At 45.3% G+C, this 57,230-nt stretch carries 69 protein-coding genes, 1 pseudogene and 1 other annotated feature (1 of these 71 cut by a window edge); of the genes and pseudogenes, 2 read left to right on the forward strand and 68 right to left on the reverse strand.

Going from position 1 to position 57,230, the window contains the following annotated elements; all coding sequences use genetic code 11:
• Positions 1–142: 142 nt before the first annotated feature.
• Entirely contained in the window at positions 143–757 is a 615-nt protein-coding gene (locus tag ACUC6J_RS21600; protein WP_044788223.1) for a stage II sporulation protein M, read from the reverse strand.
• 95 nt (positions 758–852) lie between these two features.
• On the opposite strand from ACUC6J_RS21600, the gene pdaB reads away from it, so the two are divergent.
• Both pdaB and gerD read left to right on the forward strand, forming a co-directional pair.
• Positions 853–1,632 carry a polysaccharide deacetylase family sporulation protein PdaB gene (pdaB, locus tag ACUC6J_RS21605; protein ID WP_016818661.1) on the forward strand — a complete coding sequence of 260 codons (780 nt, stop codon included), beginning with the start codon at positions 853–855 and terminating at the stop codon, positions 1,630–1,632.
• 106 nt (positions 1,633–1,738) lie between these two features.
• Positions 1,739–2,470 carry a spore germination lipoprotein GerD gene (gene gerD / locus ACUC6J_RS21610; RefSeq protein ID WP_016818660.1) on the forward strand — a complete coding sequence of 244 codons (732 nt, stop codon included), beginning with the start codon at positions 1,739–1,741 and terminating at the stop codon, positions 2,468–2,470.
• A gap of 33 nt (positions 2,471–2,503) precedes the next feature.
• Here the strand turns inward: gerD and ACUC6J_RS21615 are convergent, their stop codons facing one another.
• The 67 genes and pseudogenes from ACUC6J_RS21615 to clpC form a co-directional block, all read right to left on the reverse strand.
• Positions 2,504–3,610, reverse strand: coding sequence for an Mrp/NBP35 family ATP-binding protein (locus ACUC6J_RS21615; RefSeq protein ID WP_447249407.1), 1,107 nt, complete (start codon positions 3,608–3,610; stop codon positions 2,504–2,506).
• Between the two features lie 59 nt (positions 3,611–3,669).
• Positions 3,670–4,446: an N-acetylmuramoyl-L-alanine amidase CwlD gene (cwlD, locus tag ACUC6J_RS21620; RefSeq protein WP_107735223.1), complete on the reverse strand. Its 777-nt coding sequence runs from the start codon at positions 4,444–4,446 to the stop codon at positions 3,670–3,672.
• Between the two features lie 68 nt (positions 4,447–4,514).
• Positions 4,515–5,684 (reverse strand): sulfate adenylyltransferase, encoded by a 1,170-nt coding sequence (gene sat / locus ACUC6J_RS21625; RefSeq protein ID WP_447249408.1) that lies wholly within the window; start codon positions 5,682–5,684, stop codon positions 4,515–4,517.
• Positions 5,685–5,739: 55 nt separating this feature from the next.
• A complete protein-coding gene (locus ACUC6J_RS21630) occupies positions 5,740–6,432 on the reverse strand; it encodes a phosphoadenylyl-sulfate reductase (RefSeq protein ID WP_019688711.1) in 693 nt (230 codons plus the stop codon).
• Positions 6,433–7,593: 1,161 nt separating this feature from the next.
• On the reverse strand, positions 7,594–7,986 hold the full coding sequence (gene rpsI / locus ACUC6J_RS21635; RefSeq protein WP_013373250.1) for a 30S ribosomal protein S9: 393 nt from the start codon (positions 7,984–7,986) through the stop codon (positions 7,594–7,596).
• A gap of 20 nt (positions 7,987–8,006) precedes the next feature.
• Entirely contained in the window at positions 8,007–8,444 is a 438-nt protein-coding gene (rplM, locus tag ACUC6J_RS21640; protein ID WP_013373251.1) for a 50S ribosomal protein L13, read from the reverse strand.
• Positions 8,445–8,627: 183 nt separating this feature from the next.
• Complete coding sequence (gene truA, locus ACUC6J_RS21645) at positions 8,628–9,413, reverse strand: tRNA pseudouridine(38-40) synthase TruA (RefSeq protein ID WP_025365929.1); 786 nt, start codon at positions 9,411–9,413, stop codon at positions 8,628–8,630.
• Positions 9,414–9,564: 151 nt separating this feature from the next.
• A complete protein-coding gene (gene rplQ / locus ACUC6J_RS21650; RefSeq protein ID WP_013373253.1) occupies positions 9,565–9,930 on the reverse strand; it encodes a 50S ribosomal protein L17 in 366 nt (121 codons plus the stop codon).
• Positions 9,931–9,964: 34 nt separating this feature from the next.
• A complete protein-coding gene (locus ACUC6J_RS21655; RefSeq protein WP_013373254.1) occupies positions 9,965–10,909 on the reverse strand; it encodes a DNA-directed RNA polymerase subunit alpha in 945 nt (314 codons plus the stop codon).
• Positions 10,910–11,044: 135 nt separating this feature from the next.
• Entirely contained in the window at positions 11,045–11,440 is a 396-nt protein-coding gene (rpsK, locus tag ACUC6J_RS21660; RefSeq protein ID WP_007432559.1) for a 30S ribosomal protein S11, read from the reverse strand.
• 19 nt (positions 11,441–11,459) lie between these two features.
• Positions 11,460–11,828 (reverse strand): 30S ribosomal protein S13, encoded by a 369-nt coding sequence (gene rpsM / locus ACUC6J_RS21665; RefSeq protein ID WP_007432560.1) that lies wholly within the window; start codon positions 11,826–11,828, stop codon positions 11,460–11,462.
• Between the two features lie 21 nt (positions 11,829–11,849).
• A complete protein-coding gene (rpmJ, locus tag ACUC6J_RS21670) occupies positions 11,850–11,963 on the reverse strand; it encodes a 50S ribosomal protein L36 (RefSeq protein WP_003333770.1) in 114 nt (37 codons plus the stop codon).
• A 118-nt stretch (positions 11,964–12,081) separates the two neighbouring features.
• Positions 12,082–12,297: a translation initiation factor IF-1 gene (gene infA, locus ACUC6J_RS21675; RefSeq protein ID WP_006212898.1), complete on the reverse strand. Its 216-nt coding sequence runs from the start codon at positions 12,295–12,297 to the stop codon at positions 12,082–12,084.
• Positions 12,298–12,299: 2 nt separating this feature from the next.
• Positions 12,300–12,608 (reverse strand): KOW domain-containing RNA-binding protein, encoded by a 309-nt coding sequence (locus ACUC6J_RS21680; protein ID WP_013373256.1) that lies wholly within the window; start codon positions 12,606–12,608, stop codon positions 12,300–12,302.
• Between the two features lie 9 nt (positions 12,609–12,617).
• Positions 12,618–13,156, reverse strand: a pseudogene (locus ACUC6J_RS21685) (M24 family metallopeptidase).
• Between the two features lie 5 nt (positions 13,157–13,161).
• Positions 13,162–13,806, reverse strand: coding sequence for an adenylate kinase (locus ACUC6J_RS21690; protein WP_123797688.1), 645 nt, complete (start codon positions 13,804–13,806; stop codon positions 13,162–13,164).
• A gap of 90 nt (positions 13,807–13,896) precedes the next feature.
• On the reverse strand, positions 13,897–15,195 hold the full coding sequence (gene secY, locus ACUC6J_RS21695) for a preprotein translocase subunit SecY (protein WP_013373259.1): 1,299 nt from the start codon (positions 15,193–15,195) through the stop codon (positions 13,897–13,899).
• Complete coding sequence (gene rplO / locus ACUC6J_RS21700; RefSeq protein ID WP_013312149.1) at positions 15,195–15,635, reverse strand: 50S ribosomal protein L15; 441 nt, start codon at positions 15,633–15,635, stop codon at positions 15,195–15,197. Before rplO ends, secY begins: the two co-directional genes overlap by 1 nt.
• Before the next feature lie 43 nt (positions 15,636–15,678).
• A complete protein-coding gene (gene rpmD, locus ACUC6J_RS21705) occupies positions 15,679–15,864 on the reverse strand; it encodes a 50S ribosomal protein L30 (protein ID WP_013373260.1) in 186 nt (61 codons plus the stop codon).
• A 12-nt stretch (positions 15,865–15,876) separates the two neighbouring features.
• Complete coding sequence (rpsE, locus tag ACUC6J_RS21710; RefSeq protein WP_013373261.1) at positions 15,877–16,374, reverse strand: 30S ribosomal protein S5; 498 nt, start codon at positions 16,372–16,374, stop codon at positions 15,877–15,879.
• 27 nt (positions 16,375–16,401) lie between these two features.
• Positions 16,402–16,770: a 50S ribosomal protein L18 gene (gene rplR / locus ACUC6J_RS21715; protein ID WP_007432568.1), complete on the reverse strand. Its 369-nt coding sequence runs from the start codon at positions 16,768–16,770 to the stop codon at positions 16,402–16,404.
• 113 nt (positions 16,771–16,883) lie between these two features.
• Positions 16,884–17,426, reverse strand: coding sequence for a 50S ribosomal protein L6 (rplF, locus tag ACUC6J_RS21720; RefSeq protein WP_016818652.1), 543 nt, complete (start codon positions 17,424–17,426; stop codon positions 16,884–16,886).
• A 33-nt stretch (positions 17,427–17,459) separates the two neighbouring features.
• Positions 17,460–17,858, reverse strand: a complete 399-nt coding sequence (rpsH, locus tag ACUC6J_RS21725; protein ID WP_007432570.1) for a 30S ribosomal protein S8 — start codon at positions 17,856–17,858, stop codon at positions 17,460–17,462.
• A 32-nt stretch (positions 17,859–17,890) separates the two neighbouring features.
• Positions 17,891–18,076 (reverse strand): type Z 30S ribosomal protein S14, encoded by a 186-nt coding sequence (locus tag ACUC6J_RS21730; protein ID WP_010348808.1) that lies wholly within the window; start codon positions 18,074–18,076, stop codon positions 17,891–17,893.
• A 75-nt stretch (positions 18,077–18,151) separates the two neighbouring features.
• The gene (gene rplE / locus ACUC6J_RS21735) at positions 18,152–18,697 is read right to left on the reverse strand and encodes a 50S ribosomal protein L5 (RefSeq protein WP_007432571.1); all 546 of its coding nucleotides are present in this window, start codon (positions 18,695–18,697) and stop codon (positions 18,152–18,154) included.
• A 31-nt stretch (positions 18,698–18,728) separates the two neighbouring features.
• Positions 18,729–19,082: a 50S ribosomal protein L24 gene (gene rplX / locus ACUC6J_RS21740; RefSeq protein WP_013312155.1), complete on the reverse strand. Its 354-nt coding sequence runs from the start codon at positions 19,080–19,082 to the stop codon at positions 18,729–18,731.
• A 36-nt stretch (positions 19,083–19,118) separates the two neighbouring features.
• Entirely contained in the window at positions 19,119–19,487 is a 369-nt protein-coding gene (rplN, locus tag ACUC6J_RS21745) for a 50S ribosomal protein L14 (protein ID WP_007432573.1), read from the reverse strand.
• A gap of 34 nt (positions 19,488–19,521) precedes the next feature.
• Complete coding sequence (gene rpsQ, locus ACUC6J_RS21750; RefSeq protein WP_007432574.1) at positions 19,522–19,785, reverse strand: 30S ribosomal protein S17; 264 nt, start codon at positions 19,783–19,785, stop codon at positions 19,522–19,524.
• 50 nt (positions 19,786–19,835) lie between these two features.
• Positions 19,836–20,033 (reverse strand): 50S ribosomal protein L29, encoded by a 198-nt coding sequence (gene rpmC, locus ACUC6J_RS21755; protein ID WP_007432575.1) that lies wholly within the window; start codon positions 20,031–20,033, stop codon positions 19,836–19,838.
• The gene (gene rplP, locus ACUC6J_RS21760) at positions 20,023–20,457 is read right to left on the reverse strand and encodes a 50S ribosomal protein L16 (protein ID WP_007432576.1); all 435 of its coding nucleotides are present in this window, start codon (positions 20,455–20,457) and stop codon (positions 20,023–20,025) included. Before rplP ends, rpmC begins: the two co-directional genes overlap by 11 nt.
• Before the next feature lie 2 nt (positions 20,458–20,459).
• On the reverse strand, positions 20,460–21,125 hold the full coding sequence (gene rpsC, locus ACUC6J_RS21765) for a 30S ribosomal protein S3 (protein ID WP_007432577.1): 666 nt from the start codon (positions 21,123–21,125) through the stop codon (positions 20,460–20,462).
• Positions 21,126–21,138: 13 nt separating this feature from the next.
• Positions 21,139–21,471: a 50S ribosomal protein L22 gene (rplV, locus tag ACUC6J_RS21770; protein WP_007432578.1), complete on the reverse strand. Its 333-nt coding sequence runs from the start codon at positions 21,469–21,471 to the stop codon at positions 21,139–21,141.
• 35 nt (positions 21,472–21,506) lie between these two features.
• Positions 21,507–21,785, reverse strand: a complete 279-nt coding sequence (gene rpsS, locus ACUC6J_RS21775; RefSeq protein ID WP_007432579.1) for a 30S ribosomal protein S19 — start codon at positions 21,783–21,785, stop codon at positions 21,507–21,509.
• A 72-nt stretch (positions 21,786–21,857) separates the two neighbouring features.
• A complete protein-coding gene (rplB, locus tag ACUC6J_RS21780) occupies positions 21,858–22,688 on the reverse strand; it encodes a 50S ribosomal protein L2 (protein WP_016818651.1) in 831 nt (276 codons plus the stop codon).
• A gap of 30 nt (positions 22,689–22,718) precedes the next feature.
• Positions 22,719–23,009: a 50S ribosomal protein L23 gene (gene rplW, locus ACUC6J_RS21785; protein WP_013373266.1), complete on the reverse strand. Its 291-nt coding sequence runs from the start codon at positions 23,007–23,009 to the stop codon at positions 22,719–22,721.
• On the reverse strand, positions 23,009–23,632 hold the full coding sequence (gene rplD / locus ACUC6J_RS21790; protein WP_013312160.1) for a 50S ribosomal protein L4: 624 nt from the start codon (positions 23,630–23,632) through the stop codon (positions 23,009–23,011). Before rplD ends, rplW begins: the two co-directional genes overlap by 1 nt.
• Positions 23,633–23,658: 26 nt before the next feature.
• Positions 23,659–24,282 (reverse strand): 50S ribosomal protein L3, encoded by a 624-nt coding sequence (gene rplC, locus ACUC6J_RS21795; protein ID WP_013312161.1) that lies wholly within the window; start codon positions 24,280–24,282, stop codon positions 23,659–23,661.
• A gap of 32 nt (positions 24,283–24,314) precedes the next feature.
• A complete protein-coding gene (rpsJ, locus tag ACUC6J_RS21800) occupies positions 24,315–24,623 on the reverse strand; it encodes a 30S ribosomal protein S10 (RefSeq protein ID WP_005544556.1) in 309 nt (102 codons plus the stop codon).
• 340 nt (positions 24,624–24,963) lie between these two features.
• The gene (gene tuf, locus ACUC6J_RS21805) at positions 24,964–26,154 is read right to left on the reverse strand and encodes an elongation factor Tu (protein ID WP_013373267.1); all 1,191 of its coding nucleotides are present in this window, start codon (positions 26,152–26,154) and stop codon (positions 24,964–24,966) included.
• 92 nt (positions 26,155–26,246) lie between these two features.
• Positions 26,247–28,325: an elongation factor G gene (gene fusA / locus ACUC6J_RS21810; RefSeq protein WP_016818650.1), complete on the reverse strand. Its 2,079-nt coding sequence runs from the start codon at positions 28,323–28,325 to the stop codon at positions 26,247–26,249.
• A 47-nt stretch (positions 28,326–28,372) separates the two neighbouring features.
• Complete coding sequence (rpsG, locus tag ACUC6J_RS21815; protein WP_007432586.1) at positions 28,373–28,843, reverse strand: 30S ribosomal protein S7; 471 nt, start codon at positions 28,841–28,843, stop codon at positions 28,373–28,375.
• Positions 28,844–28,893: 50 nt separating this feature from the next.
• A complete protein-coding gene (rpsL, locus tag ACUC6J_RS21820) occupies positions 28,894–29,316 on the reverse strand; it encodes a 30S ribosomal protein S12 (protein WP_007432587.1) in 423 nt (140 codons plus the stop codon).
• Between the two features lie 144 nt (positions 29,317–29,460).
• A complete protein-coding gene (locus ACUC6J_RS21825; protein WP_016818649.1) occupies positions 29,461–29,712 on the reverse strand; it encodes a ribosomal L7Ae/L30e/S12e/Gadd45 family protein in 252 nt (83 codons plus the stop codon).
• A gap of 221 nt (positions 29,713–29,933) precedes the next feature.
• Positions 29,934–33,548 carry a DNA-directed RNA polymerase subunit beta' gene (rpoC, locus tag ACUC6J_RS21830; RefSeq protein ID WP_016818648.1) on the reverse strand — a complete coding sequence of 1,205 codons (3,615 nt, stop codon included), beginning with the start codon at positions 33,546–33,548 and terminating at the stop codon, positions 29,934–29,936.
• Between the two features lie 140 nt (positions 33,549–33,688).
• Positions 33,689–37,234, reverse strand: a complete 3,546-nt coding sequence (gene rpoB / locus ACUC6J_RS21835) for a DNA-directed RNA polymerase subunit beta (protein ID WP_016818647.1) — start codon at positions 37,232–37,234, stop codon at positions 33,689–33,691.
• 343 nt (positions 37,235–37,577) lie between these two features.
• Entirely contained in the window at positions 37,578–38,192 is a 615-nt protein-coding gene (locus ACUC6J_RS21840) for a class I SAM-dependent methyltransferase (protein ID WP_016818646.1), read from the reverse strand.
• Between the two features lie 156 nt (positions 38,193–38,348).
• Entirely contained in the window at positions 38,349–38,714 is a 366-nt protein-coding gene (rplL, locus tag ACUC6J_RS21845) for a 50S ribosomal protein L7/L12 (protein ID WP_013373275.1), read from the reverse strand.
• Positions 38,715–38,782: 68 nt separating this feature from the next.
• A complete protein-coding gene (rplJ, locus tag ACUC6J_RS21850) occupies positions 38,783–39,286 on the reverse strand; it encodes a 50S ribosomal protein L10 (RefSeq protein WP_016818645.1) in 504 nt (167 codons plus the stop codon).
• A 73-nt stretch (positions 39,287–39,359) separates the two neighbouring features.
• Positions 39,360–39,511 (reverse strand) — a sequence feature (ribosomal protein L10 leader region).
• Positions 39,512–39,579: 68 nt separating this feature from the next.
• The gene (gene rplA / locus ACUC6J_RS21855) at positions 39,580–40,272 is read right to left on the reverse strand and encodes a 50S ribosomal protein L1 (RefSeq protein ID WP_016818644.1); all 693 of its coding nucleotides are present in this window, start codon (positions 40,270–40,272) and stop codon (positions 39,580–39,582) included.
• An 87-nt stretch (positions 40,273–40,359) separates the two neighbouring features.
• Positions 40,360–40,785 carry a 50S ribosomal protein L11 gene (rplK, locus tag ACUC6J_RS21860; RefSeq protein WP_007432595.1) on the reverse strand — a complete coding sequence of 142 codons (426 nt, stop codon included), beginning with the start codon at positions 40,783–40,785 and terminating at the stop codon, positions 40,360–40,362.
• A gap of 73 nt (positions 40,786–40,858) precedes the next feature.
• Positions 40,859–41,392 carry a transcription termination/antitermination protein NusG gene (nusG, locus tag ACUC6J_RS21865; RefSeq protein WP_007432596.1) on the reverse strand — a complete coding sequence of 178 codons (534 nt, stop codon included), beginning with the start codon at positions 41,390–41,392 and terminating at the stop codon, positions 40,859–40,861.
• A 22-nt stretch (positions 41,393–41,414) separates the two neighbouring features.
• On the reverse strand, positions 41,415–41,606 hold the full coding sequence (secE, locus tag ACUC6J_RS21870) for a preprotein translocase subunit SecE (RefSeq protein ID WP_013312170.1): 192 nt from the start codon (positions 41,604–41,606) through the stop codon (positions 41,415–41,417).
• Positions 41,607–41,626: 20 nt separating this feature from the next.
• Positions 41,627–41,776, reverse strand: coding sequence for a 50S ribosomal protein L33 (rpmG, locus tag ACUC6J_RS21875; RefSeq protein WP_013373278.1), 150 nt, complete (start codon positions 41,774–41,776; stop codon positions 41,627–41,629).
• Between the two features lie 333 nt (positions 41,777–42,109).
• Positions 42,110–42,754, reverse strand: coding sequence for an RNA polymerase sporulation sigma factor SigH (sigH, locus tag ACUC6J_RS21880; protein WP_016324748.1), 645 nt, complete (start codon positions 42,752–42,754; stop codon positions 42,110–42,112).
• A gap of 162 nt (positions 42,755–42,916) precedes the next feature.
• Positions 42,917–43,438, reverse strand: a complete 522-nt coding sequence (locus ACUC6J_RS21885; RefSeq protein ID WP_016818643.1) for an NYN domain-containing protein — start codon at positions 43,436–43,438, stop codon at positions 42,917–42,919.
• A gap of 4 nt (positions 43,439–43,442) precedes the next feature.
• Positions 43,443–44,189 (reverse strand): 23S rRNA (guanosine(2251)-2'-O)-methyltransferase RlmB, encoded by a 747-nt coding sequence (rlmB, locus tag ACUC6J_RS21890; RefSeq protein ID WP_019688718.1) that lies wholly within the window; start codon positions 44,187–44,189, stop codon positions 43,443–43,445.
• 55 nt (positions 44,190–44,244) lie between these two features.
• Entirely contained in the window at positions 44,245–44,703 is a 459-nt protein-coding gene (locus tag ACUC6J_RS21895) for a Mini-ribonuclease 3 (RefSeq protein ID WP_447249409.1), read from the reverse strand.
• Positions 44,700–46,103, reverse strand: a complete 1,404-nt coding sequence (gene cysS / locus ACUC6J_RS21900) for a cysteine--tRNA ligase (protein ID WP_447249410.1) — start codon at positions 46,101–46,103, stop codon at positions 44,700–44,702. Before cysS ends, ACUC6J_RS21895 begins: the two co-directional genes overlap by 4 nt.
• A 24-nt stretch (positions 46,104–46,127) precedes the next feature.
• The gene (gene cysE / locus ACUC6J_RS21905; protein ID WP_013373284.1) at positions 46,128–46,808 is read right to left on the reverse strand and encodes a serine O-acetyltransferase; all 681 of its coding nucleotides are present in this window, start codon (positions 46,806–46,808) and stop codon (positions 46,128–46,130) included.
• A 481-nt stretch (positions 46,809–47,289) separates the two neighbouring features.
• Complete coding sequence (gene gltX / locus ACUC6J_RS21910; protein ID WP_447249411.1) at positions 47,290–48,750, reverse strand: glutamate--tRNA ligase; 1,461 nt, start codon at positions 48,748–48,750, stop codon at positions 47,290–47,292.
• Positions 48,751–48,789: 39 nt separating this feature from the next.
• Positions 48,790–49,266, reverse strand: coding sequence for a 2-C-methyl-D-erythritol 2,4-cyclodiphosphate synthase (ispF, locus tag ACUC6J_RS21915; RefSeq protein WP_016818638.1), 477 nt, complete (start codon positions 49,264–49,266; stop codon positions 48,790–48,792).
• On the reverse strand, positions 49,263–49,961 hold the full coding sequence (ispD, locus tag ACUC6J_RS21920; RefSeq protein WP_290405381.1) for a 2-C-methyl-D-erythritol 4-phosphate cytidylyltransferase: 699 nt from the start codon (positions 49,959–49,961) through the stop codon (positions 49,263–49,265). The genes ispF and ispD overlap by 4 nt, the downstream gene beginning before the upstream one ends.
• Before the next feature lie 70 nt (positions 49,962–50,031).
• A complete protein-coding gene (locus ACUC6J_RS21925) occupies positions 50,032–51,117 on the reverse strand; it encodes a PIN/TRAM domain-containing protein (protein WP_017427900.1) in 1,086 nt (361 codons plus the stop codon).
• 190 nt (positions 51,118–51,307) lie between these two features.
• Positions 51,308–52,054 (reverse strand): CDP-diacylglycerol--serine O-phosphatidyltransferase, encoded by a 747-nt coding sequence (pssA, locus tag ACUC6J_RS21930; RefSeq protein WP_016818635.1) that lies wholly within the window; start codon positions 52,052–52,054, stop codon positions 51,308–51,310.
• 54 nt (positions 52,055–52,108) lie between these two features.
• Positions 52,109–53,185 carry a DNA integrity scanning diadenylate cyclase DisA gene (disA, locus tag ACUC6J_RS21935; protein WP_013373290.1) on the reverse strand — a complete coding sequence of 359 codons (1,077 nt, stop codon included), beginning with the start codon at positions 53,183–53,185 and terminating at the stop codon, positions 52,109–52,111.
• Between the two features lie 12 nt (positions 53,186–53,197).
• A complete protein-coding gene (gene radA / locus ACUC6J_RS21940; RefSeq protein ID WP_013373291.1) occupies positions 53,198–54,571 on the reverse strand; it encodes a DNA repair protein RadA in 1,374 nt (457 codons plus the stop codon).
• Positions 54,572–54,813: 242 nt separating this feature from the next.
• On the reverse strand, positions 54,814–57,230 hold the 3' portion of the coding sequence (gene clpC, locus ACUC6J_RS21945; RefSeq protein ID WP_016818634.1) for an ATP-dependent protease ATP-binding subunit ClpC. 28 nt of this gene lie beyond the right edge of the window; only the last 2,417 of its 2,445 coding nucleotides appear in the window; its start codon lies off the right edge, out of view; it ends in the stop codon at positions 54,814–54,816.

Raw genomic sequence — 57,230 nt, forward strand, 5'->3', positions numbered from 1 at the left:
ATTGTTCCAAACTTTACCTGTTTTTAAACTCAACTGCTAAGGTTTCAAACTTACTCCAAGTAATCTTTAATGCTTTTCTTTACGCTCTCCCCTTTGTTATGTTCAATTTTCGGGAAATATATAAATAATTGGCCATATTATTTTAATGCGACAATAAACGATAAGTTATGCCGCTCTCAATCGCAGCTGCTATAAATAGAAAGATGACAGACCATATTGACACGGTCAACGTTTGTTTCAAAAAAACCTCCCACGATGGGCCAGTACCTTTGCGTTTTAGTCCTATGCTTGTACCTAGGGTAGATATTATATTGACCCCAAACTTCAAACCGAAGGCACAGGCGATAATCAAAACAGGCAATTCAATTACACCATGAGGCAATAATCCTTTTACGACAATTTCATACATACTTCTTCCCATATCTGTCTGCAGGTGTACTACAAAACCTAAAACCATTCCGTTCACAATCAAAAATATAAACGGTACGATTCCAAAAAGAGCTCCGGTATATATTACTAGCACGCATTTGATTGCATTGTTGAAAAAGATAAACACAAAAAAACTCCATTGTGGATGCTCAGAGTTCTGCAATCGTTGTGCCACTCCCCCCAGTCCCTCCATTTGTCGTGCCAACATAGACTGAATAACACCTGTACTTAGCCATCCCACTACAATACTTGCGCAGAAAAAAAATGCAGCGATCAAAATTAGCCGTCTTGTCGTGCGTAAATCATAAAAAAATGCTCTTAGTCCCATTTGTTGATTCCTCCTATTAGTCCAATGGAATAATTGACAACCCCTGGCATAGCTTTAAGTAAACAAGCACTTCTAGGATGAAAGGGGCATTAACCATGAATTCTTTTTTCTATGTATTGAACGGCAAAAAAATTAAACGATTCTTGATCGTAATGGCAGCGGCCGTCTTTACTGCCGGGGTCATTTATGTAGAAACCGATAATGTTACGGTTTTTTCCGAGGAAGCGCCAACTGCCGTTTACAGTGTGCCTACGGATAAAAAGCTGATCGCTCTCACGTTCGACATTAGCTGGGGTGATAAGCGTACTGCCCCCATTTTAAAAGTTCTCGAAGATAAAAAAGTGACCAAGTCCACCTTTTTTCTTTCTGCCCCTTGGAGCAAAACACACCCAGAACTCGTGAATCAAATTAAAGAAAGCGGATTTGAGATTGGCAGTCATGGCCATAAACACGAAAACTATAGCAGCTTAAGCGATGAAGAGATTCGTAAGCAGATTTCAACGGCTCATACCACATTAACCGAGCTGACTGGACAATCCCCGAAGTTAATCCGTATGCCTAATGGTGACTTTGACAAAAGGGTACTTCAAGTTGCCAGCACTTTAGGCTACAAAACCATTCAATGGGATACTGACTCCCTGGACTGGAAAAACCCTGGTACGCAGGTCATAATCGACCGTGTTGTAAATAAAGCACATCCCGGTGATATCGTCCTTCTTCATGCCAGTGATTCTTGTAAACAAACTCATGAAGCGTTGCCCATCATTATCGACAAGTTGCGGGCACAAGGCTATGAATTTGTGACTGTATCCGAACTGCTTCAACAAGGTACAGTAAAAGGTAAAGAGGTTCGCGATCAAGCTCTGGGTCTTTAAGGAGTTATTTTACATCGTTCTCAGCTAAAAACCAAAAGCAACTCGACATATTTCTCCCCAATCATCCGCATACTATCCACATTCATGATAAAGGAGGAATACGGCCATGAATTGGACTCGTTTGCGATTTGTTAGCATGGTATGCGTACTGGGCGTTGCACTGAGCGGCTGCGGCTCGGATCAGGGTTCTGCACCTCCCCAGAACAGTTATAAAGAGATGAAAACGATGGTGGTTGATATCCTGAAAAGTGATGATGGAAAAAAAGCCGTAGAAGAAGCCTTAACCGGGGAAAAAGAGGGACAATCCGGTCAAAGTGGTGGAGGAGGTGGATCTGGAGGCAGCATGGGAATGAAAATGCTTATGTCCACACAATCCGCTGAACAGATGAAAATTGCAGTAAAAGATACTTTGATCTCACCTGAATATAAAAAAGAAATCGAAAAAATTATGACTGATCCGCGTTTTGCCGGAGAATTTGCCAAAGCCATCAACAGTCAAAGCAAACAGCTTCATATGCAGCTTATAAAAGACCCTTCTTACCAAAAATCAATTGAAGAGATGCTAAAATCGCCAGAACTGACCAAGATGTATATGGACTTAACTAAAACCCCGGAATATCGCAAACAATCTATGACAGTCATGCATGATGCTATGCAGAATCCGATTTTTCGGCTTGAGGTCATGAATTTACTCAAAACTGTTGTGCAAGAAGAACTTCAACCTAAGGTTGAGAAAAAAGGCGGAGAGCAAGGTGGATCCGGGGATCAAAAGCAAGATGGTGGTGGTGGTGAAGGAGAACAAGGTGGTGGTGAAGGAGGTCAAGGAGGAGGTCAGTAAAAAAAAGGCTGGTTCAACAACCAGCCTTTTTTATTATTCAAATTCCATGCGCAACCCGGTAATTTGGGCGGCTATATCATTATAAATAGCTCCTGTCGCCGACTCCGATTTATATACGGATGGAGAAAAATCGGCTTCTGACGGATGATTATCTGGGATACCCAGCGGAATTTGTGCCAAAAGTTTCGTATGAAGTGTTTCTGCCAACATAGCCCCGCCTCCCCGTCCAAAAACATAGTCTTTTTCTCCTGTGGAGGACACATAATAGGACATGTTCTCCACGACGCCTATGACCTTATGATCCGTTTGAAGGGCCATTGCCCCTGCACGTGCAGCTACAAAAGCTGCCGTCGCATGCGGAGTAGTGACAATGATTTCTTCACTCTGCGGAATCATTTGATGTACGTCAAGTGCTACATCACCAGTACCTGGTGGTAAATCGAGTATCATATAGTCCAGCTTGCCCCATTCGACATCACTAAAAAACTGTCTAAGCATTCTCCCCAGCATGGGACCTCTCCAAATAACAGGATTGTTTTCTCTCACAAAGAAGCCCATGGACATGATTTTGATACCAAATCGTTCCACTGGCTGAATGATACCATCTTCGACAGAAGGTACGTCCTCTACCCCAATCATATCCGGCACACTGAATCCATAGATATCAGCATCAATTAAACCCACTCGCTTACCCTGTCTGGCTAGAGCTGCCGCCAAATTCACAGCTACTGTCGATTTTCCGACACCACCTTTTCCGCTTGCAATGGCAATAAATCGTACGCCAGATGCTGGATTAAGCAGCTCATATTCTTCCATACCAACAGCATGTCCTTTGGTCAAAACCGGATCAGCTACCTCCTCGGTATCCTCTCCATTTTGTATAGCTGACTTTTCAGACTCAGATGCCTCACGAATACGAATATGCACGTGACTTAATCCCGCCTTTTCTAACGTCTGCCGGATTTCCCGATCCAGTTCCGTCCGAGTCTCTTCTTGGCTATCCAGGGTAATAGCAGTCAATGATACCCGATCCTCTTTAACAACCACATCCCGAATAAAATGGAGGTCAACCAAACGGCGCCCCGTTTGAGGCTCTCGCACTTGCTGAAGTAGCTCTATAACTTGCTCTCTCGATTGCATGAATAATCAGCACCTCTGCTTTATTGATTTACGTAGTGGTAAACACTTACAGTATACCACTATCTGGCTTCAGGTGCTGATGAGGTTGCCTTTTCCCCGGCACTGTAACGTAAAATCCCTTTATATATAGATGCGGCCACTTGTCTCTGATAGTTCTCGTCACTGAGTCGTCTGGCTTCCTCTGGATGGGACAAAAATCCGACTTCTACAAGAGCTGCCGGCATTTTGAGTGCCTTTAATAAATAGACGGTGTTTACGGTCTTAGCTACTCTGTCCGTATTTTCCAGGTTGCGCTTGATTTCTTCCTGAATTAAGGATGCCAAATTCTCGTTATCTGCATGATTAGGTACGAAAAAGGTCTGGGCTCCACTCCAACGGCTCGACGGGATACTGTTCATATGAATACTTAAAAAGAGGTCCGCTTTCTGCTCCTCAATCATACGTACCCGTTGCTTTAAATCCTCCGTTTTTCTTCTGGAATAGCCTTTTGTTTCTTGCTGCGCCAGATCGCGGTCATCCTCGCGTGTCATGACGACAACAGCTCCTGCTTGCTGCAAATAATCCCGCAAATAAAAAGCGATCGCCAAGTTAATATCCTTTTCAATGACTCCCTCTTTGCTAACTGCTCCTCCATCAGGTCCTCCGTGTCCGGCATCTATAGCAATTACCTTACCAGTAAGCGGTAGACTCCAATGAATCCATGCTCTCGAAGCAGGTATCTCATACAGTGTCAGCATGATAAATAGAACAGCGAGACAACAGCCTAACAGCATTTTTTGCAGCGTCCGATAGCGAATCCACAGTGTGACCTCTTTTTTACGATTGTTTTTTTGCATAACAAAACGCCTCCGTCCTATACAGATACTAATAATCTATATGGGACGAGGCGTGTAGTTAGTACAACTCAGGCATGAACATATTCTTTCATACCTTCAATCAGCACTTGAGCAACCTCCGGTCGTGTAAATTCCGGTGGCGGACAAACCCCAGAGCGTAACAATTCCCTCACTTTGGTGCCAGAGAGCGTCAAATGATGCTCCTTGGGATGTGGGCATGTTTTACTTGAGGCCATATTTCCACATTGGGTGCAGTAAAAGCTGTGTTCAAAAAACAACGGGGTAATCCCCAGCTCTTCAGGTGTAAAGTGCTTGAAAATTTCCTGTGCTTCATAGGTACCGTAATAGTCCCCTACACCCGCATGATCTCTTCCGACAATAAAATGAGTGCAGCCGAAGTTCTTCCGCACAATAGCATGGAAAATGGCCTCTCTAGGACCAGCGTATCGCATGGCAGCAGGAAAGACCCCCAGAAAGGCTCGATCAGCCGGATAATAGTTGTCCAGCAACACCAGATAGCTCTTCATACGCACATCTGCTGGAACGTCATCTGACTTGGTCTCTCCAACAAGTGGATTTAGAAATAAAGCATCCACAATTTCCATCGCGCTTTTTTGGATGTACTCATGTGCCCGATGTACCGGATTTCTTGTTTGAAAACCGACCACTGTCTTCCAGCCCTTTTCAGCAAAATGGCTACGTGTCTGTGCTGGTGTGTAATAAAATTCGCTAAATTGAGTAGGTTTGGGTCGATTCAGCACTTGCACCGTTCCACCTACATAGGTAGCAGGTCGATCTAACAATTTATTTACGCCAGGATGGGCCGGGTCAGCCGTCTTGAATACACATCTGGCTTCCTCTGCCTGGTCAACCTGATAAATACTCTCAATATCAAGTACAGCATAGATGATACCATCTGTTTCCCCCACCAAAGCCACCTGCTGACCTAGTTTCAGTTCACTGGCTATGGTTTCTACTACTGCAAGAGTAATGGGAATACTCCAGACTGTACCATCAGCAAGACGCATATCCGTTACCACTGAACGATAATCTGACTCATTCATAAATCCCGTCAATGGAGAAAAGGCACCTACTCCAATTAAATCCAGATCAGAAATCGTCCATGGGTTTACAGGGATAGGAAACAATTCACCTGCAGCCTGCAACAGTGCTTCTTGCTGCGGTCCAGTTATATTTCTATCAACGAGCGTTCCGCCATGCGGAAGAATTGCAGTCATGATGCACTTCCTTTCTATTCATAAATAAGTCTCAGAGCTACCTACATACCATTTTTTATTGGTGGAGCCCACACTCCGTTTTCTCATTGCCTGACCAACGGCCAGCACGTGGATCTTCACCTGGCAGGACTTCACGTGTGCATTGCTCACAGCCAATACTGGGAAAATTACGGTCATGCAATGGATTATACAATACATCATGAGTGCGAATATAGTTCCATACATCCTCGGAAGTCCAGCTTGCCAAAGGGTTAAATTTAACGAGACCAAACTTTTCATCATACTCTACCTTTTTTGCATTCGCACGCGTAGGAGCCTGATCGCGACGGATACCGGTAATCCATGCATCGTATTGAGACAGAATGCGTGTCAGCGGCTCAACCTTGCGTATACCACAGCATGCATTAGGATTTGATTTCCACAGCTCCTCTCCATGCTCCGCAGCTTGCTCTTCTGGAGTGATTAAGGGAGAGACTCTAACAAAATCCAAATTGTATCTAGCTTTCATCTGATCACGCGTATCATAAGTTTCTTGAAAATGAAAGTCGGTATCCAAGTAAAAAATATCGGTAGAAGGGCTAATTCTTTGTAGCATATCTACTAGTACTACATCTTCTGCTCCGAAGCTACAAGCAAAGGTGAGGTTGGGAAATGTATGAACAGCATATTGGATAATTTCTTCAGGCGTGGCCTCTTCCAGTTCACTTGCCTTGACTCTAATCAACGCTTCTTTCTCCAATAAATTCATTATCAATGCGCCTCCATATGAAGATTCATAAATAAGTGATACTTCAATGCCGACTAAACTAATAAGATTAAGTACAGTATAAAACTTTCATATTCATTGTCAATCCAAGCAAAATCGTCATACTGTAAACATTTATCATCCCGCATGAAGCAGGAACGTTGTTCTGTCAGCATTCTTAAACGCTCTCCTGCATATTCAACCAAGTTCAGTGGCTATATATAAAATATTCTTATACCAAACGTTTAAAAATTGCCTTAGATTGCTTAATAACTAAAAGTAACTAGTCATAGCAGAGGGTATGCCTGAACGTAAGTATTTTAGGTTAGCGAAAATGCTTCCTCTACTCCACCCGAGACAAAGATATACCCACTACTCGGCTGTCATCGTAATCCTGGATAGCTATGGCTATTATGATCAGGTAGAAATATCTGAGGATAAAAGCGTCCTTCCTTAGAGCCATGATTATCCTTGGATTTGGTCAAGGAAATATAATTAGGGTTCGGTCGTCATATTTACATTTGCATTCAAAGATGAAGCATACGTGGTCGTGCTCAGCTCAAGGTAAACTAGCTCTGACTATAAGGTTTACATCTGAAGAATCCCACTACCAAATCGGGAGCTCTGATGCTAATCGTGCTTCTATTAAGGAATATTACAAAGAAATGGTACCCAGATCGATAATAAGCCTCTCAACGCTCCTATAGCGCTCACAGAGGCCCTCCCTGAGAAATTAAAGCATTCAGATATACAGATAGCCCTTAACGTAACTGGAGCCCTATTTTAGCCCATTCTCAATGGTTAAAAAAACTCACATCATCATCGCCGCAATTACGGAAGCCGAGGAGATGGGCAGTACCAAGCTAAAGATTGCTCTGCAAAAGTTCCCTGATCTTTTTAATTAGTCACAGGTTGTGAACATTACAGGATAAACTGTGTTGAAATAGCAAACTATATTTGTGCATAAGTATACCGATCTTAGTTACATCGTGGATAACTTACGTATTCCAGATAGTATATGCACCTTTTTATGTATCGCAGGGCAGACGTAGCCATAAAATTCCAGTGTAGATCCATTTATCCACATGTAGTTAATGTGCAGCAAATGATCTAAATAAAAAAGAACCCTTTCCATAAGGAAAAGGTTCTTCTGTATTCGAAATATTAACGTTTCGAGAACTGTGGTGCACGACGAGCGGCTTTGAGGCCGTATTTTTTACGTTCTTTCATACGTGGGTCACGAGTCAAGAATCCTGCTTTTTTCAAAGCTGGACGGAATTCTGGGTCTGCTTTCAACAGAGCACGGGAAATACCGTGGCGAATTGCGCCTGCTTGACCAGAGATACCACCACCATGAGCGATAACGAGTACGTCATAGCTACCAAGTGTTTCTGTCAGATTCAGTGGTTGTTTTACGATCAGTTTGAGAGTTTCCAAACCGAAATATTCATTAATATCACGCTTATTGATGACAATGCGTCCTTCACCCGGTACGAGACGAACACGAGCTACCGAATGTTTACGACGACCTGTCCCATAGTATTGTACTTGTGCCATGAAACTGTCCTCCCTTTTAATTATCCGCGAAGTTCGTAAACTTCAGGTTTTTGTGCTGCATGTGGATGCTCTGTACCTCTGTAAGCTTTAAGTCTCAGCTTCATTTTGTCGCCTTGACGAGTTTTAGGAAGCATACCGTGAACAGCCAATTCCAACATACGTTCAGGTTTGTTCTTAACCATATCTTGTGCAACTGTTACTTTCAGACCACCTGGGTGCAGGGAGTGACGATAGTATTTTTTGTTCTCCATTTTTTTACCGGTCAATACGATTTTCTCCGCATTGATTACAACAACAAAATCACCTGTGTCCACATGTGGTGTAAACTGTGGCTTGTGTTTGCCGCGAATCAACGCAGCCGCTTCGCTTGCCAGACGGCCGAGCGTTTTGCCTTCGGCATCAATGATGTGCCAATTGCGCTCAACTTCATTTGGCTTCGCCATATACGTAGTACGCATGAAAAGTATCCTCCTTAAGTTCGTTAACAGAAATCATCATTTATCTTCGTTCGTTAAGTTGCTGCATTATCGATGGATTAGATGTTGCTATAAAGTGATTATCTTAATTGGGGCTGTGGGAAAGCCATTAAGAAAACACAACTTTTATATTACAGGATAACCATCAATTCTGCAAGGAAAAAATCAATGTTTTTTGATGTTTTCTTCGTACTCTACATTCCAGAGCGTTAAAGCGTGTCCAACGGCTGTAGGGCCAGCCTTTGAACGGTTTTTTGCTTCCAAAATGGAAGGAATATCATCCGGCGATTTTTTGCCTTCTCCCACTTCCAGCAAAGTCCCCATTATAATCCGAACCATGTGCTGCAAAAATCCGCTACCTGTAATATAAGTATGAATAATTCCCTGATCGTCCGACCCTGGACGTGAAAAGGAATGGTCTACCGTTATATAGGCTTCGTAAATAGTGCGAACATGATTCGTCTTTTGGGAACGTCGAGATGCGAACGAAGTATAGTCAAAGGTGCCCACTAAATGAGCCAACCCCTTTTCCATCGCTCTTACATCCAGACTCGTTGGATGATGGGCCTGTGTACGACGGTGAAAGATGTCTGGAAACCGGTTCGCATTAATACTGTACCGATACGTCTTCCGCTTCGCCATGCGGCGTGCATGAAAGGACAGTGGCACCTCTCTCGCATCCGTAACGATGATATCACGAGGCAGCCAGGCATTAAGTGCCAGACACCAGCGATGTATCGGAATCGGCGATTCAGTATGAAAATTGAATACCTGCCCGTATGCATGCACACCTGCATCTGTACGTCCTGAGCCCGTAATTTTAAGACGTTCGCCCGTCAATGAGTATATAGCATTTTCAAGACAGTCCTGAATGGTGTTGCCACTAGGCTGCGTCTGAAAGCCATCATAGTGGGTTCCATCATAGTTCACCTTCATGCACAAGTTCCGCATGCTTCTCACACCTTTGCAGGGGTATTCTCTGGTCTTACAGGAAATAACCGAACATAACAAAGGAGAAGCCCCTCAAGGACTCCTCCAAGAGAAAAAAAGGGTTGTTCAGAATCAAGCCGATTCTGTCCACCCTTCCCTCATCTTCGCCTGTTTACGCGCGGTCAACCAATTCCAGATATACCATTGGAGCGGCGTCGCCACGACGAGGTCCCAGTTTCAAGATACGAGTGTATCCACCTGGACGCTCATTGTAACGTGTAGCCAATTCGCTAAACAGCTTTTGGATTGCATCCTGCTCACCATCCAAAGTTTCACGGCGAACGAACGCAGCCACTTGACGACGTGCGTGCAGATCTCCTTTTTTCGCTTTGGTGATCAGTTTTTCAGCAATAGAACGAACTTCTTTCGCTTTAGCCTCAGTAGTTTGGATACGCTCATACAAGAACAGATCGGTTACCAAATCACGAAACAAAGCTTTACGGGCACTGGAATTACGGCCCAATTTTTGGTATGCCATGTAGTTTCCCCTCCTTCACAAAAACGTTGCTGTGCTATTCTTCCGTACGAAGTCCTAAACCAAGTTCCTCGAGCTTCTCTTGTACTTCTTCCAAAGATTTGCGACCCAAGTTACGGACCTTCATCATATCTTCTTCAGATTTAGTCGTGAGTTCTTGTACCGTATTGATACCAGCGCGCTTAAGGCAGTTATAGGAACGGACGGAGAGATCCAGCTCTTCGATCGTCATTTCAAGAACTTTTTCTTTCTTGTCTTCTTCTTTTTCGACCATAATCTCTGCATCTTTTGCTTCATCCGTGAGACCCACGAATAGCATCACATGCTCGGTCAAAATTTTGGCTCCAAGGCTCACAGCTTCTTCAGGACGAATAGTTCCGTCTGTCCAAACCTCAAGTGTCAGCTTGTCATAATTCGTAACCTGGCCGACACGCGTATTTTCTACGCCGTAGTTCACGCGTGCAATCGGAGTGTAGATGGAGTCGACGGGAATGACGCCGATCGGCTGGTCATCACGTTTATTCCGATCCTGCTTAACGTAACCGCGACCGCGATTGGCAAAAATACGCATGTGAAGTCTCGAACCCGGTCCGAGCGTTGCAATGTGAAGATCCGGATTAAGAATTTCCACATCGCTATCCGCACGGATATCACCTGCCGTTACAACTCCTTCGCCTTCCGCATCGATTTCGAGTACTTTCTCTTCATCTGAGTGGATTTTAAGCGATAAAGCTTTCAAGTTCAGAATGATCTCCGTTACGTCTTCCTTCACACCGGGAACCGTTGCAAACTCGTGCAGAACCCCATCGATCTGAACCGATGTGACTGCTGCCCCCGGTAACGAGGATAACAGAATACGGCGAAGCGAGTTCCCCAGCGTCGTACCGTATCCGCGTTCCAGCGGTTCTACTACGAATTTTCCATAGGTGCCATCATCATTGACGTCAACCGTCTCAATTTTCGGCTTTTCGATTTCTATCACTGCAATATCCCTCCTTCAAAACGTCGCTCCTATATGAAACATTCACCTTATCCATAGTCTATCATGCAGTATACCTAAACATCCATTCTTGGCAGTTTGTGCCGGATCTATACTACACGCAGAGGAGAAATCTCATTAGACGCGACGACGTTTTGGAGGACGGCATCCGTTATGAGGTACCGGAGTTACGTCTTTGATCAGGTTAACTTCCAGACCAGCAGCTTGCAAAGAGCGGATTGCTGCTTCGCGACCTGCACCAGGTCCTTTAACCATGACTTCGACTGTCTTCATGCCGTGTTCCATAGCAGCTTTAGCAGCAGTTTCTGCGGCCATTTGCGCTGCGAATGGAGTAGATTTACGGGAACCACGGAATCCCATGCCGCCTGAGCTGGCCCAAGAGATTGCGTTACCGTGTGGGTCTGTGATCGTAACGATCGTGTTGTTGAACGTGGAACGGATGTGTGCCACGCCACTCTCGATATTTTTACGGTCACGGCGTTTTGTGCGTACAACTTTTTTCGGTTTAGCCATTGAATGTTATCCTCCCTTCTTATTTCTTCTTGTTCGCTACAGTCCGACGAGGACCTTTACGGGTACGAGCATTAGTTTTAGTACGTTGTCCGCGAACAGGCAATCCACGACGGTGACGAACACCACGGTAGCAGCCAATCTCAGTCAGACGTTTAATATTCAAGGAAATTTCACGACGCAGATCGCCTTCTACTTTAACTTCTTTGTCGATCGTTTCACGTAATTTGCTCACTTCATCTTCAGTCAAATCACGAACACGCGTGTTTGCACTGATGCCTGTTTCCTTCAAAATTTTCTGAGAAGTCGTCTTACCGATTCCGAAAATGTAAGTCAAGGCGATCTCAACGCGTTTGTCACGTGGCAAATCCACACCAGCTATACGAGCCATTTTACGCTACACCCCCTTCTATTAACCTTGTTTTTGTTTGTGTTTCGGATTTTCGCAAATAACCATTACATTCCCTTTGCGGCGAATGACTTTGCATTTCTCGCAAATAGGTTTTACAGAAGGTCTTACCTTCATGTTGATTACCTCCTCCAAGCTTTACCCTGGTAAAACTCGCTTCGTGAACATTCACATCGTTTTGCCGAGCAAAACAAGTTTTTTTAAATGACGTACGTTTAATAAAAACCTGCATGAATTACTTGCGGTACGTTATACGGCCTTTGGTTAAATCGTAAGGCGATAACTGTACAACCACCTTGTCGCCTGTCAAAATACGGATAAAGTGCATCCGCAGCTTTCCGGAAACATGAGCAAGAATTTGATGACCGTTCTCCAGCTCTACCTTGAACGTAGCGTTCGGCAGTGGCTCGATTACCGTACCTTCAACCTCAATGACATCTTCTTTGGCCAAAGTCAGTCTCCTTTCTCTTCAGCTTGGTATTCGGACGAGTCCAGGAAAGTTTTCACTGCATGCCGCAGTTTTCCGTTCGTCACCCGACCGCTTTCGTTTAAACTATTTACAATCTCGCTACTAATCTTTGGCTGAGGTACCAAATGAAGAACATTTTTCTTCTTCGCTTGATCAAACTTTCGTTTATCCCCATCCGCAATATACACAAACCTGCTATCTGCTATTGAAACGACAACCGCAATCTGTCCGGCACCTCTGCCCTTCAGAATCTTCACCAGCTGACCGATTTGCAGGTTTCCTTGCTGATTCATTCCAATCACCTACGCACTCAGTTTCGTGAAAATGTCCATGCCGTCCGCTTCGCACGTCACCACTTGCTCAAAATGAGTACAAGTGATTACGTTCATCGTAACGACCGTCCAGTTGTCTTCCAGCGTCCTACAAGGCGAGCACCTATTGGAATCATTGATTCAATAGCCAGCACAATGCCGATTTTCAGCCTCGGCCCCTGCTCAGGAATACCACGGTTTGGATTCTCAATATATTGCCGAATGGCATGCGACATTGTAAACTGGCGAGTTTTCGTAATGACATCGCCTTTGTTTAACTTGCGTTTGCCGGGAAATCCGTGCACCAGTTGTTCGTTGACTGAAGCGCAAATGCTAGCAGGAAAACCGTTATAACCTTTAAAAGACGGCACAGCTCCCTGACTGCGAATATACCGATCAGCTAAATGATCAAGTTCACCGGTCGTAATACCGGGCTCGATGTGTCCTGCTAAGAAATAACTCGTTGCCGAATTCATTTTCCTAGCTTTCCTCATAAAGCTTGATTCCGTCCCCGACTTGCAAATGATCATTACAGCTAACCCCGCAACAAGGACACGATATTTTGGGAAACCACATCAATATCCTGTTCTCCGTCAATATGACGCAGAAGATTCTGGTTCTCATAAAACGTGAGGAGTGGTGCTGTTTTATTACTATATTCGTCAAGTCGTGTTCTTACGCTATCTTCGTTATCGTCAGGACGCTGATAGAGTTCACCACCGTCTTTATCGCAAATGCCTTCAACCTTAGGAGGATTAAAGACAATATGATAGCTAGCTCCGCAGCTTTTACAAACTCGCCGTCCTGTGATTCGTGCCAACAAGTTGTCACGATCCACTTTCAGGTTGATGACATCATCCAGCTTCGTATTCAAACGGCCCAAAATTTGATCCAAGGCTTCAGCTTGAGCTAAAGTTCTTGGAAAACCATCCAGCAAGAAACCTTTCTTGCAATCAGGCTGCTGCAGCCGTTCTTCAACGATACCGATTGTTACATCATCCGGAACAAGTTCACCCTTGTCAATATACTCTCTGGCTTTAATGCCAATAGGTGTTCCCTGTTTCATCGCTAGGCGAAAAGCATCACCTGTCGAGATATGAGGAATGCCGAACTCCTTCACAATGACATCTGCTTGTGTACCTTTACCAGCCCCCGGAGGGCCCATGATCAAAATATTCACAATCTGTCACTCCTCAAGACGACCCCTACACAAGAAACAGCACAAAAGGTGCCGGTAAGCATGCGAACATCCTATGCCGGTACCTATTGCCTATTTGTTGATGAAGCCTTTGTAATGGCGTTTGATCAGTTGGCTTTCGATTTGCTTCATCGTATCCAATGCTACACCAATAATGATGAGCAATGAAGTACCGCCAATTTGCACGGAACGAGGCAAGCCCGAAAGCGAACCGAAGAATACCGGCAAAACGGATATGACTGCCAGGAACAAAGCTCCTGTCATTGTCAAACGTGACATTACTCGTGTCAAGTATTTCTCCGTGGCTTTACCTGGGCGAATGCCTGGGATATAACCGCCGTTTTTCTTCATATTGTCGGCCATTTGCTGCGGATTCATCTGTACAAAGGTATAGAAGAATGTGAAACCGATAATCATTACGACATACAAAACCATGCCCAGTGGCTTGTCATAATACAAGTAAGTGGTAATCCACTTAGCCCAAGCATGATCTGCCCAGAAACTCGCAATAATTGTCGGGAATTGCAGCAATGATACCGCAAAGATTACCGGAATAACGCCTGCCGCATTAATTTTCATCGGAATATGCGTATTCTGGCCACCGTACATTTTGTTGCCAACTACACGTTTTGCGTATTGTACTGGAATTTTCCGAATACCTTGCTGGATGTAGATAACACCAACGATAATCAGAACAACCACCAAGGCAATGATAATTGCCTTCAGAATATTCATAAACAGCTGATCTGCTTGAATAAACTGAGATTCTACAATCGTCCGAATATGTCTTGGAATACCTGCCGCGATCCCTGCAAAGATTACAATAGAGATACCATTACCGATTCCCTTTTCGGTAATTTGCTCACCGAGCCACATAAGGAACGTAGTTCCTGCAGTAAGCACAATGGCAATAACCAGATAATCAGCAAAAGTAGCACCTGGAATCATCGCTGCACCGTACAGTCGATTAAATCCAATCGACGTTCCGAATGCTTGGATTAAGCCCAGTATTACAGTACCATACCGTGTAATTTGAGCCAATTTCTTTTTACCATGCTCTCCTTGTTTAGCCCATTCCGCAAGTTTCGGAATCACGTCCATTGACAGCAACTGTACAATGATGGACGCTGTAATATATGGCATAATCCCGAGGGCGAAGATCGAAAACTGATACAACGCGCCCCCTGAGAAGGTGTTAAGGAGTCCAAACAACTCGCTTCCTGCCTGATCCTGAGAAGTAAAGACTTGCTTATTCACACCGGGAACCGGCACGAAGGAGCCAATACGATATACAAAGAGTATAAACAGGGTAAACAGGATTCGGGTTCTAAGATCCTCAACCCGCCATATATTTTTCAGGGTCTTGAACATTAGATCACCTCGGTTTTACCGCCGGCAGCTTCAATTTTCTCTACCGCAGATTGAGAGAACTTGTTCGCTTTAACTGTCAATTTCACAGTGATTTCACCGTTACCCAGAATTTTAATTCCGGATTTCGCGTTCTTCACAATACCATTGTTCAGCAAAAACTCAGGGCTTACTTCTGTACCCGCTGCAAAACTGTTCAAATCTTCGATATTCAAAACCGCATACTCTTTACGAGTAGGATTTACGAAACCGCGTTTAGGCAAGCGACGATACAGTGGGTTTTGACCACCCTCGAAGCCCGGACGTACACCACCGCCGGAACGAGCGTTTTGACCCTTATGACCACGACCAGAAGTTTTACCCGTACCGCTACTAGGACCACGACCCAAACGTTTACGTTCTTTGCGGGAGCCTGGAGCTGGGGAAAGCTCATGTAACTTCATCGTTCGTTGCACCTCCTTGATTATTGTTAAAATACTTTATTGCTTAAGCCTCGATTTCTTTAACAGAAACCAAATGGCTAACTTGATTAATCATCCCGCGAATCGCTGCATTGTCGGGTTGAACTACTTTATGGTTGATTTTACGCAAGCCGAGCGTTTTAACAGTCGTTCTCTGAGTACCAGGACGGCCGATCAACGAACGAACGAGGGTAATTTCTAATTTCGCCATGATATTCCCTCCTTAGCCCAGCAGCTCTTCGATGGATTTGCCGCGCAATTTAGCAACATCTTCAGCGCGTTTCAAGCGGGACAAACCTTCCAAAGTCGCATTGACCATATTCATGGAATTCGAAGAACCCAAAGATTTTGTCAAGATATCACCTACACCAGCAAGTTCCAGAACTGCACGAACTGGACCACCAGCGATAACCCCAGTACCTTCCGATGCCGGTTTCAACAGAACCCGGCCAGCACCGAACTTACCTGTAACAAGGTGAGGAATTGTTGTGCCTACGAGTGGAACGTGAACCAGGTTTTTCTTAGCATCTTCAATACCTTTGCGAATCGCATCAGGTACTTCGCCCGCTTTACCGATTCCAGCGCCTACCCAGCCGTTGCCGTCGCCCACTACTACCAGAGCACTGAAGCTAAAACGGCGTCCGCCTTTGACAACTTTAGCTACACGATTAATATTTACTACTCTTTCAGTCAGTTCCAAAGTATTCGGATCTACACGCAAGTCGTTAACCTCCTTTTGAGAAATGTCTTAGAATTCAAGGCCTGCTTCGCGAGCTGCATCAGCCAAAGCTTGAATCCGTCCATGATACAAGTATCCACCACGATCAAATACGATGTTAGCATGGCCTTTTTCTTTCGCACGTTTAGCAACGAGTTCGCCAACCTTACGAGCTGCTTCTACACTACCACCGTTTTTGATTTCGCTGCTCAGTTCTTTATCCATAGTGGATGCAGAAACCAATGTTACACCAGCAACATCATCAATCAGTTGTGCGTAGATATGCTTGGAAGAGCGGAATACGTTCAAACGAGGACGTACAGCCGTACCTTCGATTTTCTTACGTACACGCAGATGTCTTCTGACACGTGCTTTATTTTTATCTTGTTTTGTAATCATCTCAAGTTTTCACTCCCTTCAGTTTGCCTTTTAAAACTTTATACTAAGACGCACTGGGTAAAAAAGAGTACAAGTCTTTCCAGTAGAAAGACCGCACAAAGTCGGTAAGAAACTTATTTCTTCTTACCGGCTTTACCTTCTTTACGGATGATGCGCTCGCCTTCGTATTTAATCCCTTTACCTTTGTACGGTTCAGGTTCACGAACGGAACGAATCTTAGCAGCATAGGCACCTACACGCTCTTTATCAATTCCGCGAACGATAATTTTAGTGTTCGAAGGAACTTCGAACTCGATGCCCGCTTCCGGTGTAATTTCAACCGGGTGAGAGTATCCAACGTTCAGAACGATTTTATCTCCGGATTTGCTTGCACGATATCCGACCCCAACCAGCTCCAGAGATTTTGAAAAACCTTCAGTTACACCACTTACCATGTTATTGACAACGCTGCGGGTTGTTCCATGCAAAGAGCGGTGAAGTTTATTGTCCGAAGGACGAACTACATTAATTTCATTATTTTCCACAGTAACGGACATGTCTTTATGAAGCTCACGAGTCAATGTTCCTTTAGGACCTTTAACTGTGATCACTGTGTTGTTCAAAGTCACGTCAACACCACTTGGTACTGTGATTGGTTTACGACCAATACGGGACATATCTGTTGCACCTCCTATCTTTTAAACGTTAAATTACCAAACGTAGCAAACCACTTCTCCGCCGGCTTTGGACTGACGCGCTTCTTTGTCGGTCATGATACCTTTGGATGTTGAAATGATTGCGATCCCAAGTCCACCCAATACGCGTGGAATCTCATTGCTCTTCGTGTAAACGCGAAGACCTGGTTTACTGATTCTTTTCAAACCTGTGATAACACGCTCGTTGTTCGCACCGTATTTCAAGAAAATACGGATGATCCCTTGTTTGCTATCTTCAACAAATTCCGCATCACGAATGAATCCTTCACGTTTCAGGATGTCGGCGATTTGTTTTTTCATTGTAGATGCAGGCATTTCTACTGTTTCGTGGCGAACAGTGTTCGCGTTACGAATACGAGTAAGCATATCTGCAATTGGATCAGACATAGTCATTGTGTATAAACCTCCTTCCCAAACAGGACTTTTTACCAGCTTGCTTTTTTCACGCCAGGAATCTGGCCTTTATAAGCTAATTCACGGAAGCAAATTCTGCAGATCTTAAACTTTTGCAGCACCGAATGTGGACGACCACAACGTTCGCAACGAGTATAAGCACGAACTTTAAACTTTGGTGCGCGTTGTTGTTTGACTTTCATTGAAGTTTTTGCCACTTAGCCTGACACCTCCTAAATAGTTTCGGAGAACAGGGTGTCTTTAAATCAGACGCCCGAAACGTTATGCCAACATTATTTCGCGAAAGGCATGCCCAGCTGAGTCAGAAGCTCACGGGACTCTTCGTCAGTCTTGGCAGTCGTTACGATAACGATGTCCATACCACGAACTTTATCAACTTGATCATACTCGATTTCCGGGAAGATCAACTGTTCTTTCAGACCAAGCGTGTAGTTACCACGTCCGTCGAAAGCTTTTGTTGATACACCATGGAAGTCACGTACGCGAGGAAGTGTAATGTTGAACAATTTGTCCAAGAAATAATACATACGCTCGCCACGAAGTGTTACCTTTACACCAATCGGCATGTTTTCACGCAATTTAAAACCTGCGATAGATTTTTTCGCGCGAGTGATAACTGGTTTTTGACCAGCGATCAGCTGCATGTCGTTGAGAGCCGAATCAAGCACTTTGGAGTTTTGAACTGCGTCGCCAACACCCATGTTGATTACAACTTTCTCGATTTTAGGCACTTGCATCACTGTTGTATAGTTGAACTTCTGCATCAAAGCAGGAGTGATTTCTTTCAAGAAACGTTCTTTCATTCTTGTTGTTGCCATGAATCATAGTCCTCCTTTCTTCAAAAAATAATTAGTCGATCACTTCGCCTGAACGTTTTGCAATGCGCACTTTTTTTCCGTTGTCCAAAACCTTGTAACCCACACGAGTTACTTTTCCGCTCTTCGGATCAATGTGCATAACGTTGGAAACGTGAATCGGAGCTTCTTTCTCGATGATGCCGCCTTGCGGATTCAGCTGATTAGGCTTTTGGTGTTTTTTAATCATGTTAACACCTTCCACAAGCACACGGTTTTGACGAGGGTAAGCAGCGATAACGCGACCTTTTTTACCTTTATCTTTACCTGTAATCACCAGAACAGTGTCGTCTTTCTTGACGTGCAGCTTGTTGTTATGGGATTCCAGAACTTTTTTCACTTTTGGCATTTCGTACACCTCCTACGGGCACATTTTAAGGTGAATTTAGATCACTTCCGGAGCCAAGGAAACGATTTTCATGAAGTCCTTGTCACGAAGTTCGCGAGCAACTGGTCCGAAAATACGAGTACCGCGTGGGCTCTTGTCTTCTTTAACGACCACTGCTGCGTTCTCATCAAATCCGATGTAGGAACCGTCTTTACGGCGGATAGAACGTTTAGTGCGAACGACAACCGCTCTTACTACATCACCCTTTTTGACAACGCCGCCTGGTGTTGCTTGTTTTACGGAACAAACGATCAGGTCACCAATTTGAGCTGTACGACGTCCCGTACCACCGAGCACACGGATACACATCAGTTCCTTCGCGCCGGAATTGTCAGCTACAGTCAAACGTGTAAATGGTTGAATCATTTATTTATCCTCCTTTCGGAAAAACTACACTACATTAGATTATAACAGCTTTTTCAACGATTTCGACCAGTCTCCAGTTTTTGTCTTTGGACAAAGGACGAGTTTCCATGATTTTAACAGTATCACCGATTTGTGCAGTGTTGTTTTCATCATGAGCTTTGAATTTTTTAGTCACTTTAATGCGTTTATGATAGAGATCATGTTTTTTGTAAGTTTCTACAGCAATCACAATCGTTTTATCCATTTTGTCGCTGACTACTTTACCGACTAATACTTTACGGGCATTACGTTCGCTCATTGTTGGCCTCCTTCCTAATTACAGGCGGAATTTCCACCCGGTCTAATATCTTAGCTAATCCCAAGTTCTCTTTCACGGATCACAGTTTTAGCACGAGCAATTTCCTTACGCACAGCACCGATCCGAGTCGGGTTATCAAGCTGACCGGTAGCGAGTTGAAAACGAAGGTTGAAAAGTTCTTCTTTAAAACCAGAGATCTTTTGTTCGATTTCAGCAGTGGTAAGGTTGCGGAATTCACTAGCCTTCATTTGCTTCACCACCCAATTCTTCACGTTTCACAAACTTAGTTTTGATTGGCAGTTTGTGAGCGGCAAGACGCATTGCTTCACGAGCAATTTCTTCCGGTACACCAGCAAGTTCAAACATGATCTTACCTGGTTTCACTACTGCAACCCATTTTTCTACGTTACCTTTACCACTACCCATACGAACCTCAAGAGGCTTTTGAGTAATTGGTTTGTCAGGGAATATTTTAATCCAAACCTTACCACCACGTTTGATGTAACGAGTCATCGCAATACGAGCAGCTTCGATTTGACGGTTAGTGATCCATGCTGGTTCAGTAGCTTGCAAACCGTACTCACCGAAATTCAGTGTAGTACCGCCTTTTGCACGACCCTTCATATGACCACGTTGTTGTTTACGATGTTTTACGCGTTTAGGTACCAACATGATTAGTTGCCTCCTTCCTGAGGAGCTTGTTTCTTAGCCGGAGGAAGAACCTCTCCACGATAGATCCATACTTTTACGCCAAGACGGCCATAAGTAGTATGAGCCTCTGCTGTACCGTAGTCGATGTCAGCACGAAGCGTATGCAGTGGAACAGTTCCTTCGCTGTATCCTTCGGAACGAGCGATTTCGGCACCGCCAAGACGTCCGCCTACTTGAGTTTTAATTCCTTTTGCACCGGAACGCATAGTTCTTTGAATTGCTTGTTTCAACGCACGACGGAAAGAAACACGACGTTCCAATTGTTGTGCAATGCTTTCAGCAACAAGAATTGCATCCAGTTCAGGATTTTTAATTTCAGAGATATTGATGTGTACCTTTTTACCGCCTGCGATTTTAGTGATTTCATTACGCAGATTTTCAACTTCGGAACCACCCTTACCGATAACCATACCTGGTTTCGCAGTGTGAATCGTTACGTTGACACGGTTAGCTGCTCTCTCGATTTCAACACGGGATACAGCGGAGTCTTTCAATCTTTTCTTCAGATGCTCACGAATCTTAACGTCTTCTAGCAAAAGATCACCGAAATCTTTGCCTGCATACCATTTGGATTCCCAATCACGGATAATACCGATTCGGAGTCCGACGGGATTTACCTTTTGGCCCACACGTTTTCCCTCCTTATTTTTCAGATACCACCAGAGTAATATGACTGGTGCGTTTATTGATGCGGCTTGCACGACCCATTGCACGCGGGCGGAACCGTTTCATTGTAGGACCTTGGTTTACAAAAACCTCAGATACTACCAATTTATTTACGTCCATAGAGTAGTTGTGATCTGCATTTGCGATAGCAGAATTCAGCAATTTCTCAACGACTGGAGAAGCGGATTTCGGAGTGTGACGAAGAATTGCAATCGCCTCACCTACCTGCTTGCCACGAATCAAATCGATAACAAGTTTCACTTTGCGAGCGGAAATCCGCACGGACTTAGCATGTGCTTTTGCTTCCATTGAGTTACCTCCTCTCAAACACTACGCTGTGTTGATTATCTTCTTGTTTTCTTATCGTCATCCGTATGGCCTTTGTACGTACGCGTTGGAGCGAATTCGCCCAATTTGTGTCCAACCATATCTTCCGTTACGTATACAGGCACGTGTTTACGACCATCATATACACCAAACGTGTGTCCGATAAATTGCGGGAAAATTGTAGAGCGACGGGACCAAGTTTTGATCACGACTTTTTTGTCAGACTCGTTCAAAACCTCTACTTTTTTCAACAGGTAACCATCAATAAATGGTCCTTTTTTGAGACTGCGACCCATTTGTGAATCCTCCCTTCGTTAAAACGTAGTCGTTCTTTAATATGTTAACGTGCGACTTAAGCGCACGTTTTATTACTTAGTACGACGACGAACGATGTACTTATCAGATGCTTTGCCTTTTTTACGTGTCTTGTAACCAAGGGTTGGTTTACCCCATGGAGACATTGGAGATTTACGTCCGATTGGAGCGCGACCTTCACCACCACCGTGTGGGTGATCGTTAGGGTTCATAACAACACCGCGAACTTCAGGACGTTGTCCCAACCAACGACTACGACCAGCTTTACCGATCTTAACAAGCTCGTGGTCTTCGTTACCTACAGATCCGATTGTAGCACGGCAAACTTTCAGAATGCGACGCACTTCACCAGAAGTCAAACGAATTGTAACATACTTCTCTTCTTTACCAAGAAGTTGGGCTTCCGTACCAGCAGCACGAACAAGTTGGCCACCTTTACCCGGTTTCAATTCGATATTGTGGATAACCGTACCTACTGGAATGTTTTCCAATGGCAAGGAGTTACCGATTTTAATATCGGAGTCCGGACCGGATACCACTACATCTCCTACTTTCAGACCTTTAGGAGCGATGATGTAACGTTTTTCACCATCCACATAGTGGATAAGTGCGATGTTGGACGTACGGTTTGGATCATATTCGATCGTAGCAACGCGGCCCGGTATTCCATCTTTGTTACGTTTGAAGTCAATAATACGGTATTTACGTTTATGTCCGCCGCCATGATGACGAACTGTAATTTTACCTTGGTTATTACGTCCAGCTTGCTTGCTCAGAGGTGCCAGCAACGATTTCTCGGGCTGATTTGTTGTGATCTCCTCGAAAGTAGATACAGACATTGCACGTCTGGCCGGGGACGTCGGTTTATACTTTTTAATTGGCACTGAGTTTCCCTCCTTACTTTACAGATTCAATTATACTGTTTCAAAAAACTCAAGCGGCTTACTGTCTTTGCTCAGCGTTACGAACGCTTTTTTCCACTCGCTCGTATAGCCGGAATGACGTCCGTAGCGTTTTGGTTTTGCAGGAACACGAAGTGTGTTAACGTTACTTACTTTCACGTTAAAAATCGCTTCGATTGCTTTCTTAACTTCGACTTTGTTGGAACGAATGTCAACTTCGAAAACATATTTCAAGTCATTCATCATACCAGCCGTACGTTCGGTGATAATCGGACGCTTGATAATATCACGAGGATCCTTCATTACGCGAGCACCTCCTCTACCTTCTGAACTGCTTCCTTCGTAATGATCAGTTTGTCGTGTCCGAGCACATCAAGAACATTAATGCCGTCTGCGGCTACAAACTTCACACCAGGAATATTACGAGCGGACAGCGCTACATTATCATCATAGCTAGGAGCTACAATCAATGCTTTACGATCTGCTTTAAGGTTATTCAAAATGGCTGCGAATTCTTTCGTTTTAGGTCCGTTCAGTGTAAGAGCGTCCAATACGATGATTTCATTCTCAATCACTTTGGATGACAGTGCCGATTTGATCGCCAGACGACGAACTTTTTTAGGCAATTTGTAAGCATAGCTGCGTGGAGTCGGACCGAATACAGTACCGCCGCCAACCCATTGTGGTGCACGAATCGAACCTTGACGAGCGCGACCAGTACCTTTTTGTTTCCAAGGTTTACGTCCGCCGCCACGTACTTCAGAACGTCCTTTTACTTTGTGAGTACCTTGACGCAGGGAAGCCAATTGCATAACAACAGCGTCATGAAGAACGTGTTTATTCGGCTCGATACCGAACACTGCATCATTCAATTCAATTTCGCCAACTTGGCTGCCGCTAATATTAAATAGTGCTACTTTTGGCATTTCGTGTTCCTCCTTTCTTCAGTTAATTATTTTTTCACCGTTTCTAATACTTTAACGAAGCTGTTTTTAGGTCCTGGAATGGAACCTTTCACGAGCAATACATTACGTTCTGTATCAATCTTAACAACTTCAAGGCGTTGGATTGTTACCGTTTCATGCCCCATGTGTCCTGGCAGGTGTTTACCTTTAGGAACGCGGTTAGCTTGAATGGAACCCATAGAACCTGGACCTCTGTGGTAGCGCGAGCCGTGTGCCATTGGTCCGCGGCTTTGTCCCCAACGTTTGATAACGCCGGCAAAACCTTTACCTTTAGAAATACCTGTTACGTCAACGAATTCGCCTTCTGTGAAGACATCAGCCTTCAGTTCTTGGCCAACCTCGTACGCAGCAAGGTCGATGCCACGAAGTTCACGAACGTAGCGCTTAGGTGCAGTATTTGCTTTTTTAGCATGCCCTGCTTCAGGTTTATTGGATCTTTTTTCTTTTTTATCAGAGAATCCGAGTTGGATAGCTTCGTATCCATCGTTTTCCAGATCTTTTTTTTGCAGAACAACACAAGGACCAGCTTCGATAACCGTAACAGCAAGTACGTTACCTTCAGGGGTAAACACTTGAGTCATTCCGAGTTTTTTTCCTAAGATACCTTTCATGTTGACACCTCTTTTCTTTTCCTGATTACATATTACAATTTAATTTCGATATCTACACCGGACGGCAGGTCCAAGCGCATCAAGGCATCCACTGTTTGTGGAGTCGGATTAACAATGTCGATCAAACGCTTGTGTGTGCGCATTTCGAATTGTTCCCGAGAATCCTTGTACTTGTGTACCGCACGGAGAATAGTAATGATTTGTTTTTCAGTTGGCAGCGGAATTGGTCCGGAAACACCTGCACCCGAACGTTTAGCTGTTTCAACAATTTTCTCAGCGGATTGATCAAGAATTCTGTGATCGTAAGCTTTCAAACGAATACGAATTTTTTGCTTTGCCATTTTAGTCCCTCCTTCTATCGCCCAATTTGGTATCGGACATACTCCGTGAAAATTTTCCGACAGCCCTCCCATGGCAAAGGGGCCGGGTGTGTCAGTAACCTCTCACATCATCGCACAGTCACAAACAACATTAGTTATTATATCGAATACTTCTGCCTATTGCAAGCAAAAACGAAAAAAACAATGTATCTTATTTTCAAAGATAACAATTGTGCTCGCAGCTCGCGATTTTTCTCAAGAGAAAAGCCCCCGCACCATGGCAGGGGCTCGTTTTGCTTCGTTCCAATACAATGTTACTCGTTCCAGTACAATGTTGCTATATTCAAGGCTCGAAGCCTTATTATTTAGAGATTGTTGCTACAGCGCCTGCACCAACTGTACGTCCGCCTTCACGAATGGAGAACTTAGTTCCTTCTTCAATCGCGATTGGGCTGATCAGTTGAACAGTAACCGTAATGTTATCACCAGGCATTACCATTTCGGAACCTTCTGGCAAAGTAATGATACCAGTTACGTCAGTTGTACGGAAGTAGAACTGTGGACGGTAACCAGTGAAGAAAGGTTTGTGACGTCCGCCTTCTTCTTTAGTCAAAACGTAGATTTGAGCAGAGAATTCTGTATGTGGGTTAACAGAACCTGGCTTAGCCAATACTTGACCACGCTCGATTTGTGCACGATCTACACCGCGAAGCAGTGCGCCGATGTTGTCACCAGCTTGAGCGGAGTCAAGCAATTTACGGAACATTTCTACGCCTGTTACTACGGATTTACGGGATTCTTCTTGAATACCGATGATTTCGATTTCGTCGCCCACTTTAACTGTACCACGCTCTACACGGCCTGTAGCAACTGTACCACGACCAGTGATGGAGAATACGTCCTCGACAGGCATAAGGAAAGGCTTGTCAGTGTCGCGTTCTGGAGTTGGGATGTATGTGTCGATTGTTTCGAACATTTCAACGATTTTCTTAGCCCAGTCGCCATCTGGGTTTTGCAGTGCTTCACGAGCGGAACCACGAGTGATTGGAGTGTCGTCGCCTGGGAAGTCATACTCGCTCAGCAAGTCGCGAACTTCCATTTCAACCAATTCCAGCAACTCTTCGTCTTCAACCATGTCGCATTTGTTCAGGAATACAACGATGTATGGAACACCTACTTGACGGGACAAGAGGATGTGTTCACGAGTTTGTGGCATAGGACCGTCAGCAGCGGATACAACCAGAATAGCTCCGTCCATTTGTGCAGCGCCAGTGATCATGTTTTTAACATAGTCGGCGTGACCTGGGCAGTCAACGTGTGCATAGTGACGGTTAGGTGTTTCATATTCCACGTGTGCAGTGGAGATTGTGATACCGCGTTCGCGCTCTTCTGGAGCTTTATCGATTTGATCGAATGCTACAGCAGCACCACCGTAAGTTTTGGAAAGTACAGTTGTGATTGCAGCAGTCAAAGTTGTTTTACCATGATCGACGTGACCAATTGTACCGATATTAACGTGCGGTTTGTTACGTTCAAACTTAGCCTTTGCCATTTGAACAATTCCTCCTCAATAACATGTTTTATTTTTAGGCTGTCGGAAACCTCTTGGAAAACCTAGAGTATCCGATCAGCTAATACACTGTATTACTCGCCGCCTTTGGTTTTGGCAACGATCTCTTCAGCAATGCTCTTCGGAACTTCTTCATAGTGATGAAGCTCCATGGAGAACACACCGCGTCCTTGTGTACCGGAACGAAGTGTAGTGGAATATCCAAACATTTCGGACAATGGAACCATTGCACGAATAATTTGGGCACCGCCACGGGAATCCATACCTTCAATCCGACCACGACGGGAGTTCAGCATACCCATTACGTCTCCCATGTATTCCTCTGGAACCGTTACTTCAACTTTCATAATCGGCTCAAGCAATACAGGTTTACATTTGTCTTTCGCTGCTTTCAGCGCCATTGAACCGGCAATTTTAAATGCCATTTCATTGGAATCGACATCATGGTATGATCCATCCACGATTGTAGCTTTAACGTCCACAAGCGGGAAGCCTGCAAGGACACCGTTCTTCATTTGCTCTTCAATACCAGCAAGTGCAGGTCCGATGTATTCTCTTGGAACAGAGCCACCGACAACCTTGCTTTCAAACTGGCTACCAGTACCTGCTTCAAGTGGTTCGAACTCAACCCATACGTGACCATATTGACCACGACCACCGGATTGACGAACAAACTTACCTTCAACACGTGCTGGAGCACGGAATGTTTCACGGTATGCTACCTGTGGTTTACCAACATTAGTTTCCACTTTGAACTCACGACGCATACGGTCAATGATAATGTCCAAGTGAAGCTCACCCATACCTGCCAAGATAGTTTGGCCAGTTTCTTCGTTAGTCGAAGCGCGAAGAGTTGGATCCTCTTCGGTCAACTTACCGAGTGCAACTGCCATTTTGTCTTGGTCAGCTTTGGTTTTAGGCTCAACCGCGATTTCGATAACCGGATCAGGGAAGTTCATGGATTCGAGAATAACAGGATTCTTCTCATCACACAGTGTATCACCTGTACCTGTATCTTTCAAACCTACGGCTGCCGCAATGTCACCGGAGTATACTTCAGTGATTTCTTGACGGCTGTTCGCGTGCATTTGAAGGATACGTCCGATACGTTCGCGTTTGCCTTTTGTTGCATTCAATACGTAAGAACCGGATTGAAGAACACCGGAATATACGCGGAAGAATGTCAATTTACCAACGTAAGGGTCCGTCATGATTTTGAAGGCCAATGCGGAGAAAGGCTCTTCATCAGAAGAATGACGTTCAACTTCCGTTCCATCTTCCAGATGACCTTGAATACTTGGTACATCAATAGGAGCTGGCAGGTAATCAACAACTGCATCCAGCATCAGCTGAACACCTTTGTTACGGTAAGAAGATCCACAGATAACTGGGAAGATCTTAACTTCTACAACACCTTTACGGAGAGCGGCTTTAATTTCTTCAACCGTGATCTCTTCGCCTTCAAGGTATTTCATAGTCAAATCTTCATCCAGTTCAGCAACCTTCTCGATCAATTCGTTGCGGAGTTCCTCAACTTTGTCTTTGTAGTCCGCAGGAATTTCGGCTTCTTCGATATTTTGACCAAGGTCATCTTTGTACATATGAGCCTTTTGTTCAACAATATCGATGATACCTAAAAAGTCATTTTCTGCACCGATTGGAAGTTGAATAGCAACTGCGTTCGCTTGAAGGCGATCACGCATATCAGCTACAACGTTCAAGAAGTCGGCACCGATAATATCCATTTTGTTTACATATGCGATCCGTGGAACGCCATAGCGATCAGCCTGTCTCCATACGGTTTCAGACTGAGGCTCAACGCCTTCTTTCGCACTGAAAACACCAACTGCTCCGTCCAATACACGAAGGGAACGTTCAACTTCAACAGTGAAGTCAACGTGCCCCGGGGTGTCGATGATATTGACGCGGTGACCTTTCCAGGCAGCGGTCGTCGCAGCGGAAGTAATCGTGATTCCGCGCTCTTGTTCTTGTTCCATCCAGTCCATTGTCGCAGCACCTTCGTGAACTTCACCGATTTTGTGCGTACGGCCTGTGTAGAACAAGATCCGCTCTGTTGTTGTGGTTTTACCCGCGTCAATATGAGCCATGATCCCGATATTACGTGTATTTTTCAAGGAGAACTCTCTTGCCATGAAATGGGTCTCCCTTCAAAATTGAAGTTATTTTTTTAAGCTGAATCCTACCAACGATAGTGAGCAAACGCTTTGTTCGCTTCAGCCATTTTGTGCGTGTCTTCACGTTTCTTCACGGAAGCGCCTGTGTTGTTGGAAGCATCGATAATCTCAGCCGCCAAACGCTCTTCCATAGTTTTCTCGCCGCGGTTGCGGGAGTAGTTTACGAGCCAACGTAATCCCAGGGACGTACGTCTTTCTGGTTTTACCTCGATTGGTACTTGGTAGTTGGCACCGCCGACACGGCGTGCTTTAACTTCCAGGACTGGCATGATATTCTTGATAGCTGCTTCAAACACTTCCATCGGGTCATTACCCGTACGTTCTTGGATAAGCTTGAACGCATTATACAGAATGCTTTGAGCAACGCCTCGTTTTCCGTCGAGCATGATGCGGTTGATCAAGCGAGTAACCAACTTGCTGTTGTATACCGGATCTGGCAACACGTCTCTTTTGGTAACTGGACCTTTGCGTGGCATGGATATCCCCCTTTCTTACATGTTAAACCTGCATACGCGGTTTATATTCATTAGGATTTTTTAGCTTTAGGGCGTTTTGCGCCGTATTTGGAACGAGCTTGCATGCGGTTGTTTACGCCTGCAGTATCCAAAGCACCGCGAACGATGTGGTAACGCACACCCGGAAGGTCTTTTACACGACCGCCACGAATCAGCACTACGCTGTGTTCTTGAAGGTTATGTCCAATACCTGGAATGTAAGCAGTCACCTCTACACGGTTCGTCAAGCGAACACGAGCATATTTACGAAGTGCGGAGTTTGGTTTTTTCGGAGTCATAGTACCTACACGAGTGCAAACTCCGCGTTTTTGCGGGGCACTGATGTCGGTAGCTTCACGTTTCAAGGCATTAAAACCTTTTTGCAAAGCCGGTGATTTCGATTTCTCGATTTTGGCTTGACGTCCTTTACGAACCAGTTGGTTAATAGTTGGCATGTTGGTTGCCACCCCCTTCCTCAATTTTTGCTGTTACTTTACAAACCTTATCTAAGCCCACAGACCCAGGCGGTTCATAAAAGAACAAATGAAAAGTCTTTGCCGCCAAGAATAACGATTCCCTAGACAAAAACGTTCCTTACCCTATTGTTTTACGATAGCAGCCATCGCGGCTCCCACTTCAATCCCGCATGCAGCTCCGAGATTTTTCATTGTATCTACGAGAGTCACTTTGACCCCGTGCTTGTTGCACAAATCAATGATGTTGGAAGTGAAACGCTGATCTGCATCTTCTGCCACATATACTTCCGAGGCGAAGCCCATTTCTACCATACGAATGGTTTGTTTGGTACCGATTTTGACATGAGCATCTTGCAGTCCCTGTTCTTTAGACATATCTCATTCCTCCGAAAAGACCCAATAGCATATAGGCTGCTCACGCACCTTTGCTATATTAGCATTGACTATGAACAATGTCAAGACAATTATCAACTATAATCTATATAAACAAAGTAATACGTTACATTTTTATAAGAAGTACCGGAGCACCGTTGCTACAGCCTTTACCAAAGCTTATATCTACGGTGTTCCGGGCTTATCATATTATTTTTATATTACTACTCAGCTGAAATGGGTTCGAGTTCCTCAGATGAGGATTGCCCCTCTTCAGGCTGGGCAAATTTCACGCTACGGTAACGATTCATACCTGTTCCCGCAGGGATCAATTTACCGATAATTACATTCTCTTTCAATCCAAGCAACTGATCGACTTTTCCTTTGATAGCTGCATCTGTCAGGACACGAGTAGTTTCCTGGAAGGAAGCTGCTGACAAGAAGGAGTCCGTTTCCAGAGAGGCCTTAGTAATACCAAGGAGAACCGGTTTGGCTACCGCTGGTTCTTGGCCGCTGAGAATCGCTATCTTGTTTGCATTTTCATACTCATGCACATCCACAAATGAACCTGGAAGTAGTGTTGTGTCACCCGCATCAATGATACGAATTTTACGCAACATTTGACGAATCATAACTTCTACGTGCTTGTCGTTGATTTCAACACCTTGGTTCCGGTATACACGTTGAACTTCCTGAAGGATATAGTTCTGCACCCCGCGAATACCTTTAATACGCAGCATTTCTTTAGGGTCAATCGAACCATCCGTCAGTTCGTCCCCGGCTTCAACAGTCATGCCTTCGCTTACGCGCAAACGTGAACCATAAGTGACCGAATAGGTTTTTGTTTCAGCTTCACCCTGAATGTCGATTTCGCGACGGTCTTTCCCTTCACGAACTTCTTTAACTACACCGTCAATTTCACTGATGGTTGCCTGACCTTTAGGATTACGTGCTTCAAAAAGCTCCTGGATACGAGGCAAACCTTGTGTGATATCGTCGCCCGCTACACCACCTGTGTGGAACGTACGCATGGTGAGCTGTGTCCCTGGTTCACCGATGGATTGAGCCGCGATAATACCAACCGCTTCACCAATCTCAACGTGTTTGCCAGTAGCCAGATTACGGCCGTAACATTTTTTGCAGACGCCATGTTTGGCACGGCAGCTTAGCACGGAACGAATTTGAACTTTATCCACACCAGCTTTGACGATCGCCTCAGCTTTGTTGGAGTCAATCAATTCGTTGCGTCTAGCCAAGATCTCACCCGTCTCAGGATGACGTACGGTTTCGAAGCAATAACGACCTTCCAGACGATCGTACAGGTCCTCAATGACTTCTTTACCGTCTTGGATGCGGCTTACTGTAAAGCCTTTATCCGTTCCGCAGTCATCTTCGCGCACGATAACATCTTGTGCCACATCAACGAGACGACGAGTCAGGTAACCGGAGTCAGCCGTACGTAACGCTGTATCCGCCAAACCTTTACGCGCTCCGTGAGTGGAGATGAAGTACTCGAGTACTGTCAGACCTTCACGGAAATTCGATTTAATTGGGAGCTCGATAATACGACCCGATGGATTCGCCATCAGTCCACGCATACCGCCAAGCTGGGTAATCTGCGATTTGTTACCACGCGCTTTGGAGTCAACCATCATCATGATAGAGTTGTAGCGATCCATGGATTTCATCAAAATGTCTGTAATATCGTCTTTGGCCTTGGACCAAATATCAATAATCCGATCATAGCGTTCCTCGTTCGTAATCAGACCACGACGGTACTGATTGGTCACGACTTGCGCTTTATCATCAGACGCTTTAAGAATATCCTGTTTCTCTTGAGGTACAACTACGTCTGCCACAGCAACCGTCACACCTGCACGAGTGGAATACGTAAAGCCAAGCTGTTTGATTTTATCCAAAATCACAGCAGTTTCTGTCGTATGGTAAATCTCAAAGCAACGGGCGATGATATTACCAAGGTAATCCTTGCCCACTCCACTAGCTTGCGGAGCGTTCTGGATGGCTTCAGTGAGGTTTACACCCTTATCGTAAACAAAGAACTCTTCAGCAGTACCATAGAGCAGGTTGGCACGAGTAGCGTCATTGATGTACGGGAAGCTTGCCGGGAAAATCTCATTAAAGATAATTTTACCCACGGTTGTAATCAACATTGCATCCTGTTGCTTCTCTGTAAAGCTAGTTTTATTCAAAGCCTTAACCGGAATAGCTACACGAGCATGAAGACCCGCTGTTCCACGTTGATAAGCCGAGATAGCCTCATTCGGGTTGCGAAGGATCATGTTGCTTCCCTCTTCTTCCTTGTTGTCCATAGTCAAATAGAATGAACCAAGGACCATATCCTGGGAAGGGGTAACAACAGGCTTGCCGTCTTTTGGATTCAAAATGTTGCCGGATGCCAGCATGAGCAAACGAGCTTCCGCTTGAGCCTCTGCAGACAATGGAACGTGAACCGCCATTTGGTCACCGTCAAAGTCGGCATTATACGCCGTACATACGAGTGGATGCAAACGAATCGCACGACCTTCAACCAAGATCGGTTCAAACGCTTGAATACCCAATCTATGCAGCGTAGGGGCACGGTTTAGAAGAACCGGATGTTCTTTGATTACTTCTTCGAGCACATCCCACACTTCAGCACTCACACGCTCTACTTTACGCTTCGCACTCTTAATGTTGTGTGCCAAACCTTTGTTAACAAGTTCTTTCATAACAAAAGGTTTGAACAGCTCCAGCGCCATCTCTTTTGGCAGACCGCATTGGTACATCTTCAAGTACGGCCCTACTACGATAACGGAACGACCGGAGTAGTCAACACGTTTACCGAGCAAGTTTTGACGGAAACGTCCTTGTTTACCTTTCAGCATGTGGCTGAGGGATTTCAAAGGACGATTACCCGGACCTGTAACAGGACGACCACGACGACCATTATCAATCAGAGCGTCAACAGCTTCCTGCAGCATCCGTTTTTCATTTTGCACGATAATATCTGGCGCACCCAGATCTAACAAGCGTTTCAGACGGTTATTACGGTTAATAACACGACGATACAGATCATTAAGGTCAGAAGTAGCAAAACGTCCACCATCCAGCTGTACCATTGGACGAAGCTCAGGAGGAATAACAGGCAGTACGTCCATGATCATCCAATCCGGTTGGTTGCCAGAGTTACGGAATGCCTCAATAACTTCAAGGCGCTTGATCGCACGGTTTCGACGTTGCCCTTGAGCTGTACGCAGCTCTTCTTTCAAAAATTCCAATTCTTTGTCTATATCTAAATCTTGAAGAAGCTTTTTAACCGCTTCAGCACCCATTCCTGCCTGGAATCCGTAGCCATATTTCTCACGATAGCTGCGGTATTCTTTCTCGGACAGGAGTTGCTTTTTCTCCAAAGGCGTATCTCCTGGATCGGTTACAACATAAGATGCGAAGTAAATGATCTCTTCCAAAGATCTTGGAGACATATCAAGAGCAAGACCCATACGACTCGGAATGCCTTTGAAGTACCAAATGTGCGATACAGGAGCTGCCAACTCAATGTGGCCCATACGCTCACGGCGAACCTTAGCGCGAGTAACTTCTACTCCACAGCGGTCACAGACAACACCTTTATAGCGTACACGTTTGTACTTGCCACAGTGACATTCCCAATCTTTCGTAGGTCCGAAAATTTTCTCGCAAAATAGTCCTTCTTTTTCCGGTTTAAGCGTACGATAGTTAATCGTCTCCGGTTTTTTGACTTCTCCGCGGGACCAAGAACGAATCTTTTCGGGGGAAGCAAGCCCGATTTTCATATATTCGAAATTGTTAACGTCCAACAAGGAGCAACCCTCCTTAACCAAATCCTGAGTTTTTAGGTTTGATACCGCCCGGCAGCACCGGGCGGTATCAAGAAGCCTGATCCATCCAAAAATAGATCGAGGCATATAACAAAGCTGATATGAGTCAGTCAGCAGTCAAATTACTCTACGCCAACCTCAGAGCCTTCCAGATTCAAACTCAGCTTATCGCCAGTTGTGTCATCTTCATCATCAAGCTCTCTCATTTCGATCTCTTGTTCGTCTTCAGACAGAATCTTCACGTCCATACCCAAGCTTTGCAGCTCTTTGATCAAGACCTTGAATGATTCAGGAACACCCGGTTCAGGGACATTTTCACCTTTGACGATGGATTCGTAAGTTTTAACACGTCCAACCACATCATCGGATTTCACAGTCAAAATTTCCTGAAGCGTGTACGCTGCACCGTAGGCTTCCAGCGCCCATACTTCCATCTCCCCGAAGCGCTGACCACCGAATTGGGCTTTACCACCCAACGGCTGTTGCGTAACGAGAGAGTAAGGACCTGTAGAACGGGCATGGATCTTATCGTCGACCATGTGCGCCAGTTTGATCATGTGCATGACACCGACAGTAACTTCACGTTCAAAACGATCACCTGTACGTCCATCATACAACACCGTCTTACCATTGCGTTGCATACCCGCTTCTTCCATCGTATCAAATACGTCATACTCCTTGGCACCATCGAATACTGGAGTTGCCACATGAATACCAAGACGCATTGCAGCCATACCCAGATGCACTTCGAGCACCTGTCCGATGTTCATCCGTGAAGGTACGCCCAGTGGGTTCAGTACGACTTGTACTGGGGTACCATCTGGCAAGAATGGCATATCTTCTTCAGGCAGAATACGGGCAACGACACCCTTGTTACCGTGACGTCCGGCCATTTTATCGCCTTCGGAAATTTTACGTTTTTGAGCAATGTATACGCGTACCAGCTGGTTTACACCCGGTGGCAGCTCATCGCCATTTTCACGTGTAAATACTTTAACATCTACAACGATCCCGTCGGTTCCATGAGGAACTCTCAAGGAAGTATCGCGAACCTCGCGCGCCTTCTCACCGAAGATTGCATGCAAGAGACGTTCTTCAGCTGTCAGCTCAGTCACACCCTTAGGTGTTACTTTACCAACAAGAATGTCACCTGCGGCAATTTCCGCACCGATGCGAATGATGCCGCGCTCATCTAGATTACGAAGTGCTTCTTCACCAACATTCGGAATATCACGAGTGATTTCTTCTGGTCCAAGCTTCGTATCACGAGCCTCGGATTCGTATTCCTCGATATGGATCGAGGTGTATACATCCTCTTTAACCAGCTTCTCGCTCAGCAAGATGGCATCCTCGTAGTTGTAACCTTCCCAAGTCATGAACGCTACGACAACGTTACGTCCCAATGCCAACTCGCCCATTTCTGTGGATGGACCATCCGCTAGAATATCGCCAACCTTGACAATATCGCCTCTGTTTACGATTGGACGCTGGTTGATGCATGTTCCTTGGTTAGAACGCATAAATTTGTGTAATTTATACTTAACAATATCGCCTTTTACTTCAGTACCATCTACATTTTCAATACGACGCAACCAAATTTCGTTAGCCGAAGAACGTTCAATTACCCCGTTGTACTTGGACACAACGCAAACACCAGAATCTTTTGCAGACTTATGTTCCATCCCTGTTCCTACCAAAGGCGCTTTCGGAATCAGTAGTGGAACAGCCTGCCGCTGCATGTTGGAACCCATCAATGCGCGGTTCGAGTCATCATTCTCCAGGAACGGAATCAGTGCAGTAGCGACCGATACGACCTGTTTAGGCGATACGTCCATGTAATCAACACGGCTACTTGCCATCGGAATAATGTTATCAGACTGCTTGTTATAGCGGACAATAACAATTTCATCCTTAAAGGTGTTTTCTTCCGTCAATTCCGCATTTGCCTGAGCAACGATGTAGTTATCTTCTTCATCAGCAGTCAGGTAATCAATCTGATCTGTAACTTTTCCGGTTTTCGGATCTACCCAGCGATAAGGAGCTTCGATAAATCCGTACTCGTTGATACGTGCGAAAGTGGACAAAGAGTTGATCAAACCAATGTTTGGTCCCTCTGGTGTCTCGATAGGACACATACGGCCGTAGTGACTCGGATGGACGTCACGCACTTCCATGCCCGCGCGTTCGCGCGTCAAACCGCCGGGTCCGAGTGCAGACAGACGACGTTTGTGCGTTAATTCAGCAAGCGGGTTTGTCTGATCCATGAACTGAGACAGCTGGGAGCTACCAAAGAACTCTTTAATCGACGCAATGACCGGACGTATGTTAATCAGCGCCTGTGGCGTGATTACATTAGCATCCTGAATTGACATTCTTTCGCGTACCACGCGTTCCATACGGGACAGACCAATACGGAACTGATTTTGCAGCAACTCACCTACAGAACGCAAACGACGGTTACCCAAATGGTCAATGTCGTCTGTACTTCCGATTCCGTGAAGCAAGTTAATAAAATAACTGATGGAGGAAATAATATCGGCAGGCGTAATGTTCTTAACCGATTTATCGATATTTCCATTGGCAATCAGTTTTACTACTTTACCGTCTTCAATCGGTGAGAATACATCAATCGTTTGAAGCGGAATATCGTTGCTTTCCAATACGCCACTAGCAACATGATACGTACGATGTCCAACCGACTCTTCTAGTTGTGCCAAAATCTCGTCCAACAGGCGGCGGTCTACCATTTGCCCTGCTTCAGCGATGATTTCACCAGTTGTCGTATCAATCAGTGTCTCAGCAAGACGTTGATTGAACAGACGGTTTTTGATGTGAAGCTTTTTATTGATTTTGTAACGGCCTACGTTGGCCAGATCATACCGTTTTGGATCAAAGAAGCGTGCAACAAGCAAGCTCTTTGCGTTATCCAATGTTGGTGGCTCACCCGGACGAAGACGCTCATAAATTTCAATCAGCGCTTTCTCCGTGGAATCCGTGTTGTCTTTATCAAGTGTGTTGCGGATATATTCGTCATTGCCGAGCAAATCCAGAATCTCAGCATCAGTGCCAAAGCCAAGCGCACGCAGCAACACCGTAACCGGAATTTTACGGGTACGGTCAATCCGGACATAGATAATATCCTTCGCATCCATCTCCAGTTCGAGCCAAGCCCCCCGGTTAGGAATTACCGTTGCGGTGTATGTTGTTTTCGCATTCTTGTCGACTTTTGTGCTGAAATAGACGCTGGGAGAGCGAACCAACTGGCTGACAATAACCCGTTCCGCACCGTTAATAATAAACGTACCCGTTTCAGTCATCAGCGGGAAGTCTCCCATGAATACTTCCTGCTCTTTCACTTCCCCGGTTTCTTTATTAATAAGCCGGACTTTTACCCGAAGCGGTGCTGCATACGTAACGTCGCGTTCCTTTGCGTCGTCAACGGTATATTTGGGTTCTCCGAGAGAGTAATCGATAAACTCCAGAATCAGATTTCCTGTGAAATCTTGAATTGGAGAAATATCCCGAAACATTTCCCGTAATCCTTCCTCCAAAAACCAATCATAGGATTTTTGTTGGATCTCAATCAGGTTGGGAACCTCGAGTACCTCATTAATACGTGCATAACTGCGCCGAGTGCGTCGACCATATTGAACAAGATGTCCTGCCAACTTAAACTCACCCCTCATGTCTACTCACTTTAAAAATACATTGCGAACCTCTGTTTGTGACCTTATAATAAGACACATACAGATGATTCGATCTTACAAATACAGAAAAGCCCTTACTCGAATGCATTCGAAAAAAGAGCGACGTATCTGCAGAATCCTCATACCGGAAGATCTTCATCACTTGTAGATTTGCCCAAAATGGTTATATTATACGTAAGAGATATAAATACTATACCCTGTTACGCATAAATCTATTGACATTTCAACAAACTAAAGCCATGGAGGGCATCCTAATACTGACATTTTATAATGATATCACAGACCAGGATTCAAGTCAATGGTCCTATTGCATTTTTCTAAAACTTTTTTCAGCCTTTAAAATCCGATAACCTTTATCCTTCGTAACTTCTTCCACATGACCGAAAAGGCTCTCTATTTTAGCGCTCGCCGAAGGAGCACCCTGCTTTTTCTGAATGACGACCCATAAAGCTCCACCCTCATTTAAATGCTCATACGCAAGCTCAAATATGGTATGAACCGTTTCTTTCCCTGCACGTATAGGAGGATTCGTCAAGATCACGTCAAAACGTTCGTGTTGCACTTCTGCAAACAAATCACTTTGCTTAATGGTGACATTTTTAATTCCATTACGCTCCGCATTCTCTATCGCTAGTTGAACGGCTCGCTCGTTAATATCAACCATTGTAACGTGTCCGTCCGGGACAAGCGTAGCCGCCGTCAAACCAATCGGCCCGTAACCACATCCTACATCCAATACCGAGGCATTTGCAGGAAGTTGCATAGCTTCAATCAACACACGACTCCCATAATCAATCCCCTGTTTTGAAAAAACGCCTGAATCGCTGGCAAATCGATAGGAACGTCCACGCAGCACCGTCTCTAGACTTCGCCGTTCATGTGCCGTCTCTGGCCGTCTGGAGTAATAATGATCAGCCATTCACGCCCACCTCTTTCGGTTGTACGGTTATATTAACATCATAGCCTTTAGAATAATATTTCAGACCTGTTTGTACTACCGCTTTACAGCAACAAACCCCTTGAAGATCACCTCAAGGGGTTTGTTTTAATTCATTGTCTGCTAAAGAGCAGTCAATTATTTTACTTCTACAGAAGCGCCTGCTTCTTCCAATTTTGCTTTAACGGATTCAGCTTCTTCTTTTGCAACTTTTTCTTTCAATGGTTTTGGAGCGTTGTCAACCAGTTCTTTTGCTTCTTTCAGGCCAAGACCTGTAATTTCGCGAACTGCTTTGATAACGTTGATTTTGGAAGCGCCAGCGCTTGTCAAGATTACGTCGAACTCGGATTGCTCAGCTTCTGCTGCGCCACCTGCTGCGCCACCTGCTACAGCTACTGGAGCTGCTGCAGTTACGCCGAATTCTTCTTCAATTGCTTTCACGAGATCGTTCAGTTCCAATACGGACATACCTTTAATTGCTTCCAAGATTTGCTCTTTACTCATGGTTGAACCTCCATTTAAATTCGTATTTTTTTGTTCTTAACTGCTATACAGCAGGTTTAAATCCCAACTTATGCACTTTGCTCTTCTTTATCTGCAACAGCTTTAACCGCAAGCGCGAAGTTGCGCATAGGAGCTTGAAGCACGCTGAGGAGCATGGAAAGGAGACCTTCGCGGGATGGCAGTTCTGCCAGCGCTTTGATTTCCTCAACACCGATCACACGACCTTCTACAACTGCACCTTTCAGTTCCAATGCATTGTTTTTCTTAGCGAAATCGTTCAAGATTTTAGCTGCAGACACTGCATCATCTTTGCCGAACGCGATTGCAGTAGGACCTGTCAATACTGCGTCCAGTTCAGTCAATTCTGCTGCCGCAGTTGCACGGCGGAGCAGTGTGTTTTTCAGCACTTGAAATTCGATTCCGGCTTCGCGAAGCTGCTTACGCAGCTCAGTTACTTGGGCAACATTCAGACCGCGATAGTCTGCAACTACAGTTGTTACGCTCTCGCGCAATTTTGCAGCTACAACTTCAACAGCTTCTTGTTTTGCTTGAATCACTTTTGCATTTGCCAAACTGTACACCTCCTGATCAATTTATCTACTTTGTTAGAAACACCCATTCTGGCGTTCTACCAAAGTCGTTTTCACGAGCATGAAAAAAGCCTCCGTAGAGTACGAAGGCTTGATAAATCCACATGGACGGGACAAGCCCGTCGCATGAAATGTTCTATCATAACACCTCGGTAGGAAATTAAGCCCGAAAGCACCTACTGTCTACGGTAAGCATATTCAACTTTAACGGTCAGTCACAAGGACTCACAACTTTTACAGAATAACAAATTTGATTGAACGTGTCAACCGAAATATTATCTGTAAACAGATGTGTTCACACGTGCACTTGGTCCCATAGTCGAAGAAATAGCGATGTTTTTCAGGTATACACCTTTAGCAGCCGCTGGCTTCGCACGGTTCAAGGCTTCAATCAAGGCTTTAAGGTTCTCGTTCAGTTGCTCAGCACTGAAAGATGCTTTGCCGATTGGTGCGTGAATTTGACCTGCTTTGTCGAGACGGTATTCGATTTTACCGGCTTTAATTTCTTGAACAGCCTTGGCAACGTCGAAAGTAACTGTGCCTGCTTTAGGGTTAGGCATTAAACCTTTACCACCGAGCAAACGACCCAGTTTACCAACCTCACTCATCATATCAGGTGTCGCAACGCAGACGTCGAATTCGAACCAGCCTTGTTGGATTTTGTTGATCATATCTTGATCGCCAACAAAATCAGCGCCAGCCGCTTCCGCTTCTTTCACTTTGTCACCTTTTGCAAATACCAGAACGCGTTGTGTTTTACCCGTACCATGTGGCAGGACAACAACACCACGAACAGCCTGGTCTTGTTTACGGGAATCTACGCCCAGACGAACTGCAGCTTCAACGGTTTCGTCGAATTTAGCAGTTGCAGCCTTTTTCACCAATTCAACGGCTTCCAAAGGCTCATAAGTTGCTTCGCTGTCAATCAGCTTAGCAGCTTCCAGGTACTTCTTACCATGTTTAGCCATTATCTTTTCCTCCTTATGTGGTATTAGCGGATATTCCTCCCACACTTGCCGGACAGTCAAACCGCCGGCACACGTAGATTAATAAAATTAATCTACGATGGTGATACCCATGCTGCGAGCAGTACCTTCAACCATACGCATTGCCGATTCTACGGAAGCTGCGTTAAGGTCAGGCATTTTTTGCTCTGCAATTTGACGAACAGCAGCGCGATTTACAGTTGCAACTTTCGTTTTATTCGGTTCACCGGAACCTTTTTCGATTTTAGCAGCAACTTTCAACAGAACAGCAGCCGGTGGAGTTTTGGTGATGAACGTAAAAGAACGATCCTCAAATACCGAAATTTCAACCGGAATAATCAGGCCTGCTTGATCAGCAGTACGAGCATTGAACTCTTTACAGAATGCCATAATGTTGACACCTGCTTGACCCAAAGCTGGACCTACTGGAGGCGCTGGATTAGCTTTCCCTGCAGGGATCTGCAGTTTTACCATTTTAATTACCTTTTTTGCCATGGATGACACCTCCTTGACTCAATAGTGGTAGACGGACCTATTGATCCTCCCACAAGAAACCTGTAAGAAAAATCTATATTTTCTCCACTTGAGTATAATCCAACTCAAGCGGGGTTTCCCGTCCAAACATGTTGACGTGAACCTTAAGCTTGCTCTTCTCAACCAAAATTTCTTCCACGGAGCCCACAAAATTCGCAAAAGGACCAACTTTAATTCGCACGGATTCCTTAACATCGAATTCAATCTTCGGTTTCGGCTCTACCATGCCCATATGCTTCAGAATCTGTTCAACTTCTTCTGGAAGCAATGGCGTCGGCTTGGAACCCGAGCCTGTCGATCCTACAAATCCCGTAACACCTGGCGTGTTGCGTACAACATACCAAGAATCATCGGTTTGGACCATTTCGACCAAGACATAACCAGGGTAGACTTTACGCATAACGGTTTTTTTCTTACCGTCCTTGGTTACCAGTTCTTCTTCCATAGGAACAAGAACACGGAATATCTTGTCTTCCATGCCCATGGACTCAACGCGTTTTTCCAAATTGGCTTTGACTTTGTTCTCATACCCTGAATAGGTATGAACGACGTACCATCTTTTTTCCATATCAAGCCACCTGGAACCCTTCCTAGATAATCGCTTCGATCACAGCGGAAATGCCGATATCGAGAACCCAAAAATAAATCGTGACGAACGCAATCGTCCCTATGACAATCAGCGTATAGTTGGTCAGTTCTTTACGATTGGGCCAGCGAACTTTCTTGAGTTCAGCCCAGCTTTCAGAGAAAAAGGAAAACAGAGACTTGAAACTGCGTTTCACGCCGACTACACCTCCAAAAACTATCTGGTTTCCCGATGAGAAGTCTGTTCGTTACAGGACTTACAGAATTTCTTCATCTCCATGCGGTCGGGGTGATTACGCTTGTTTTTCGTCGTTGTGTAATTTCTTTGTTTGCAATTTGTACAAGCCAAAGTAATAATTACCCGCATGATGTGCACCTCCCGAAGACATCCAACACCGGAAGTCTCATAATTGATCCTAAAAAAAACCGCGAATTTAGGCCTACCTAAAACACTTTATCACACGGGGTTTTCCATGTCAACGAATGTTTGCATACATTTCGCAGTCCCGGTTGTGGTGCATTTTTACATCTGTCCATCCTTTGAAGCTGTTCTCTGAAATACTGCTTCAAAATCAAAGCGATATCTATTATTCATCTTTTTTAGTATAAATCATTTACAACACTTATAAACCTGCACAGCATACCCAAAACGAATAAAAAAAGACTCAAACTCGAGCCTTTTCCATGTCAGCCTCTACTTTCAACTATCCCTTACTTCCAGATACTTTTCAAGTTTACGTTTGACCCGTTGCAGCGCGTTATCAATGGATTTCACATGACGATCCAGATCTTCAGCAATCTCCTGATACGAACGTCCGTCCAGATACAACATAAGTACCTTGCGTTCTAGCTCGCTCAGAATCTCGGACATTTTGTCCTCAAGACCCACAAACTCTTCCTGATTGATAATCAGCTCTTCAGGATCACTTACTTGTGTTCCGCAAATCACATCGAGCAACGTCCGGTCTGACTCTTCATCATAGATGGGCTTGTCCAGAGATACGTAAGAGTTCAGAGGAATGTGCTTTTGTCGTGTAGCCGTCTTAATTGCCGTAATAATCTGTCGTGTTATGCACAACTCGGCGAAAGCCTTGAACGAAGCAAGCTTGTCTCCCTTAAAATCACGGATGGATTTGTAGAGACCAATCATGCCCTCCTGAATAATATCCTCGCGATCAGCCCCAATCAGGAAGTAGGATCTGGCCTTGGCCCGCACAAAGTTTCGATATTTGTTAATCAGAAACTCCAGCGCTTCCCCATCACCTTCATGGACTGCTCCGACAATGTCTTCATCATTTTTGTAATCAAACTTTGACAACATGATATCCTTGAGGTCCACACTCACTAACAATCCCTCCGGCTGCAACGCAAGGTACCCGTTACTCTCTCAAATATACGACAAGTATACGCGATGTAACCTGATACCGTCAACCACAACAACCTAAAAAAGAAGAGCGCTAACAAAATTGTCAATGGTTTCAAAATGGAGGGTATCCCAATTACTGGATCATTCTCTTCTCCAGCGTTCAAACAACTTTCGAAGCTCCGGACTCAGCTTTCCATCCAGCGAATTGCGGGACAATTTGGCGTTATCCTGCTGGATTCGCTTCTGGACTTCCCTTTCAGATTCCTCAATCTCGATCAGTAATTCTCGTGCCGATACTCTGAGTGCTCCCTGGCCAAAGGCCACATGCTGCTCTACCTGATCACTTGTCGCTACGTAAATGCTTCTCCTCTTGCTGCTCAGCTCACGAACTAATCGCTCGATGCACTCGTCGGCTGTCTCTTTTTCTCTCGTAAAATAAATCTGGACTTTGCTCTGGGCAAAGGTTTTACCTAATCCTGGCACCCTGTAAGCATCAAATACGACGATGACTCTTCTGCCCGAATACGCCTGATGATCCGCCAGTCGTTCAAGAAGTCTGTCCCTCGCTTCCTGCATACCAGATTGTACCAGTGCGGAAAGTTCGGGCCAGGCTCCAATCATGTTGTAACCGTCCACAAGCAGAACATCCCGCGTGTCAGCCATATCGTTAGCCCCGTGCCTGTCGTCCGCGCAAAACTTCGTACATGACGACACCTGCAGCTACAGAAGCATTGAGGGAATTGATTTGTCCCGCCATTGGCAGCTTGACGAGTACATCACATTTCTCGCGGATCAAACGGCCCATTCCTTTATTTTCGTTACCAATGACAATCGCTACGGGACCGGTGAATACTCCATTCCCAAAGACGGGATCGGTTGCTGTAACATCCGTGCCAACTACCCATACACCTTCTTCTTTAAGACGGTCAATGGTTTGTCCCAAATTGCTCACACGCGCCACCGGGACGTACTCCACAGCACCTGCCGATGTTTTAGACACCGTTACAGTTACAGCGGCTGAACGCCTTTTCGGCACTATAATACCGTGTGCTCCAGTGCAATCCGCCGTACGAAGGATAGAGCCCAAGTTATGAGGGTCTTCAATCTCATCGAGCAAAATCAAAAACGGCTCTTCTCCCTTAGCACGAGCACCAGCAAGCAAGTCCTCCACCTCAGCGTAGGCAAAAGGTGCAGCTTGCGCGACCACTCCCTGATGCTGAATGCCTGGAACCATTTGATCGAGCTTACGCTTGTCTACCTGCAAAACAATGATTCCTGCTTTTTTCGCCTCAGCTGTAATCGGCAGTGTCAAATGCTTTTGTGCATTATCCGCAATCCATATTTTATTTATCGTCCTGCCTGAACGCAACGCCTCTGTTACCGAATGCTTACCGGCAATCCATTCTTCTTCCATCTCTAGTTTCCTCCCGGAAAACGGTCGATATCAATTCGTTCAATCCGTCTCCAATTTATGATTTTTCTGCATTTTCCATTTGTGCAATTCCGTACGTAATCAACTCTCTCAATCTGTCCAAATGTCCATCACAATAAAGATAACCAATCAAGCCTTCCAGCGCCGTGGCATGCCGATACTCAAGCACATCAGCATTTTTGGGCAGGCTCCCTGATTTGGCATTTCTTCCTTGTCGGACAATATCACGTTCTTCATCCGTCAGCACCGTTTCTAGCAATCCCAACATACGGCTCTGTGCCTTGGCGGAGACAAGTTTTGTAGCTCGTCGATGTAAATGATTGGGACGCAGGTTGGGCTGTGCCAACAGATATTGCCGGACAGCCACCTCATACACTGCATCACCAATGTAAGCTAACGCAATGGGGGGCATCAAGCGAGCCGGCTTGGACGCAGGATACGGAAACCAGTTTCCCGCGCCTTCCACAGCTCCTGAGTTCAATGGATTATCACTCATTTCCGCCGCCACCGCATCCCCTGCGCCGTATCTTCAAGCACAATACCTTTAGCAGCCAATAGATCGCGAATTTCGTCCGCTCTACCCCAGTTTTTAGTTTTACGAGCTTCGACACGTTCTGCAATTAACTGCTCTATTTCGTCATCCAGCAGTTCTTCACTCGGTTCTGAATAAATGCGAAGTACACTATTCATCGAGTGGAAGGTTTGCAGCACAGCCTGTAGTTCCGCCTGATTGACAACATCACGCTGCAACAAAAGATTGGCTTCGCTGACCCACTCGAATACCGCAGTAATGGCATCAGGTGTATTGAAATCATCATTCATTTTTTCCTCGAATTGCCGTAATATCCCGTCAAGCTTCATTTGCAGCTCAGCCGATACTTCTCCATTACCTTTCAAAGCCATGGATAAACGATGCTTTACATTGGCGACTGCATTGGCAATCCGTTCGACACTATTCTCCGCCTGACTCATCGTCTCTTGGTTGTAGTTCAAAGGGTTGCGGTAATGTGTCGACAGCATAAAATAACGTAAAGCTTCGGGCTTGTGACGAGCTCGCAGATCTTTAACCAAAATACCGTTACCGAGTGATTTCGACATTTTTTCATTATCTATGCGAATATATCCGTTATGCATCCAGTAGCGAGATAATGGTTTACCCGTAATCACTTCGGATTGTGCGCATTCACATTCATGATGCGGAAATTGCAGATCCTGTCCGCCTCCGTGAATATCCAGTGTATCCCCCAAATAGTGACGAGCCATAGCAGAGCATTCGATATGCCAGCCTGGGCGTCCATCCCCCCAAGGACTTGACCAGTAAATTTCTCCCGGTTTCGCTGCTTTCCAGAGTACAAAATCCTCGGCATTCTCCTTGCGTTCATCCACATTGATGCGAATCCCAAACTGGAGTTCCTCCAAATTTTGGCCTGACAGCTGTCCGTAGTCTTTAAACATTTTGGTCCGGTAGAAGACATCACCATCATTTTCGTAGGCATAGCCTTTGTCTACCAGGTCCTTGATAAAATCAATAATCAGATCCATGCTTTCGGTTACACGAGGATTTATGCTGGCAGCAGGAACATTCAATCCTGTCAGATCCTCATGATAGGCAGCAATAAACTTCTCGGCAACTGCCGGAACCTCCATATTAAGTTCCCGAGCTTTGCGGATCAACTTATCATCAACGTCCGTAAAATTCACCACATAGTTTACATCATAGCCCAAATACTCCAAGTAGCTGCGTACCACGTCGAACACAATTACAGGTCGTGCATTACCAATATGAATGTAATCATACACTGTAGGACCACATACATACATTTTAACCTTTCCAGGCTCCAGTGGCACAAAAGGCTCCCGGCTCCTCGTCATTGTATTATAAATTTGAAGCGACATCGTTATGTTCCTCCCTCATGAAAATTATCCTTGTAATTTATTCTCTTGGGTCACCTGATGTTTCTGAGCAGATTGCTCCTCCTTCAAATCAGACAATTCTGCTCGTAATCGTTCTATTTCCATTTGAAGAGACCGTATGGAATCGACGACCGGGTCAGGCAACTGGTGACTAAGTCGATCTGGACGTCTGCCATCCTGTCTGACCACTCGCCCGGGGATACCCACTACCGTACTGTTTGGCGGAACTTCTTTTAGCACAACCGAGTTGGAGCCAATATTGGATTGCGCCCCAATCGTAAATGAACCCAATATTTTTGCACCGGAGCCTATAACGACATTATTCCCAATGGTGGGGTGGCGCTTCCCTTTCTCTTTTCCAGTTCCTCCAAGAGTAACCCCCTGATACAATACGACATCATCGCCAATTTCACAGGTTTCGCCAATGACAACACCCATGCCGTGGTCAATGAACAGCCGATCTCCAATACGAGCGCCAGGATGAATTTCAATTCCTGTCATAAACCTCGATACCTGGGATATAACACGGGCTAGAGTACACCACTTTCGCAAATAAAACCAATGTGCAATTCGGTGTGCCCAAAGGGCATGAACGCCAGAATACGTAAAAATGACTTCCAGCTTACTCCGGGCGGCCGGATCATTATCCAAAACAGTTTGAATATCGGATTTGAAATGCCTGAACATGTCGCCCTCCTATTCCCTCCATATCCTTGCCGCATCACACTTCACATTTCGCCAATTTTCGTAGTCACCAGCATTCTTCGACAATTTTCAGTCTACAGCGAGTCTGAATCTGATAAAAATGAAAAAGCGTCTCCGCAGCCTAGGCTGCAGAGACGCATATACGTGGTCCCACTCTGCTTCGAACATATCTGCTACAAAAAAAGCAGAAAAGTCCGTCTTTGGCGTCCTGTAACGGGAACGAATCGGCAAGCCCTTGCCACATTAGCATCGTAGGCTAACGAGGGTTCGGGCGCACGGCTCCCAGGCGCATTTCCTCCGCAGGTTATCTAGACGGTTCTCAGCCTGGGGTTTCCCCTCGACCGTCCTCTCTGGCAGATGCCCTTATGCAGTGTACTTCTCCTGTTCGCAGCCTTTACACGTAAGTATCAATCCATATCAATGGAGTCATTATAGCGAAAAGACAACAAATTGACAAGAAATATCAGCCTTTAATTTGTGCCTTAAGACGGTCCAATACCTTGTCACGTCCAAGTAGATAGATGGTCTCGTTCAGATCCCGTCCATGAGTTTGACCTGTAAGGGCCACACGAATCGGCATGAACAGCTGTTTCCCCTTAAAACCAGTTTCCTTTTGGACTTCTTTGATCAGCTTGGCCATTTGTGGAGCTGTAAATTCCTCGCTCGTTTCAACCTTAGCTGCAAAGGCTTTAAGTACATCAGGAACCTGTTCTTCAGCCAGAACAGCCGCCGCATCAGCATCCAACTCCAGATGTGAACGGAAAAACAACTCAGACAACGCCACAATATCAGACGCTGAAGTCATTTGTTCTTGGTATAAGCGGACAAGAGCTTTAGCCCAATCCTGTTGTTCAGCCGATAAATCATTCGGCAACAGTCCTGCTGCCTGCAAATGTGGAATTGCCATACTGGCAATCCGTTCAGGATCAGCTTTTTTAATATAATGATTATTCAAATAAGCAAGCTTGTTTGTATCAAATACAGCTGGGCTTTTGGACAAACGATTAGGATCGAAAATCGAGATTAATTGTTCCCGATCATAGATCTCTTCCTCGCCTTCCGGAGACCAGCCCAACAATGCAATAAAGTTGAATATAGCTTCCGGCAGATAGCCCAGCTTATCGTACTGCTCCATGAACTGAATAATGGATTCATTTCGTTTGCTGAGCTTTTTGTGATCCTCGCCTACGATCAGCGTCATATGACCAAAGCGTGGAGGCTCCCAGCCGAGAGCTTCAAAAATCATCAACTGCCGCGGTGTATTGGATACATGATCCTCACCCCGTAGTACATGCGATATTTTCATCAAATAGTCGTCAACCGCTACAGCGAAGTTATATGTCGGAATACCGTCTTTTTTGACGATAACAAAATCGCCGCTTTCTTTGGAATTGAACGTAATTTGACCTTTAACAATATCATCAAACGTATATTCACGATCTTCTGGTACGCGAAAACGAATACTTGGTACACGGCCCTCTGCTTCAAACGCCTTACACTGTTCTTCTGTTAAATCACGGTGTTTTCCTGAGTAACGTGGTGTCTCCCCACGTTCCATCTGTTCTTCACGCTCGCGTTCAAGTTCTTCTTCCGTGCAATAACAGCGGTATGCCAAACCGCGATCCAGCAAGTCCTGCCAGTATGTTTTGTAGATGTCCAAGCGCTCGGTCTGGCGATAAGGTCCGAACTCGCCGCCCACGTCTATACTTTCATCCCAGTCCATACCCAACCATTTCAAATATTTAAGCTGGCTTTCTTCTCCGCCCTCAATATTGCGCTTCACATCTGTATCTTCAATGCGAATAATAAATTTCCCGCCTTGATTGCGGGCAAACAAATAATTAAATAATGCCGTTCTAGCATTTCCAATATGCAGATGTCCTGTTGGACTTGGTGCATAGCGTACACGAACTTCCGTGCTCATATAATCTCCTCCAAATAGAATTACTCAAGATGATAGCATTTACTTGATTAGACAGACAACCGACTGAGCCGCGATTCCCTCGCTTCGCCCGGTAAACCCGAGTTGCTCCGTCGTCGTCGCCTTGACATTTACCTGGGATGACTCCTCTGCTTCCAGCACCCGGGCGATGATTTCATTCATCTGCGGGATGTACGATGCCATCTTGGGCTTCTGCGCAATAATTGTAGAATCGATGTTCCCCAATCGGTATCCCCGCTCTTTAGCCAGCCCCCACACATGCTCCAGTAGCTTAAGACTATCCGCGTCCTTAAATTCAGGGTCATTATCTGGAAAATGCTTTCCGATGTCTCCCAAGCCAAGCGCACCCAGGATAGCATCGCTAATGGCATGCAGCAGCACGTCTGCATCGGAATGACCCAGCAAACCTTTTTCATACGGAATATTTACGCCTCCGATGATGCATGGCCTTCCTTCCACCAGCTGGTGGACGTCAAATCCTTGCCCCACTCTAATCATTTGATATCCTCTCCCTCTGTCTTTACCCATAACGCCGCCATCTCCAAATCCTCAGGCGTAGTAATTTTGATGTTTTTGTAGCTGCCTTGAACGACAGTAACCGGAATGCCTAGCCGCTCCACCAGCATGGAATCATCTGTCCCCAAAAATCCTGTCTGCTCCGCTTCCTCATAGGCCCGCAGCAGATCGGAAAGACGAAAAGTCTGTGGCGTTTGAATACTCCACAGACTACGGCGATCCGGCGTTGCTGTAATGATACCATCCCCGTTCACTTGCTTGATCGTATCCTTTACAGGTACTGCCGCTACAGAAGCACCAGTACGCTGAGCAGCCTCCAGGCATGAACGTACAAGCTCAGGTTGAATCAATGGCCGCACACCATCATGCACCATCACCCAATCTGTTCGCAAGTGGCGCAAACCGCGATAAACCGAATGCTGGCGTTCACTGCCACCAGCCACCACCCGTACATTTTTACCAATCTTGTATTGATGAATCCAGTCTCTGCAGCGTTCCACATCTCCAGCTCCAGTAACCATCACCATTTCATCCACTTCAGGCATTGCTGCGAATATTTCAAGTGTATGTATGAAGATGGGCTTGTCTCGCAAAAGCAGAAATTGCTTGCTCTCCTGCGTTCCCATACGGGAGCCGCGCCCGGCCGCCACAATCACGACTCCTACCTGATTGTTCATTCAAATAACTCCTGCCCTGATCGCACTTGGACGATCCGTATGATAACACATCTACTTCATCATACCTCGTTTATTGAGCTTTTTCCAATAATTTCGGTTTAGCAAAGATCATACGGCCCGCAGAGGTCTGAAGTACGCTTGTGACCAGTACTTCCATGAGAGAGCCAATATAGTCACGTCCACCCTCCACAACAATCATCGTACCATCATCCAGATAAGCTACACCTTGCCCATGCTCCTTGCCATCTTTGATAATCTGCACCATAATCTCCTCACCGGGCAGTACGACAGGCTTCACTGCATTCGCCAAATCATTAATGTTCAGCACAGACACACCTTGAAGTTCGCATACTTTATTCAGGTTAAAATCATTAGTTACAACTTTACCCTGCAACACCTTTGCAAGCTTAACCAGCTTACTGTCGACCTCTGAAATTTCCTCAAAATCCCCCTCATAGATGAGCACATTCACATCTAGCTCTTTTTGAATTTTATTCAAAATATCCAGACCCCGCCGCCCACGATTACGCTTAAGTAAATCTGAAGAATCTGCGATATGCTGAAGCTCCTCCAACACAAATTCAGGAATCACAATGGTCCCTTCAATAAAACCTGTCTTGCAGATATCCGCAATACGCCCATCTATAATGACGCTGGTGTCCAAAATTTTATGTTCCTCCAGCTTTCGTTCTTCTACATCCGTTCCCCGACCAAAAAAGCCTGAACTCCAAAAGGATGACAACTCGTCCCGTTTTTCTAGCCCAACCATCAACCCCACATATCCACATACCAAGGTAACCGCGGTCTGGATAAGTAAACCAGGTGCCCCTAACCCTGAAAAGAGTGGATAAACTGCCAAGGAAAGGATCAACCCCACCGCTAAGCCCATGACACCTGCCATCATCTCATTCATCGGAATTCGTACCAAACCTTCAATACCCTGCTGCAATCGATTCGCCACGGACGCCCCTGCGAATGAGCAGCCAACCATAAATACCACCGCTCCCGCTAACATCCAAACAGCCATTCCTGGTAAAGAACCATCACTCAACCATTGTGGCATCCACGTTACTAAGCCTCCTATCCGCTGGTATAACGTATAGCCAAACCACGCGCCGCACAATCCTGTAAAAGTTAAAATAGCCTTTCTCCACATTGAGTCTCTATACCTCCTTTATTTTCTTTTCAATAGTCTGCTATTTATTGGATACATAGCACTTCCCTTACCAGTATGGTCCATTTCCCACATAACTAACCCTGTGTTTTCACTTTTTATGCATAAAAAAAGCATTTATCCCCTTGAATGAATCAAGGAAATAAATGCTTCTTGTAGTTCTTGTCTGACACTAACGTTGCGAATGACGATATTGATCGTCCTGTTCTTCCTGTTTAGAACGATCCCGCTCACGTCCACGTCTGCGTGATAACTTCCGAATGTTCAGCTTCATACCGTACAACGCATAAAGCACCAGTGGTACAAAAATCAGCTTCGACAGCTGATCAGGAAATTTAACAGCTAGAACCACCGCTGCAATTACGACCCACGGAGCAACCCAGATCGCTTTTTTCGGAAGGCCGACCTTTTTGAAATTTGGATATCTCATGGAGCTAACCATCAAATAAGAGACTAGCAACATGGCAATCGACATGTATAACAATGAAATCTCGTTATGGAATAAGGACAACGTGGCTAATACGCCACCTGCTGCCGGGATGGGTAAACCTGTGAAATAACCTGGTACACCGGGACGTACGTTAAATCGAGCCAAACGCAATGCTCCGCACATCGGAAAAATGGCTGTAACCGTCCAAGCCAAAGCCGAATTCGCATCATGAAAAGCAACCATGTACATAATAACTGCGGGAGCAACACCAAAAGATATCATATCTGATAAGGAGTCCAGTTCTTTACCGAATTCGCTCTGGGCATTCAAAGCCCGGGCCATCCTTCCATCCAGTCCGTCCAACAACATGGCGACAATAACCATAATAGCGGCAAGACTGTATTTTCCGTCTACGGCCAATAAAATGGCGATCATTCCGAGAAACAAGTTACCCAAGGTACACATGTTCGGAATTGATTTGGTAATCATCTCTTCACCTCAATGTATGAATTGTTCCATTATAATCCTTTCACTGTATTACATTTACATTTGTCTGTCAATGAAAACTTGTTCCTGTAAACGTTTAAGCCCTTCTTTAATCGTACGTGCACGAACCTCTCCTATACCATCCACTTCATCCAGTTCTTCTATCGTTGCTGTCATGACATGTGGAAACCGTCCAAATCGCTCCACCAGATTATGAATAATTACATTTGGCAAACGAGGTATTTTGTTCAGCACCCGATATCCGCGTGCAGCAATATATTCTTCTGATGTCGCTGCTGAAGAAGGGTAGCCTAGTAGACGTACAATATGATTCACATCCAACAATTCGTCATCCGTAGAACGTTTGAGTCCCAATATAATTTCACGAATCTTTTCGTCGCTATCGTCTTTGGCATAATCCTTATACAGTAACCATGCTTCTTCCTCAATATTGCTGACAAGCTCTTCCATCTGCATGCTAATCAGCCTGCCCTCATTCCCGAGCTCGTTAATAAATCGTTTGATCTCCATTTTGATGCGCAGCACCATTTCGATCCGTTGAATGACATTAACGACCTCCGGCATGGTAACCAGTTCTTCGAATTCAGATGCAGTTAAATTCGTTGAGGCTTGCCCCAATACGGATCTATATTTTTCTAACGTCTGAATAGCCTGATTAGCTTTCGTTAAAATAACCCCGATTTCCTTGAGCGCATACCGTAAAGTCCCCTGATACAACGTAATAATATTACGACGCTGGGAAATAGACACAACCAGTTTGCCAGTCTGCTTTGCAACTCGTTCCGCCGTCCGATGCCGAATCCCTGTTTCTATGGACGAAATGGAAGAATCGGGAATCAATTGCGTATTGGCATATAAAATTCGTTTTAAATCCTCACTCAATATGATTGCGCCGTCCATTTTAGCCAGCTCATACAAATAGTTCGGCGAAAAGTCACAATTAATAGAGAAACCGCCATCCACGACTTCCATTACTTCCGGGCTATAGCCAACGACCAGAAGAGCACCCGTTTTGGCACGCAAAACGTTTTCCAATCCGTCGCGAAAGGGAGTTCCCGGTGCCACAAGCCGTAGCAAATCGTTCATTTTATCCAGTTGGCTCGCTTCCTTCATCCTCAATGCCCCCTAATCTAATGCGGCTGCCAGTGCATCTGCCACCGTTCCAACTCCTATAATTTGTATCCCTTTTGGATGTGTCCAGCCCTTCAAGCTTTTCTCGGGCATGATCACCCGTTTGAAACCTAATTTCTCTGCTTCTCGCACTCGCTGTTCTGCTCGGGATACAGCCCGCACCTCGCCTGTCAGTCCTACTTCACCAAAAATCACATCGTACGGCTTGGTAGGAGCATCCCTAAAGCTGGAAGCAATGCTCACCGCTATGGCTAAATCCACCGCTGGTTCATCCAGCTTTACGCCTCCAGCAACATTGAGATAAGCGTCCTGGTTTTGCAAAAACATGCCCATCCGCTTTTCTAGTACGGCAATGATTAATCCCATCCGATGATGGTCAATCCCCGTACCCATTCGGCGTGGAGATGGAAAATGCGTAGCCGCAATTAGTGCTTGCAATTCAACCAACACAGGCCGGGTTCCCTCCATACTGGCAACGACTGTGGAACCAGCCACCCCCAGTGGCCGTTCGGACAGGAAGAGCTCAGAAGGATTCGCCACCTCACGCAAACCACTCTCGGCCATTTCAAAAATACCAATTTCATTCGTAGAACCGAAACGATTCTTAACCGCACGCAACAGCCGATACGTATGATGGCGCTCTCCTTCAAAATAAAGTACACAATCGACCATATGCTCCAACAAACGCGGACCTGCAATAGCGCCTTCTTTGGTCACATGCCCTACCAGTACTGTAGCAATACCTAATCCCTTGGCAATCCGCATAAATCGTGAAGTACACTCGCGCACCTGAGCTACACTACCAGGCGCACTTGTCACCTCAGGCAAATATACAGTCTGTATCGAGTCGATGACCAGAAACTCCGGCTTCAAGCTGTCCACTGCTTCTTCAATCGTCTCCAAATTCGTCTCACATAATACGTACAGACTGGGAGACAAAGCACCGAGGCGATCAGCACGTAGCTTCGTTTGGCGGACGGATTCCTCACCAGACACGTAGAGTACCTTTAAACCAGTTAAAGCCAGCTCATTAGAGGTTTGCAGCATAAGCGTAGACTTACCGATCCCCGGGTCACCACCCACCAGAACAAGTGAACCTGGCACCACACCTCCACCGAGTACACGATTTAATTCACCAATTCCCGTCAAAATTCGTGTTTCTTTGCCACTCTCCACTTCAATAATAGGAAGCGGTTTGTCTTTTGTGCTATGAGTAAGAAGGGAAGATCCCATTCCTTGAGTTTTTACAACGCTTTCCGTTTCTTCGACCATGGAATTCCATGCCTGGCATCCAGGACATTTTCCGTACCATTTAGGCGATTCATAGCCACATTCTGTACAGGAAAATTTAGTTTTCACTTTAGCCATACTTTATTCCTTGGCTCCTTCTTGACAACGATGATGTCAATTTTATCTTCACACAGCACCTGAAAGAGCTGTAACAATAAAAGTTTACCATTGAAGCTTGGCGGACGTAAAGCAATATCACAAACTTTCCCAAAGCTTTTACCCTACCCTTTCAAGGTGTTCAATACACAAAAAGGGTGCCTTCGCAATAGCTTTCCAGCCTGCGAGACACCCTTTTCTAATGTTTTATTTACTAAACTGCTTTAGGACTTCGCGGATACATTATCCTTTTTCGTTACTGTCAATGCACCGTTCTCTTCATCAATGTAGAGAGAGTCGCCTTTAGAAATGTTTCCAGTCAACAGTTCCTCGGACAGGCGATCTTCAATATGCTTCTGGATTGCACGACGCAATGGACGCGCACCATACGCTGGATCGAAGCCTTCCTTGGCAAGGAAATTCTTAGCCTTGTCTGTCAACTCAAAGTCAACCTCATACTCATTCAGACGCTTACGCAGCTCCTCAGACATGAGTGAAACAATTTCGGCAATATGTTTTTCTTCGAGAGAATGGAACACGATGATTTCATCTATCCGGTTCAAGAACTCAGGACGGAAGCTCTTCTTCAGTTCATCCATCACTTTGCCCTTCATGTTATCGTAATCCGCCCCAGCGTCCACAACAGCTGTAAAGCCAAGCGTGGAGTTACGCTTGATCGCCTGTGCACCAACGTTGGATGTTAGGATGATGAGTGTGTTACGGAAGTCAACAACACGTCCTTTGGAATCCGTCAGACGTCCATCCTCCAACACTTGCAGCAGAATATTGAATACTTCCGGGTGTGCTTTTTCAATTTCATCCAACAATACCACAGAGTAAGGCTTACGACGTACCTTCTCAGTCAGTTGGCCACCTTCTTCATATCCTACGTACCCTGGAGGCGCTCCTACCAAACGGGATGTGGAGTGTTTCTCCATATATTCGGACATATCAATACGGATAACCGCATTTTCATCACCAAACATAGATTCAGCCAAGGCGCGTGCCAGCTCTGTTTTACCAACCCCAGTTGGACCGAGGAAAATAAAGGAGCCGATTGGACGTTTCGGATCTTTCAGACCGGCGCGTGCCCGGCGAATCGCCCGACTTACTGCCTTAACAGCTTCGTCCTGCCCAATCACCCGTTCATGCAACAGTTGCTCCATATTCAGCAAACGATGTGTTTCTTCTTCCTTCAGCTTGCTGACTGGGACACCAGTCCAGATGGCAACAACCTGAGCAATATCCTCTGGTGTAACTTCGGAATCTGTACGCCCCTGTTGTTCTTTCCATTGGTTTTTAGTGACATCCAGCTCTTCACGAATTTTTTGCTCTGTATCGCGCAGCGCAGCTGCCTTTTCAAACTCCTGGCTTTGTACCGCTGAATCTTTTTCCTTACGGATATCTTCCAGACGGTTTTCCAGCTGTTTCAGGTTTGGCGGTACTGTATAGGAATTGAGCCTTACCTTGGAGCCCGCTTCATCAATAAGGTCAATAGCCTTATCCGGTAGGAAGCGATCCGTAATATAACGATCTGACAATCTTACTGCAGCTTCAATAGCCTCATCAGTGATTTTTACACGGTGATGCGCTTCGTAACGGTCGCGCAGACCATACAAGATTTGAATCGCTTCTTCCGGAGAAGGTTGATCCACCGTTATAGGTTGAAAACGACGCTCCAAAGCAGCATCTTTCTCAATATATTTGCGGTATTCATCCAGCGTGGTGGCACCGATACATTGCAGCTCGCCACGTGCCAGAGCAGGTTTCAGGATGTTGGACGCATCAATTGCGCCTTCCGCTCCACCAGCACCAATCAGTGTATGCAGCTCATCAATGAACAATACGATATTTCCAGCTTGACGAATCTCGTCCATAATCTTCTTCAAGCGATCCTCAAATTCACCACGATACTTAGTACCCGCTACTACAGAACCCATATCGAGTGTCATTACGCGTTTGTCGCGCAACGTTTCGGGAATTTCATTCGCTATGATTTTTTGTGCCAATCCTTCGGCAATCGCCGTTTTACCTACCCCAGGTTCACCGATCAAAACAGGATTGTTCTTTGTACGACGGCTGAGCACTTGAATAACGCGCTCAATTTCCTTGCTGCGCCCAATAACGGGGTCCAGGTTATTTTCCTTCGCAGAAGCCGTCAGATCGCGTGCCAGACTGTCCAGAGTTGGTGTGCTGACATTAGCTGGAGCACCGTGATGGCTGGAAACCGCCTCGCTGCTGCCGAGCAATTGAAGCACTTGCTGACGCGCTTTGTTCAGACTGATACCCAGGTTGTTCAGTACACGTGCTGCTACGCCTTCACCTTCACGAATAAGGCCTAGCAAAATATGCTCGGTACCTACATAGGTATGACCCAATTTACGTGCTTCGTCCATAGACAGCTCAATGACTTTCTTGGCACGTGGAGTATAGGCAATGTTCGTCGGTTGCTCTTGACCGCGTCCAATCAGTGTTTCCACTTCATCCTGGATTTTTTCCAGTCCCAGCCCTAAACCGATTAAGGCTTTCGCTGCTATTCCTTCACCTTCACGAATGAGTCCTAGCAAAATGTGCTCTGTGCCAATGTTGTTGTGTCCCAATCGAACAGCTTCTTCCTGGGCCAAGGCAAGCACTTTCTGTG

It is taken from the genome of Paenibacillus sp. JJ1683, assembly GCF_053006485.1.

Coding starts and splice junctions, on each gene's coding strand:
- rlmB (WP_019688718.1), bottom strand. CDS start 44,189: ATGGAAGAAGAATGGATTGCCGGTAAGCATTCGGTAACAGAGGCGTTG.
- radA (WP_013373291.1), bottom strand. CDS start 54,571: ATGGCTAAAGTGAAAACTAAATTTTCCTGTACAGAATGTGGCTATGAA.
- secY (WP_013373259.1), bottom strand. CDS start 15,195: ATGTTCAAGACCCTGAAAAATATATGGCGGGTTGAGGATCTTAGAACC.
- rplV (WP_007432578.1), bottom strand. CDS start 21,471: ATGGAAGCAAAAGCACATGCTAAGTCCGTGCGGATTTCCGCTCGCAAA.
- gltX (WP_447249411.1), bottom strand. CDS start 48,750: ATGAGCACGGAAGTTCGTGTACGCTATGCACCAAGTCCAACAGGACAT.
- ACUC6J_RS21885 (WP_016818643.1), bottom strand. CDS start 43,438: ATGGCTGACACGCGGGATGTTCTGCTTGTGGACGGTTACAACATGATT.
- pssA (WP_016818635.1), bottom strand. CDS start 52,054: ATGATTACCAAATCAATTCCGAACATGTGTACCTTGGGTAACTTGTTT.
- rplE (WP_007432571.1), bottom strand. CDS start 18,697: ATGGCAACAACAAGAATGAAAGAACGTTTCTTGAAAGAAATCACTCCT.
- rpsJ (WP_005544556.1), bottom strand. CDS start 24,623: ATGGCAAAGCAAAAAATTCGTATTCGTTTGAAAGCTTACGATCACAGA.
- tuf (WP_013373267.1), bottom strand. CDS start 26,154: ATGGCAAAGGCTAAGTTTGAACGTAACAAACCGCACGTTAATATCGGT.
- rplR (WP_007432568.1), bottom strand. CDS start 16,770: ATGATTACAAAACAAGATAAAAATAAAGCACGTGTCAGAAGACATCTG.
- rplA (WP_016818644.1), bottom strand. CDS start 40,272: ATGGCTAAACATGGTAAGAAGTACCTGGAAGCTGCTAAGCTGATTGAC.
- rpsI (WP_013373250.1), bottom strand. CDS start 7,986: ATGGCACAAGTACAATACTATGGGACAGGTCGTCGTAAACATTCGGTA.
- sat (WP_447249408.1), bottom strand. CDS start 5,684: ATGACTGCAATTCTTCCGCATGGCGGAACGCTCGTTGATAGAAATATA.
- rpsL (WP_007432587.1), bottom strand. CDS start 29,316: ATGCCAACTATTAACCAACTGGTTCGTAAAGGACGTCAAGCCAAAATC.
- ACUC6J_RS21925 (WP_017427900.1), bottom strand. CDS start 51,117: ATGTGGAGAAAGGCTATTTTAACTTTTACAGGATTGTGCGGCGCGTGG.
- ACUC6J_RS21680 (WP_013373256.1), bottom strand. CDS start 12,608: ATGAATCAGCAAGGAAACCTGCAAATCGGTCAGCTGGTGAAGATTCTG.
- rplP (WP_007432576.1), bottom strand. CDS start 20,457: ATGTTGGTACCTAAACGCGTAAAACATCGTAAACAACAACGTGGTCAT.
- disA (WP_013373290.1), bottom strand. CDS start 53,185: ATGAAGGAAGCGAGCCAACTGGATAAAATGAACGATTTGCTACGGCTT.
- pdaB (WP_016818661.1), top strand. CDS start 853: ATGAATTCTTTTTTCTATGTATTGAACGGCAAAAAAATTAAACGATTC.
- rpsM (WP_007432560.1), bottom strand. CDS start 11,828: ATGGCTCGTATAGCTGGTGTGGATTTGCCACGTGACAAACGCGTTGAG.
- nusG (WP_007432596.1), bottom strand. CDS start 41,392: ATGGAAAAAAGATGGTACGTCGTTCATACCTATTCAGGGTATGAGAAC.
- ACUC6J_RS21600 (WP_044788223.1), bottom strand. CDS start 757: ATGGGACTAAGAGCATTTTTTTATGATTTACGCACGACAAGACGGCTA.
- rpsG (WP_007432586.1), bottom strand. CDS start 28,843: ATGCCACGCAAAGGTCCAGTTACCAAAAGAGACGTGTTGCCAGATCCG.
- rplC (WP_013312161.1), bottom strand. CDS start 24,282: ATGAAAGGTATCTTAGGAAAAAAACTCGGAATGACTCAAGTGTTTACC.
- rplX (WP_013312155.1), bottom strand. CDS start 19,082: ATGCCAAAAGTGAAAAAAGTTCTGGAATCCCATAACAACAAGCTGCAC.
- rplN (WP_007432573.1), bottom strand. CDS start 19,487: ATGATTCAACCATTTACACGTTTGACTGTAGCTGACAATTCCGGCGCG.
- cwlD (WP_107735223.1), bottom strand. CDS start 4,446: ATGCAAAAAAACAATCGTAAAAAAGAGGTCACACTGTGGATTCGCTAT.
- rplD (WP_013312160.1), bottom strand. CDS start 23,632: ATGCCAAAAGTAGCACTATTTAATATTAGCGGCAGCCAAGTTGGCGAA.
- ispD (WP_290405381.1), bottom strand. CDS start 49,961: ATGAACAATCAGGTAGGAGTCGTGATTGTGGCGGCCGGGCGCGGCTCC.
- ACUC6J_RS21615 (WP_447249407.1), bottom strand. CDS start 3,610: ATGCAATCGAGAGAGCAAGTTATAGAGCTACTTCAGCAAGTGCGAGAG.
- rplQ (WP_013373253.1), bottom strand. CDS start 9,930: ATGGCATACCAAAAATTGGGCCGTAATTCCAGTGCCCGTAAAGCTTTG.
- rpmC (WP_007432575.1), bottom strand. CDS start 20,033: ATGAAGGCTAGTGAATTCCGCAACCTTACCACTGCTGAAATCGAACAA.
- rpmG (WP_013373278.1), bottom strand. CDS start 41,776: ATGCGGGTAATTATTACTTTGGCTTGTACAAATTGCAAACAAAGAAAT.
- rpsH (WP_007432570.1), bottom strand. CDS start 17,858: ATGACTATGTCTGATCCAATTGCAGATATGCTTACTCGTATTCGTAAC.
- rplF (WP_016818652.1), bottom strand. CDS start 17,426: ATGTCCCGTATTGGTCGTAAACCAATCACAGTACCAAGTGGTGTTGAC.
- rpsQ (WP_007432574.1), bottom strand. CDS start 19,785: ATGAGCGAACGTAATGCCCGTAAAGTATTAGTCGGTAAAGTAGTCAGC.
- rpmD (WP_013373260.1), bottom strand. CDS start 15,864: ATGGCGAAATTAGAAATTACCCTCGTTCGTTCGTTGATCGGCCGTCCT.
- rplO (WP_013312149.1), bottom strand. CDS start 15,635: ATGAAGTTACATGAGCTTTCCCCAGCTCCAGGCTCCCGCAAAGAACGT.
- ACUC6J_RS21840 (WP_016818646.1), bottom strand. CDS start 38,192: ATGGCTGATCATTATTACTCCAGACGGCCAGAGACGGCACATGAACGG.
- gerD (WP_016818660.1), top strand. CDS start 1,739: ATGAATTGGACTCGTTTGCGATTTGTTAGCATGGTATGCGTACTGGGC.
- ispF (WP_016818638.1), bottom strand. CDS start 49,266: ATGATTAGAGTGGGGCAAGGATTTGACGTCCACCAGCTGGTGGAAGGA.
- ACUC6J_RS21630 (WP_019688711.1), bottom strand. CDS start 6,432: ATGAATTTATTGGAGAAAGAAGCGTTGATTAGAGTCAAGGCAAGTGAA.
- ACUC6J_RS21825 (WP_016818649.1), bottom strand. CDS start 29,712: ATGTCTAAAGAACAGGGACTGCAAGATGCTCATGTCAAAATCGGTACC.
- fusA (WP_016818650.1), bottom strand. CDS start 28,325: ATGGCAAGAGAGTTCTCCTTGAAAAATACACGTAATATCGGGATCATG.
- rpmJ (WP_003333770.1), bottom strand. CDS start 11,963: ATGAAGGTAAGACCTTCTGTAAAACCTATTTGCGAGAAATGCAAAGTC.
- rpsK (WP_007432559.1), bottom strand. CDS start 11,440: ATGGCTAAACCGAAAAAAGTTGTACGCACAAAACGCCGTGACCGTAAA.
- rplL (WP_013373275.1), bottom strand. CDS start 38,714: ATGAGTAAAGAGCAAATCTTGGAAGCAATTAAAGGTATGTCCGTATTG.
- ACUC6J_RS21895 (WP_447249409.1), bottom strand. CDS start 44,703: ATGAGTGATAATCCATTGAACTCAGGAGCTGTGGAAGGCGCGGGAAAC.
- rpsS (WP_007432579.1), bottom strand. CDS start 21,785: ATGGGTCGCAGTCTCAAAAAAGGACCATTTATTGATGGTTACCTGTTG.
- rplK (WP_007432595.1), bottom strand. CDS start 40,785: ATGGCAAAAAAGGTAATTAAAATGGTAAAACTGCAGATCCCTGCAGGG.
- cysE (WP_013373284.1), bottom strand. CDS start 46,808: ATGTTCAGGCATTTCAAATCCGATATTCAAACTGTTTTGGATAATGAT.
- rplM (WP_013373251.1), bottom strand. CDS start 8,444: ATGCGTACTACGTATATGGCGAAGCCAAATGAAGTTGAGCGCAATTGG.
- rplW (WP_013373266.1), bottom strand. CDS start 23,009: ATGAAGGATCCTCGTGATATTATCAAGCGTCCGATTATCACCGAACGT.
- cysS (WP_447249410.1), bottom strand. CDS start 46,103: ATGTCGCTTCAAATTTATAATACAATGACGAGGAGCCGGGAGCCTTTT.
- truA (WP_025365929.1), bottom strand. CDS start 9,413: ATGCGGAACTTGTGCATGAAGGTGAACTATGATGGAACCCACTATGAT.